Source organism: Streptomyces sp. NPDC126497 (assembly GCF_040302425.1).
Lineage (GTDB): Bacteria > Actinomycetota > Actinomycetes > Streptomycetales > Streptomycetaceae > Streptomyces.
The window spans coordinates 55756-113426 of record NZ_JBEORT010000008.1 but is presented as its reverse complement, the minus strand read 5'-3'; the positions used below and the strand labels follow the sequence as shown (position 1 = coordinate 113426).

At 72.1% G+C, this 57671-nt stretch carries 43 protein-coding genes and 2 pseudogenes (2 of these 45 only partly in view); 28 read left to right on the top strand and 17 right to left on the bottom strand.

What is annotated here, in order from left to right; translation table 11 throughout:
• Nucleotides 1–70: the beginning of a 6-pyruvoyl trahydropterin synthase family protein gene (locus ABTY20_RS07180; protein WP_351995964.1), read on the bottom strand. The gene continues 329 nt to the left of window position 1, outside the view; only the first 70 of its 399 coding nucleotides appear in the window; it begins with the start codon at nucleotides 68–70; the stop codon falls past the left edge of the window.
• Between the two features lie 134 nt (nucleotides 71–204).
• Nucleotides 205–1182, bottom strand: coding sequence for a zinc-dependent alcohol dehydrogenase (locus ABTY20_RS07175; RefSeq protein ID WP_351995963.1), 978 nt, complete (start codon nucleotides 1180–1182; stop codon nucleotides 205–207).
• A gap of 106 nt (nucleotides 1183–1288) precedes the next feature.
• On the opposite strand from ABTY20_RS07175, the gene ABTY20_RS07170 reads away from it, so the two are divergent.
• Nucleotides 1289–2053, top strand: a complete 765-nt coding sequence (locus ABTY20_RS07170) for a CDP-alcohol phosphatidyltransferase family protein (RefSeq protein ID WP_351995962.1) — start codon at nucleotides 1289–1291, stop codon at nucleotides 2051–2053.
• 70 nt (nucleotides 2054–2123) lie between these two features.
• Here the strand turns inward: ABTY20_RS07170 and ABTY20_RS07165 are convergent, their stop codons facing one another.
• A complete protein-coding gene (locus tag ABTY20_RS07165) occupies nucleotides 2124–2666 on the bottom strand; it encodes a hypothetical protein (RefSeq protein ID WP_351995961.1) in 543 nt (180 codons plus the stop codon).
• Nucleotides 2667–3000: 334 nt separating this feature from the next.
• Here ABTY20_RS07165 and ABTY20_RS07160 point away from each other — a divergent pair, with 334 nt between their 5' ends.
• From ABTY20_RS07160 to ABTY20_RS07150, 3 genes are all read left to right on the top strand, one after another.
• Nucleotides 3001–5853: a type 1 periplasmic-binding domain-containing protein gene (locus ABTY20_RS07160; protein WP_351995960.1), complete on the top strand. Its 2853-nt coding sequence runs from the start codon at nucleotides 3001–3003 to the stop codon at nucleotides 5851–5853.
• Nucleotides 5854–5881: 28 nt separating this feature from the next.
• Nucleotides 5882–6481 (top strand): HD domain-containing protein, encoded by a 600-nt coding sequence (locus ABTY20_RS07155; RefSeq protein WP_351995959.1) that lies wholly within the window; start codon nucleotides 5882–5884, stop codon nucleotides 6479–6481.
• Nucleotides 6482–6960: 479 nt separating this feature from the next.
• A complete protein-coding gene (locus ABTY20_RS07150; RefSeq protein WP_351995958.1) occupies nucleotides 6961–7869 on the top strand; it encodes a YceI family protein in 909 nt (302 codons plus the stop codon).
• 39 nt (nucleotides 7870–7908) lie between these two features.
• Here ABTY20_RS07150 and ABTY20_RS07145 read toward each other — a convergent pair whose 3' ends face one another.
• Complete coding sequence (locus ABTY20_RS07145; protein WP_351995957.1) at nucleotides 7909–8349, bottom strand: hypothetical protein; 441 nt, start codon at nucleotides 8347–8349, stop codon at nucleotides 7909–7911.
• 143 nt (nucleotides 8350–8492) lie between these two features.
• Nucleotides 8493–9119 (bottom strand): TetR/AcrR family transcriptional regulator, encoded by a 627-nt coding sequence (locus ABTY20_RS07140; RefSeq protein WP_351995956.1) that lies wholly within the window; start codon nucleotides 9117–9119, stop codon nucleotides 8493–8495.
• Nucleotides 9120–9197: 78 nt separating this feature from the next.
• Here ABTY20_RS07140 and ABTY20_RS07135 point away from each other — a divergent pair, with 78 nt between their 5' ends.
• The 6 genes from ABTY20_RS07135 to ABTY20_RS07110 all read left to right on the top strand — a co-directional run bounded on the left by ABTY20_RS07135 (nucleotide 9198) and on the right by ABTY20_RS07110 (nucleotide 25976).
• Complete coding sequence (locus ABTY20_RS07135) at nucleotides 9198–9971, top strand: SDR family oxidoreductase (RefSeq protein WP_351995955.1); 774 nt, start codon at nucleotides 9198–9200, stop codon at nucleotides 9969–9971.
• 546 nt (nucleotides 9972–10517) lie between these two features.
• Nucleotides 10518–13301: a glycosyl hydrolase gene (locus ABTY20_RS07130; RefSeq protein ID WP_351995954.1), complete on the top strand. Its 2784-nt coding sequence runs from the start codon at nucleotides 10518–10520 to the stop codon at nucleotides 13299–13301.
• Nucleotides 13302–13609: 308 nt separating this feature from the next.
• A complete protein-coding gene (locus ABTY20_RS07125; protein WP_502991757.1) occupies nucleotides 13610–18154 on the top strand; it encodes a DUF6531 domain-containing protein in 4545 nt (1514 codons plus the stop codon).
• Entirely contained in the window at nucleotides 18151–18801 is a 651-nt protein-coding gene (locus ABTY20_RS07120) for a hypothetical protein (RefSeq protein WP_351995952.1), read from the top strand. The genes ABTY20_RS07125 and ABTY20_RS07120 overlap by 4 nt, the downstream gene beginning before the upstream one ends.
• Nucleotides 18802–19673: 872 nt before the next feature.
• Nucleotides 19674–23714 carry an Eco57I restriction-modification methylase domain-containing protein gene (locus ABTY20_RS07115; protein ID WP_351995951.1) on the top strand — a complete coding sequence of 1347 codons (4041 nt, stop codon included), beginning with the start codon at nucleotides 19674–19676 and terminating at the stop codon, nucleotides 23712–23714.
• A 78-nt stretch (nucleotides 23715–23792) separates the two neighbouring features.
• Nucleotides 23793–25976 (top strand): hypothetical protein, encoded by a 2184-nt coding sequence (locus ABTY20_RS07110; protein ID WP_351995950.1) that lies wholly within the window; start codon nucleotides 23793–23795, stop codon nucleotides 25974–25976.
• A 27-nt stretch (nucleotides 25977–26003) separates the two neighbouring features.
• Here ABTY20_RS07110 and ABTY20_RS07105 read toward each other — a convergent pair whose 3' ends face one another.
• Both ABTY20_RS07105 and ABTY20_RS07100 read right to left on the bottom strand, forming a co-directional pair.
• Complete coding sequence (locus ABTY20_RS07105) at nucleotides 26004–26189, bottom strand: DUF397 domain-containing protein (protein ID WP_351995949.1); 186 nt, start codon at nucleotides 26187–26189, stop codon at nucleotides 26004–26006.
• 8 nt (nucleotides 26190–26197) lie between these two features.
• Nucleotides 26198–26860 (bottom strand): Scr1 family TA system antitoxin-like transcriptional regulator, encoded by a 663-nt coding sequence (locus ABTY20_RS07100; protein ID WP_351995948.1) that lies wholly within the window; start codon nucleotides 26858–26860, stop codon nucleotides 26198–26200.
• A 47-nt stretch (nucleotides 26861–26907) separates the two neighbouring features.
• Here ABTY20_RS07100 and ABTY20_RS07095 point away from each other — a divergent pair, with 47 nt between their 5' ends.
• The gene (locus ABTY20_RS07095; RefSeq protein ID WP_351995947.1) at nucleotides 26908–27351 is read left to right on the top strand and encodes an SMI1/KNR4 family protein; all 444 of its coding nucleotides are present in this window, start codon (nucleotides 26908–26910) and stop codon (nucleotides 27349–27351) included.
• Entirely contained in the window at nucleotides 27348–28160 is an 813-nt protein-coding gene (locus ABTY20_RS07090) for a hypothetical protein (RefSeq protein WP_351995946.1), read from the top strand. Before ABTY20_RS07095 ends, ABTY20_RS07090 begins: the two co-directional genes overlap by 4 nt.
• A 4-nt stretch (nucleotides 28161–28164) precedes the next feature.
• On the opposite strand, the pseudogene ABTY20_RS07085 reads toward ABTY20_RS07090, so the two are convergent.
• Nucleotides 28165–28319: pseudogene (locus tag ABTY20_RS07085) on the bottom strand (IS5/IS1182 family transposase); the annotation flags it as partial.
• 55 nt (nucleotides 28320–28374) lie between these two features.
• Complete coding sequence (locus ABTY20_RS07080) at nucleotides 28375–28611, bottom strand: hypothetical protein (protein WP_351995982.1); 237 nt, start codon at nucleotides 28609–28611, stop codon at nucleotides 28375–28377.
• A 25-nt stretch (nucleotides 28612–28636) separates the two neighbouring features.
• Between ABTY20_RS07080 and ABTY20_RS07075 the strand changes: the two genes are divergently transcribed.
• Entirely contained in the window at nucleotides 28637–28897 is a 261-nt protein-coding gene (locus tag ABTY20_RS07075) for a hypothetical protein (RefSeq protein ID WP_351995981.1), read from the top strand.
• Nucleotides 28898–29125: 228 nt separating this feature from the next.
• Here ABTY20_RS07075 and ABTY20_RS07070 read toward each other — a convergent pair.
• Nucleotides 29126–29257 (bottom strand): annotated as a pseudogene (locus tag ABTY20_RS07070) (IS5/IS1182 family transposase); the annotation flags it as partial.
• A 37-nt stretch (nucleotides 29258–29294) separates the two neighbouring features.
• Nucleotides 29295–29648 carry a DUF7878 domain-containing protein gene (locus tag ABTY20_RS07065; RefSeq protein ID WP_351995945.1) on the bottom strand — a complete coding sequence of 118 codons (354 nt, stop codon included), beginning with the start codon at nucleotides 29646–29648 and terminating at the stop codon, nucleotides 29295–29297.
• Nucleotides 29649–30536: 888 nt separating this feature from the next.
• On the opposite strand from ABTY20_RS07065, the gene ABTY20_RS07060 reads away from it, so the two are divergent.
• Nucleotides 30537–31049, top strand: coding sequence for a hypothetical protein (locus ABTY20_RS07060; RefSeq protein ID WP_351995944.1), 513 nt, complete (start codon nucleotides 30537–30539; stop codon nucleotides 31047–31049).
• A gap of 30 nt (nucleotides 31050–31079) precedes the next feature.
• Here ABTY20_RS07060 and ABTY20_RS07055 read toward each other — a convergent pair whose 3' ends face one another.
• Nucleotides 31080–31580, bottom strand: a complete 501-nt coding sequence (locus ABTY20_RS07055) for a hypothetical protein (RefSeq protein WP_351995943.1) — start codon at nucleotides 31578–31580, stop codon at nucleotides 31080–31082.
• A gap of 169 nt (nucleotides 31581–31749) precedes the next feature.
• Between ABTY20_RS07055 and ABTY20_RS07050 the strand changes: the two genes are divergently transcribed.
• The 3 genes from ABTY20_RS07050 to ABTY20_RS07040 all read left to right on the top strand — a co-directional run bounded on the left by ABTY20_RS07050 (nucleotide 31750) and on the right by ABTY20_RS07040 (nucleotide 37315).
• Nucleotides 31750–33870, top strand: a complete 2121-nt coding sequence (locus ABTY20_RS07050) for an McrB family protein (protein ID WP_351995942.1) — start codon at nucleotides 31750–31752, stop codon at nucleotides 33868–33870.
• Nucleotides 33863–35107, top strand: coding sequence for an McrC family protein (locus tag ABTY20_RS07045; RefSeq protein WP_351995941.1), 1245 nt, complete (start codon nucleotides 33863–33865; stop codon nucleotides 35105–35107). Before ABTY20_RS07050 ends, ABTY20_RS07045 begins: the two co-directional genes overlap by 8 nt.
• A 570-nt stretch (nucleotides 35108–35677) precedes the next feature.
• Nucleotides 35678–37315: a hypothetical protein gene (locus ABTY20_RS07040; protein WP_351995940.1), complete on the top strand. Its 1638-nt coding sequence runs from the start codon at nucleotides 35678–35680 to the stop codon at nucleotides 37313–37315.
• A gap of 24 nt (nucleotides 37316–37339) precedes the next feature.
• On the opposite strand, the gene ABTY20_RS07035 is transcribed toward ABTY20_RS07040, so the two are convergent.
• Nucleotides 37340–39643 carry a DUF2786 domain-containing protein gene (locus ABTY20_RS07035; RefSeq protein WP_351995939.1) on the bottom strand — a complete coding sequence of 768 codons (2304 nt, stop codon included), beginning with the start codon at nucleotides 39641–39643 and terminating at the stop codon, nucleotides 37340–37342.
• A gap of 130 nt (nucleotides 39644–39773) precedes the next feature.
• On the opposite strand from ABTY20_RS07035, the gene ABTY20_RS07030 reads away from it, so the two are divergent.
• The 4 genes from ABTY20_RS07030 to ABTY20_RS07015 all read left to right on the top strand — a co-directional run bounded on the left by ABTY20_RS07030 (nucleotide 39774) and on the right by ABTY20_RS07015 (nucleotide 44631).
• Entirely contained in the window at nucleotides 39774–41588 is a 1815-nt protein-coding gene (locus tag ABTY20_RS07030) for a DUF4357 domain-containing protein (protein ID WP_351995938.1), read from the top strand.
• On the top strand, nucleotides 41585–42796 hold the full coding sequence (locus tag ABTY20_RS07025; RefSeq protein ID WP_351995937.1) for an McrC family protein: 1212 nt from the start codon (nucleotides 41585–41587) through the stop codon (nucleotides 42794–42796). The genes ABTY20_RS07030 and ABTY20_RS07025 overlap by 4 nt, the downstream gene beginning before the upstream one ends.
• Nucleotides 42797–42978: 182 nt before the next feature.
• Entirely contained in the window at nucleotides 42979–44100 is a 1122-nt protein-coding gene (locus ABTY20_RS07020) for a hypothetical protein (protein WP_351995936.1), read from the top strand.
• A gap of 135 nt (nucleotides 44101–44235) precedes the next feature.
• Nucleotides 44236–44631 carry a hypothetical protein gene (locus ABTY20_RS07015; protein ID WP_351995935.1) on the top strand — a complete coding sequence of 132 codons (396 nt, stop codon included), beginning with the start codon at nucleotides 44236–44238 and terminating at the stop codon, nucleotides 44629–44631.
• Nucleotides 44632–44876: 245 nt separating this feature from the next.
• Here the strand turns inward: ABTY20_RS07015 and ABTY20_RS07010 are convergent, their stop codons facing one another.
• On the bottom strand, nucleotides 44877–46082 hold the full coding sequence (locus ABTY20_RS07010) for an erythromycin esterase family protein (RefSeq protein WP_351995934.1): 1206 nt from the start codon (nucleotides 46080–46082) through the stop codon (nucleotides 44877–44879).
• Nucleotides 46083–46140: 58 nt separating this feature from the next.
• Here ABTY20_RS07010 and ABTY20_RS07005 point away from each other — a divergent pair, with 58 nt between their 5' ends.
• Both ABTY20_RS07005 and ABTY20_RS07000 read left to right on the top strand, forming a co-directional pair.
• Nucleotides 46141–46863 carry a TioE family transcriptional regulator gene (locus ABTY20_RS07005; protein ID WP_351995933.1) on the top strand — a complete coding sequence of 241 codons (723 nt, stop codon included), beginning with the start codon at nucleotides 46141–46143 and terminating at the stop codon, nucleotides 46861–46863.
• Nucleotides 46864–47148: 285 nt separating this feature from the next.
• Nucleotides 47149–47454, top strand: coding sequence for a hypothetical protein (locus ABTY20_RS07000; RefSeq protein WP_351995932.1), 306 nt, complete (start codon nucleotides 47149–47151; stop codon nucleotides 47452–47454).
• A 195-nt stretch (nucleotides 47455–47649) separates the two neighbouring features.
• Here ABTY20_RS07000 and ABTY20_RS06995 read toward each other — a convergent pair whose 3' ends face one another.
• Entirely contained in the window at nucleotides 47650–48048 is a 399-nt protein-coding gene (locus tag ABTY20_RS06995; protein ID WP_351995931.1) for a hypothetical protein, read from the bottom strand.
• Between the two features lie 109 nt (nucleotides 48049–48157).
• Nucleotides 48158–49816 carry an N-6 DNA methylase gene (locus ABTY20_RS06990; protein ID WP_351995930.1) on the bottom strand — a complete coding sequence of 553 codons (1659 nt, stop codon included), beginning with the start codon at nucleotides 49814–49816 and terminating at the stop codon, nucleotides 48158–48160.
• A gap of 176 nt (nucleotides 49817–49992) precedes the next feature.
• Here ABTY20_RS06990 and ABTY20_RS06985 point away from each other — a divergent pair, with 176 nt between their 5' ends.
• The 5 genes from ABTY20_RS06985 to ABTY20_RS06965 are packed head-to-tail and all read left to right on the top strand — an operon-like array spanning nucleotide 49993 to nucleotide 57386.
• A complete protein-coding gene (locus tag ABTY20_RS06985) occupies nucleotides 49993–50514 on the top strand; it encodes a hypothetical protein (RefSeq protein ID WP_351995929.1) in 522 nt (173 codons plus the stop codon).
• On the top strand, nucleotides 50514–51905 hold the full coding sequence (locus tag ABTY20_RS06980; protein WP_351995928.1) for a hypothetical protein: 1392 nt from the start codon (nucleotides 50514–50516) through the stop codon (nucleotides 51903–51905). Before ABTY20_RS06985 ends, ABTY20_RS06980 begins: the two co-directional genes overlap by 1 nt.
• On the top strand, nucleotides 51902–53314 hold the full coding sequence (locus ABTY20_RS06975) for a vWA domain-containing protein (RefSeq protein WP_351995927.1): 1413 nt from the start codon (nucleotides 51902–51904) through the stop codon (nucleotides 53312–53314). Before ABTY20_RS06980 ends, ABTY20_RS06975 begins: the two co-directional genes overlap by 4 nt.
• A 53-nt stretch (nucleotides 53315–53367) precedes the next feature.
• A complete protein-coding gene (locus tag ABTY20_RS06970) occupies nucleotides 53368–54492 on the top strand; it encodes an ATP-binding protein (protein WP_351995926.1) in 1125 nt (374 codons plus the stop codon).
• Nucleotides 54489–57386, top strand: coding sequence for a DUF5682 family protein (locus ABTY20_RS06965; protein ID WP_351995925.1), 2898 nt, complete (start codon nucleotides 54489–54491; stop codon nucleotides 57384–57386). Before ABTY20_RS06970 ends, ABTY20_RS06965 begins: the two co-directional genes overlap by 4 nt.
• Nucleotides 57387–57502: 116 nt before the next feature.
• Here ABTY20_RS06965 and ABTY20_RS06960 read toward each other — a convergent pair whose 3' ends face one another.
• A protein-coding gene (locus ABTY20_RS06960) for a hypothetical protein (protein ID WP_351995924.1) crosses the window boundary here: on the bottom strand, nucleotides 57503–57671 show its final stretch. Its footprint extends 989 nt past the window's final position; the window shows 169 of its 1158 coding nt (coding positions 990–1158); its start codon lies off the right edge, out of view; the stop codon is at nucleotides 57503–57505.

Genomic DNA, 57671 nt, shown 5'->3' with positions numbered 1-57671 from the left:
CCGGTCCGAAGACCTCGCCGTGGAAGCTGTGGGCGATCATGATGTGATCGCGGACGGTGATGCTGAACAACGGACGACCCTCCAGGTGCGGCGCGTCTGTTCCCCGGCCGGTCTGCGCCGGGGATGCCGTGTAGTACGGCCGGCTCCCTTCCCCCGTTCAGCGTCCGTCACGTCTTTTCCCACAGGTCAGGCGTGCGCGTTCGGTCACGGGGTGTCGTAGCGCACGCGGTGGCACAGCGCCGGGATCTCCCCGGAGGCGAGGCGGGGCATGACGTCGGGCAGGTCCTCGAAGGCGGACTCGCCGGTGACGAGGGCGTCCAGGGCGGGGTCGGCGAGCAGGTCGAGGGCGAGGGCGAGCCGGTCGGCGTAACCGCGGTGCGCGCGGGCCGGGGAGACGGTGCCGACCTGGCTGCCGCGGACGGTCAGGCGCCGGGAGTGGAAGGCCTCGCCCAGCGGGAGGCTCACCTTCCGGTCGCCGTACCAGCTCAGCTCCACGACGGTGCCCTCGGCGCGGAGCAGTTCGAGCGCCCGGCCGAGGCCCTGCTCGGTGGCGCTGGCGTGCACCACCAGGTCGCACTCACCGAGGGCCTCCTCGGGCGGCGCGAACCCGACGCCGAGCGCCGCAGCGGTCCTCGCGCGCGTCGGGTCGGTGTCGACGAGCTGCACCCGTACGCCGGGGAACCGGGCCAGCAGCGCGGCCACCGAGCAGCCGACCATCCCGCCGCCGACCACCGCGATCCGGTCGCCGACCAGCGGCGCGGCGTCCCACAGCGCGTTCACGGCGGTCTCCACGGTGCCGGCCAGCACGGCCCGTCCGGCGGGCACGCCGTCGGGCACGGGTGTGACGGCGTGCGCCGGGACGACATACCTGGTCTGGTGCGGGTACAGGCAGAACACGGTCCGTCCGACGAGCGCCTCCGGGCCCTCCTCCACCACGCCCACGTTGAGGTAGCCGTACTTCACGGGGGCCGGGAAGTCGCCCTCCTGGAACGGCGCCCGCATGACGGCGTGCTGGCTCTCGGGCACCCCGCCGCGGAAGACGAGCGTCTCCGTGCCCCGGCTCACCCCGGAGTACAGCGAGCGCACCAGCACCCCGTCCGCGCCGGGCGCGGGCAGGCCGACCTCGCGGATCACCCCCCGGCCCGGCGAGTCGAGCCAGAACGCACGTGCGGTGCGGTTCATCGGAGTCCTCCTGAACGATCGGGAAGCCGCGCGCGTACCGAGTGTGCACAGGCCGCGCACAAGGGAGCGGCGTTGATCGACTCTGTCACAGGCCGGAGGGTGTTCGGTGGCCCTGAACAACAGTTACGACGTGAGGCCCGTGCAACAGGAGACCGCCGTGGGGGCGGGCGCACAGGTCCTGTTGCTGGTCCTGATCGGTACGGCGGTCGGCATGGGCCCCGCTGGCTGGCTGACCGGCCTCGCGTTCGCGGTCGTCACCTGGGCGGTGCTCTCCCGGGCCCTGCGCCGGTCCCGGCCGCGCTCCTTCGGCGCGGCGAACCGGGTCACGCTCGGCCGGGCCGTCCTCGTCGGCGGGGTCACCGCACTGGTCGCCGACTCCTTCCAGGACTCGCCACCGGTCTCCCTCTTCGTCGGCCTGACCGCCGTGGCGCTGATCCTGGACGGCGTGGACGGCAAGGTGGCGCGCAGGACCGGTACGTCGACTCCGCTGGGCGCCCGCTTCGACATGGAGGTGGACGCGTTCCTGATCCTGGTGCTGAGCGTGTACGTGTCGACGTCGATGGGTCCGTGGGTGCTGCTGATCGGCGGGATGCGGTACGTCTTCGTGGCCGCCGCGCGCGTCCGGCCCTGGCTGACCGCCCCGCTCCCGCCGAGCACGGCCCGCAAGACGGTGGCCGCGCTCCAGGGCGTGCTGTTGCTGCTGGCCGGGGCGGCCCTGCTGCCGCACGCGGTCAACGTCGGTGTGGTGGTGCTGGCGCTGGGCCTGCTGGTGTGGTCGTTCGGCCGGGACGTGCTGTGGCTGCGGCGGACGTCCAGGGCGGCGGAGGCTCCCGCCGCGCCCGAGGTGCGGCGGGAACTGGTCACGAGCTGACGGCGTCGGGCGGGCGGAGCGGGCGGGCACGGCCGGCGTCCGCTCCGGTCCCGGTACGCGCCGCCGCGGCCTACTGGAGACCCGCCGCGTCGATCAGCCGGACCAGGTCCTTGCGCCCGTAGCCGAGCCGGCGGGCCCGGTCGGCCGCCATCAGCGCCAGGTGCGCGACGGCCTCCGCCGCGCGTCCGTTCCCATGGTCGGCGTCGGACCGCTCCCGGGGCTGCTCGACGCCCAGGCCGTTCATCACCAGCCCGTGCTCACGGCGGACCTCCGCGACGGTACCGGCGACCGCGTCGAGGAGCGTCCTCCCCGGCCGCTCGCACTCCAGGGCGAAATGGCCCCGGTCGACCGGCACGCATCCCTCCGGCGGACGTGCCCGCAGCCCCGCGTACCGCTCGTCCGCGCATCCGGTGTGCCCGAACTCGTCGTGCTCCAGCGTGAACCGGTGGAACCCGGGCGGCACCGGAGGCGGTGGCGGCGTGTACGCCCACCCCGCGTCCTCGTACAACTGCCGCTTCACCTCCTCCTCGTCGGCGTGCGTCACGGTGAAGCCGGTGGCCTCGTTCCGCCCGGTCGTCGTGCCGTCGGGGTTGCGGTGGAAGTGCAGGCTCATGGTGTGCTCCGGTCGTCCGTGTCCTGATCCGTGTTCTGATCCGTTTTCCGGGAGAACGGGGGATGTCCCCGTCACCGGATCGAACGGACCGCCCGTCCCGCACGTGCCCGCATCGCACGGCACCACCCGATCGTGTGAGGACGCCCGCCGACGGCGGCGCCACCGGCCACGGCTCACCGCCCCGACGGACCGCCGTTGCACCGGGGGCGATTGTCAGGGGCGGGAGTTATCCTCGCAAGGCGCTTGCGACACATGTGTCTTGCGACCACGGGGGGTCTCGATGCACGGCCGTGACCGGAGTTTCCCTCAGGACTGTCCGGGAGGTCACCCGGGCATGTCGACCGAGGCGGGGATCGACGTCCAGCGGCAACTGGAGTCCCTGGTCCAGGACTTCCGGACCAGTGACCCCCCGATGCCGGTGATCGTGCTGCACGCCGAGGACTCCGCCGACGACGACCGGGTCACCGAACTCGTCGACGAGCTGGGCGAGGGGCAGCAGCGGCACGGGACGCGCCTGGCCGTCGCCCCGACCGGGCCGCAACCGGGGGACGCCGACCCCACCGCCCGGGCCGCGCGCCTCCTGGTCGACCTCGGCGACTCCAGGAAGTGGGGGGACCGGTCCGCCGCCTACCGCCCCTACTCCTTCCCCCGCCTCAACCTGGTACGTGCCCTCCAGGAGGCCACCGACGACCCGGAGATGCGCGAGCACTGGCCGACCGCGCCCGGCGGCACCCCGGACGGGAACGCCCAGCGGGAGCGGGCCCAGACACAGCTGCTGCGCATCCTGGCCCGGCAGCGCTGGCGCCCCCGCAGACCCGCGCGCCGGCCCCGGCAGGTCCTGCTCAACGACGTGCAGCAGTTCCTCCCCATGGGTGTCCTGGGCGCGTTCACCGCGCTGCTCACCCGCCCCGAGTGGTACATCGCCGCCCTCGCGGGCATCGGCCTGATGATCCTCCTCGCCGGGCTGAACCACGTCCCCGGGCGCGCTCCCCTCTTCCTGTGGCTGCGCAGGGAGAGCCGGTGGTTCCTGACCACGACGTTCCTCCAGTCCGCCGCCCGCCGCCAGTCGACCAGCGTGCGGCTGCTGCGGCCCGTCCGCTCCTGGCAGGCCATCGCGGCCCGCGCCTACGACGTGGCCGAGGCCATGCGCGAGGGCGGCCCCTTCCCCCTCCAGCTGTACGTGCTGGCGCTCTTCGAGGACCTGCGGGACAACCACCGGCGCGCCAGCTGGGACCTGCGGGGGTTCAAGCGGACGCGTCCGCCGGTGCTGTTCCTGCGCCGGGCGGGCCGGGAGAACGGCGGCATAGAGCTGATCCGGGCGGTCAGCGACGTCCGCAGCCGGCGCAGCGAGCTCGACCCGCTGCTGATCGTGGCGGGCGTGGCGGCGGGCGACGCGGCCCTGCTGGACCGGGGCGCGGACGCGGACACCCCGGCCGTCCGGCCCCTGTCCCCCTCCCGGCCCTCGCCCCTCCCGCAGCGGCTGCGGCACTGGTACGACGAGTGGGCCGGGAACCTGCGGGCCGACCAGTCGCCGAGCCGGACGAACGCCCTGCCCTGGGTGCTCAGGATCCCGCTGCCGCACGACGAGCTGGTCCCGCTGCGGCAGACCGACCGGCGGTGCGTCAGGGCCCGGCACCGGCCGCCCCTGGCCCGGGTGGTGTGGTCGGCGCACAGCCTGCTCCTCGTGCTCGCCCTGGCCGTCACCGCGGGCGTCGTCCACGCCCGCGAACTGCACCGGACGTACTGCTCGGCGGGCCTGCTGACCGCCGACCGGGACACCGAGCGGCGTCCCGCGCCCGGCGGCGGCACGGAGTGCGTCGGCATAGCCACCGGGGACGTCCGGTTCGGCGCGCAGCTGAGCGGCGGGACCACCGGGGAGGGCGAGCGGCTGCGGGAGCTGGAGAGCCTGGTGCGCGCCGAGAACGCCAAGGTGCTGCGCGACCACCCCGACGCCTACGTGACGGTGGTGTACGCGGGGCCGCTGAGCTCCTCCTCGGTGGACCCGTCGCTGGTCAAGGGCGCCGAGGAACTGACCGGGGTCTACCTCGCCCAGCGCGTCGTCAACGAGAACTACACGGTGAAACTGCGGGTGCTGCTCGCCAACGGCGGTGCGGACATGGGGCACCAGCGCGTCACGGCCGACGCGATCGCCGGGTACGCCGACCGCGACCCGACCGTCGTGGGCGTCGTCGGCTTCGGCCGCGACCTGCAGAGCAGCCCCGACGTCACGCGCCGGCTGCACGCCGTGGGACTGCCCGTCGTCTCCGGCACCAACTCGGCGACGTACCTGCCGAAGGAGTTCTCCAACTGGTTCAGTCTGGCCGCCCCCGACGAGCACCAGGCCGAGGCGCTCGGTCTCGTCGCCCGGCAGCTGCGCGCCCGGGACAGCGCGCCGCACGCCCTCGTCCTGGCCCGCGACACCAAGGAGTCGCAGGACCGTTACACCAGCGAGCAGGCCCTGTACGGCGGGGAGATGCTGAAGCGGGAGGGCTTCCGGATGCTGCCCGCGCAGCGCTACCGGGTGGCCAACGGCAAGCCCGAACTGCGGCTGCACGCGGAGAGCATCTGCCGGGGCGAGGACGTCCCCTCGGTGATCTACTTCGCCGGACGGGTCGAGGACATCGGGCCGCTGATGACGCAACTGGGCACCGAACCGGGCTGCGCCGACCGGCGGATCTCGATCCTCACCGGGGACGACCTGAGCAAGGCCAGGTTCTCCGGCACGGGCGGCCGCGACGGCGTGGCCCCGCGGATCACGCTCTACCACGCGGCCCTGGCCGAACTGAGGGAGGCCGCGTCCAGGACCGCCTTCTACGAGGACGCCACCCACTACCTCCCCTGGCTGGAGGACGGGAAGGCCACGTACGACGCCGCCGACTTCGCGAGCGGCCAGACCGCCCTCTCCCACGACGCCACCCGCGCCCTGTACTGGGCGGCCAGCCTCGGGGACGTGCCCCAGAGCCGCGCGGCGACCTGGGTCAACCTCAGGAGCGTCAAGCTCGACGGGATGGCCACCGGGACGATCGACTTCACCCGCACGCCCCTGTACGACGAACGGCACGGCCACAGCATCGTCCTCAAGCAGGTCCGGAGAACCGCCGGGGGCGTCTCGAAGGCGACGGTCCTGTGCAGCAGGACGGCCGGCGGCACCGAGCCGCTCAGCGTGCGGGAGTGCTCCATCGAGTGAGCGGGCCGGCGGTTGCTACGCTCACCGGGTGAGGATTCCGGGCCCCGAAGAGATCCGCGCGCTGCACGAGAGGCACGCGCCCAGCGCCGAGGCGTTCGCGCTCGTCCACACGCACTGCGAGGTCGTCTGGAGCATCGCCGAGCGGCTCATCTCGGCCTCGCGCCTCGACGTCGACGCCGAACTGGTCCGCGCCGGCTGCCTCCTCCACGACATCGGCGTCTACCGCCTCTACGGGGACGACGGCCTGCTGGACCACGGGAACTACATCCGCCACGGGCTGCTCGGCCACGAACTCCTCGGCAGCGAGGGCTTCCCGGAGCCCCTGCGCCGGTTCTGCTCCCACCACACCGGGGTGGGGGTCACCAAGGACGACGTCCTGCGCCAGAACCTGCCGATCCCTCCCGCCGACTACCTCGCGGTGACACCGGAGGAGCGGCTGGTGATGTACGCGGACAAGTTCCACAGCAAGTCCCGGCCGTCGGTGTTCCTCTCCCCCGACGCGTACGCCGCCCACGTCCGCCGCTTCGGGGAGGAGAAGGTCGCCGCCTTCCAGGCCCTGCGCGCGGAGTTCGGCGACCCGGACCTCGACCGGCCGGTGCCGGGGGGCGGTGTGTCCGCCCGTCCGTGAGCGCCGCCGGGCGGACCCCTGCGCCCGCACGGACTCCGTCGACTTCGCCGGCGCCGCCCCCGCCCGTACGCCCATGCGGCGTACGGGCCTTCTCCTTCCGCGCCGGACGGACGGTCCCGACCGGCGCGGCGGCCCACCCGATGTGCGGACCGTGTGACGAGACCACGAGCCGGGTGTGAATCCTCCGCCGCGCCGGGTGGCGTTCGCCACAGCACCGGCGCAAAGCACCGCGGCCGACGGACGCGGCACGACCCGTCGTAGGGCCGGGACGGCGGCGGTTCACGTCAATCCGGCACGCGGAAAAGCCGTGTCGCACGCCGCCCCGGGTGACGAACCGCTCCGCTCCACCTGCCCTATGATCGTTTAACAGTTGACTTCATCGCGCTTGCAACCCCTCCCGCCACGGTTCCCGGCATCCGCGGACACGTCCGTCGTCGCGGGTCCCGCGGCGGTGACACGCAGGAAGAAAGGTGAACCGCATGGCCCTCGGACTGCTCCGGCGTCGGCGTTCCCGCCCCGGCGCCGCGCCGGACCTCTCGCTGCCCCTGCCGGCCGGTGCCGGCGCGTACGGCTGCGAGGTCGTCGATCCCATGGGACAGCCCCTGGGCGGCGCCGAGGTCACGGTGACCGCCCTGGACAGCCACCGGGTCGCCGCCCACGGCACCACCGATCCCTACGGCCTGTTCATGGCGGCGCTCCCGCCCGGCTCCTACAGCGTGATGGTCGCGGCGGAGGGCCTCACCCCGGCCCGCAGCAACGTCGACGTGGTCGCCGGCGCCGCCCTCCCCCCGGGGCGCGTCACGCTGCTGCCCGCACGCCAACTGGAGCTGCCGCCGCCCGGCACCTGGCTGTTCGACCCGCCGCACACCGCGATCCGCTTCATCGCCAAGCACGTGGGCATGGCCCACGTCCACGGTCGCTTCACCCGCTTCACCGGCGGCATCCACATCATGCCGGACATGGGCGAATCCCGGGTCTCGGTGCGCATCGACGCCGCCAGCATCACCACGGGCAACAAAACCCGTGACAACCACCTGCGGTCCGCCGACTTCCTCGACGTCGAGCACTACCCTTACATCGACTTCACCAGCACCCGGTTCGTCTACCGGGGCGGCTCCCGGTGGACGCTGAACGGCACGCTCACCATGCACGGCACCAGCCGCTCCGTGGGCCTGGACACGACGTACCTCGGCACGGTGAACGGCGGGTACGAGCAGGAGCTGCGCTGCGCGGCCCTGGCCAAGGCGGAGCTGCACCGCGAGGACTTCACCCTCAACTGGCGCTCGATGCTGGCCCGCGGCATCGCGGTCGTCGGCCCGACCGTGCAGCTGGAGCTGGACGTCCAGGCGATGTACCGCACCGCCGAGACCCCCACGCCCCCGGAGTAGGCCGGCGCGGACGGGGGAGGTTCCCGGGCCGACCCGTGTTCACGCGGAGGGGCCGGGGATCACCTCGGTCGCCGACTCGAGGACCTTCTCCACCCGCAGGACCGCGCCGCGGACGGCTCCCGCCTCCGCGACCAGCACGTCGGGGACGTGGGACTCGTGGAAGCGGAGGTACCCGACGGTGCCCACGGTCGTCGTACGGGCGCCGAGCCACAGCACCATCCGGCGCAGGTCGTCGAACTCGTCGGGATGCGCCTCCTGCCGCACGGTCAGCGCCCACTGCGGCCCGTCGGAGCACAGCTCCCCGACCAGCGCGCCCCCGATCCGCAGCGCCGGCCCCCGGTCCCTCCAGAGGGGGTACGCGTACCCGTCGTCCTGCCGGCCGCCCTCCTCCCCCAGGTGCCAGCGGAGCAGGGCGAGGTCCCGCGGCGGGAGCGAGCCCGGCAGGTCGAGCGTGAGCTGGAGTTCGTGGATGTCGGCCATGATCAGAAGGCTACGAGTCCCGGCACCGGTGCTCTCCACCGCGGTCCCGGGAGGTCCTTGGACGCACGGTGGGCGCGCATGCCGTGTCCGAGGGCGGGTGACGGAAGTGCCCCGCGCGCGACCGCACCGGCCCACCGGGGCGGTCAGCGCCCGGGCACGGGCCACGCGTTGAGCGCCAGTTCGGCGGTTTCGGCCAGCTCGGCCGCCGTGGCTCCGTCCCGGGCGCGCTGTGACATGCCCTGGATGACCGCGGCGAAGTACGCGGCCAGCGATCCGGGGTCGGCCGTGGGCGGCAGCTCGCCCGTCCGCTGCGCACCGCGCAGGCGTGCTTCGAAGGCGGCCAGGTTCTCGTTGCGCAGGTCGCGCAGGAACGCCTCGATCCCGGCGTCCTGCGGAGTGACGTTGGTGGCCGCGCTGATGGTCAGGCAGCCGGCCGGGTGGGAGGGGTCGGGGTAGATGACCGCCGCCTCCCTCAGGATGCGGCCGAACGCGCCGCGGGCCGTGGGCTCCTCCGCCAGGGCGACGCTCATGAACGCGCCGGCGGGTGAGCGGCCGTAGTGGCGCACGGCCTCCTGGAACAGGGACTTCTTGTCCCCGAAAGCCGCGTACAGGCTGCCGGGCCTGATGCCCATCGCCTCGGTCAGGTCACCGATGGAGGTGGCCTCGTAGCCGCGCTCCCAGAACAGGCGGGTGGCCGCCGTCAGTGCCGCGGTGCGGTCGAACGCCCGCGGTCTGCCTCGCCTGGCACCCGTGTCATTCACGTCCCTCATTTTAGAGCACTCGCTCAAGAAGCCTGCTACCTTGTTTTTTGAGCAATCACTCAAAAATCGAAGGAGTGGTCACCAGCCATGGGCACACGTGCACTTGAGGGCAAGGTCGCACTGGTCACCGGCGGCAGCCGTGGCATCGGCCGGGCCATCGCGCAACGGCTCGGCCGGGACGGCGCCGTCGTCGCGGTCGCCTACGCCCGCGACGCGGCGGCGGCGCGGGGGGTCGTGGAGCACATCCGGAAGGACGGGGGCCGCGCCTTCGCACTGCGGGCGGAGCTGGGCCGGCACGGCGACGCGGCCTCCCTGTGGGCCGCCTTCGACGCCCACGCGGGCGAGTACGCGCCCGACGGGGGCGTCGACGTCATCGTCAACAACGCCGGCATCGGCCGTAGCCCGGATCTCCCCTCCCTGACCGAGGAGGGATTCGACCAGGTCTTCGCCGTGAACGTCCGCGCGCCGTTCTTCATCGTCCAGCAGGGGTTGAAGCGGCTGCGCGACGGGGGCCGGATCATCAACATCTCCAGCGGTGTGACCCGTATCGCCATGCCGGAGATCATGGCCTACGGCGCCACCAAGGGGGCCCTCGACACCTTCACCCTCACGCTCGCCAAGGAACTGGGCCCCCGGGGCATCACGGTGAACTCGGTGGCACCCGGTGTGATCGACACGGACGTCAACGCCGGCTGGCTGCGCGGCGATCCGGAAGCCGAGGCCCGCGCGGCCTCCCTGGCCGCGCTGGGCCGGGTCGGGCAGCCGGACGACGTGGCCGACGTCGTGGCCTTCCTGGCCTCCGACGACGCACGCTGGGTGACCGGGCAGGTGATCGACGCGACGGGCGGTTCCGGGCTGTGAGCCCTCTCCCCCCGGGCGGGCGCGCCCCGCCGAGCAGGTCTTCGGCGCCCCGCGGCAGGAGCGCACGCGGCGCTTCCCGCGGCGGGTCGTGGGGGCGGGCCGCCCGTGGGGAGCGGGGTGAGGGGAGCACCCGAGTCCGGTGTCCGCGCGTCGGCCGGTGCGCGCCCCGCGTCCTCCGGGCCCCGGGTCAGGAGTGAGGAGGCGGCGCACCGATGTCCTTCCCCGCTCCGCGATCCGTTCCCGCAGCCGGGCGACGGCGATGGACCGGGCCGGCGCCGGCACGGACACGGCGGGCCGAGGACGTGGACGCCGCTCCCCGGGCAGCCGGTGCCCGCGCCCCCGCTTCGCGGCCACGCCCCGGCCCCGGCCCCGGCTCTGGCCCCGCCCCGGCCTCGGCCCCGGGCGAGACGCGAAGACCTGACGGTTGACGGGTCCGGAACGTACCCGCCGTGTTCAAGCCATTGACACGTGCATTACATGGGCTTTACGTTCCGGCCATCTGAGAGCGCTCTCAGAACCTTTTCCTGTCACGACTTGAGGTGACGCATGCCATCCCCACGCACCAGACCGGCAACCGTTCTGCTGCTGGCCTCGGCCCTCGCCGCCGTCGGCCTGGGCCCGGCCGCCACACCGGCGGCCGCCGCCACCGTCCCCGTAGGCTCCGGCAGTTACTCCGACACCCGGCCCTCCGGCACGTCGGGCCCCACCACCAACACGGGAACGCCGGTCACGCCCAAGGTGACCGCGGCCGCCAGGAACCGGCCCGTGCCCACCAACGACTGGTGGTCCTCCCTGGCCTTCCAGCGCTACGGCGACAACCCGTACTCGACCCCCATGTACGGGCACCCTCTCACCTACCAGGCCACGGCCGGCGGACTCGACGTCGGCTACCCGACGACCCCCTCGATCGTCGGTGACGGCCGCCAGTACGAGTACGCCCACAAGCGCGACCTCACCATCGGACTGACCGGCCTCAACTCCCCCGACACCAAGGCCGACGACTGGTCCGACTGGACGGTCACCCCCTACTGGTCCGACGGCGCCCGCACCCTGCGCACCACCATCGGCCACGGCTCCCCGTTCGTGTACGCCAAGGGCTCCGGCGGCAACGCCCAGATCACCACCGCCGGCGCGCCCACCGTCTTCGCCGACCAGGGCAACGTCCTCGGCATCACCGTCGCCGGACACCACTACGCCCTCTTCGCGCCGACCGGCAGCGACTGGAACGTCGCCGGCTCCACCGTCACCGCGGATCTCGGTTCCAAGGACTACTTCTCCGTCGCCGTGCTGCCGTCCACCGGCGCGCTGGCGACGTTCAAGAAGTACGCCTACAGCTTCGTCACCGGCTCCAAGGTGACCTGGAGCTACACCGGGGGCACCGTCGGGGCCACCTACACGCTCACCACCGAGGCGAAGGAGGGCACCGAGCGCGGCACGCTCCAGGCCCTCTACCGCCACCAGTGGCTGAACACCACGGACCCCCTGACCTCCTACACCTACGTCTCCCCGCGCGGCACCATGAAGGTCCGCGAGTCGGCCTCCTTCACCACGCGCCAGAAGGCGGCGGCGGTACTGCCCGCGCTGCCCAGGTCGAACGGCGTGGACGCCGCCCGGCTGCGCGGCTACCTGAACGAGGTCGTGAACGCCTCCGACCCCTTCTCCGGGGCCGCCGACACCTACTGGACCGGCAAGGCCCTCGGCCGCCTCGCCCAGCTCGTCCCGGTGGCCGACCAGATCGGTGAGACCGCCGTCCGCGACCGGATGCTCGGCCTGATGAAGGGCAAGCTCCAGGACTGGTTCACGGCCGGGGGCGCGAACGGGTTCAGCTACGACAAGGACTGGAAGACGCTCACCGGTTACCCCGCCTCCTACGGCAGCGACACCGAGCTGAACGACCACCACTTCCACTACGGCTACTACGTCTACGCGGCGGCGGTCGTCGCCCAGTACGACCCGGCGTGGGCCGCCGACTCCGCCTGGGGCGGCATGGTGAAGACCCTCGTACGGGACACCGCCAACCCCAGCCGCACCGACACCGCCTTCCCCTTCCTGCGCGGCTTCGACGTCTACGCGGGCCACAGCTGGGCCTCCGGGCACCAGGGCTTCGCCGCCGGCAACAACCAGGAGTCCTCCTCCGAGTCCACCAACCTCAGCGCCGCCCTCGTCCTGTGGGGCTCCGCGACCGGCGACACCTCGCTGCGCGACCTCGGCGCCTTCCTGCTGACCACCGAGTCGGAGTCGATCGCCCAGTACTGGTTCGACGCCGACGAGCAGGTCTTCCCGTCCTCGTTCGGCCACGACACGGCCGGCATGGTGTGGGGCAGCGGCGCCGCCTACTCCACCTGGTGGACCGCCAACCCCGAGGAGATCCACGGCATCAACGTCCTGCCGGTGACCGGCGGATCGCTCCACCTCGGCGGCGAGAAGGCCGCGATCCGGCGCAACATCGCCGAGATGGAGCGGGAGAACGGCGGCCCGGCCGTCGAATGGCGCGACATCCTCTGGGAGTTCCAGTCCCTCGCCGACCCGGGTACGGCCAAGGCGAAGTGGGACGCGGGCCACGCCGGCTACACCCCGGAGGAGGGCGAGTCGAAGGCGCACACCTACCACTGGCTCACCACCCTCGACACCCTCGGCGCCCCGGACGCCACCGTGACCGGTGACATCCCCACCTCCGCCGTCTTCACCAAGGGAACGACCCGCACCTACGCGGCCCACAACCACGGCTCGACGGCCCGCACCGTGACCTTCTCCGACGGCAGGACCCTGTCCGTGCCCGCCCGTTCCACGGCGACCGGCACGGGAACCGGATCCACGGACCCCGACCCCGATCCCGACCCCGAGCCGCCGACCGGCAACACCTTCCAGCTGCGCAGCGGCGGCACCCTGACCACGGCCACCGGCGGCACGGCGGGCAGCGACACCGTCGCCTCCGCCGGCGGCGCCAACCACGACGGCACCCCGTACCAGCCCCTCGTCTACGAGGTACGCGGCGTCAACGGCACGCTCGCCCCGGGCGCGCAGACCGCCTTCCGGCTCCAGGTGGACGCGGGCACCGCGGTCGGGCTGGGCCAGCAGGCCCGGATCAGCTACGACTTCACCGGCGACGGCAGCTTCGACCGGACCGAGACGTACCACTACTTCGCGACCGACCCGGTCACCGGATGGGAGGAGTACACCCAGGCCCGCGGCCTCAAGGCGTCCACGGGAACGCCGGGCGACCTCAAGGGCGGCACCGTGCGCCTCGAGGTGTGGAGCGCCATCGGCAACGGCACCTCGAAGCTCCAGACGGGCACGGACAAGTCCGTGCTGGTCATCCCCTACAGCTGAACCGCCACAGGCCTACGGCGGGGACCGGCGTCCGACCGGTCCCCGCCGGACCGCTTCCCGTCCACGGTGCCGGCCGCCGGCACGGCGCCGCCGGAGAAGCGGAGCCGGTCCTGCAGGCCGTACGGGTCGGCACCGATGAACGGCTCGCCGCCCGCCGCGCCCGCTGGGCGGTGGGGGACGCCCGGCGGACCCTGCGGCGGCGGCGTTCCTGAGGAGCGGCGGCCTGGCCTTTCCGTCGAACTGTCATGCCCGATAGGTTCGCGCGTGCGTACGGGTGTTGCCGATGTGCGGGTGACGGGGGTTGCGGGATGGTGGGTCATCGGCCGAGTGATTGGCATGTCCTTGACCTGGACAGGGACCCGACCCCCGGTGACCCGGAGCGGGTGCGCAAGCTCGCCAGGTTCCTGCACGACTTCGCCGACGACGTCTCCGAGGCACTGCGCCTGGTGAAGGGGATGGCCGGTGAAGGGGCGCTGGCGGAGTGGGCGGGCAAGTCGGCCGAGGTGTTCAAGGAGGAGTTCTCCGGCGTTCCCAAGAACCTCAGGAAGCTGGAGAAGTCCTACGCGCTGTGCGGGGACGCGCTCGCGGACTACTGGCCGAAGCTGGAACGCGCCCAGGCGCTGGCCGACAAGGCGCTGGCGAAGGCCCGCGCGGCGCGGGCGGACCTGTCCTCGGCGCAGTCGAAGCTCGCCTCGGCGGAGTCCTGGGTGGGGCGGGCGACGAAGGAGGCCGACAAGTACAAGGACGACCCCACGGGGTCGAGGTCGGACGCGGACAGGCCGGACGAGGCGAAGGTGCGGGCCGCGGCCCGGGACGTGCAGAGCGCCAGGTCCGCCCAGTCCAAGGCGCAGTCGGACGTCTCCGCCGCGCAGGACGCGCTCGCGGCGGCGAAGAAGATGGCCGCCGACGCCCGGGCGATGCGCGAGGAGGCCGCCCGGGACGCCAGGTCGAGGATCGACGAGGCCTCCGACGCCGGGATCCAGAACCGCTCGTGGTGGGAGGAGATCGGCGACTGGGTCACCGACAACTGGGACAGCATCGTCGCCGTCTGCAAGATCGTGGTGGCGGTCGTCGGCATCGTCGCCATGATCATCGGTGGGCCGATCCTCGGCGCGATCGTCCTCATCGCCGCCCTCGTCGTGCTCGCCGACACCCTCTACAAATACAGCAAGGGCCAGGCGTCCCTGTGGGACGTGGGACTGGCCGCACTCGACTGCATCCCCGGCATGAAGGGCCTGACCACCCTCGGCGGCCTCGCCAAGGGCCTCAAGGCGCTCGGCAAGACCGGCCTCAAGGGCATGGCCCTCGGCGTCAAGGGCCTCGGCAGGAGCACCAGCGCCCTCAGTCGACAGATGAGGAAGCTCATCACGCGTGGCGACCCGGTCGATCTGGCCACCGGAGAGATGGTCATGTCCGCCACTGACGTGACGCTGGACGGTGTGCTGCCCCTGTCTTTGGAACGGCACCATCGCAGCCGTACACGCAGCGGCCGCCTCCTGGGGCCCAGTTGGACCTGCACGCTCGACCAGCGACTGGTGCTGGACGCCGACGGGGTACGGTTCGCGGCGGACGACGGCATGGTGCTGCACTACCCCGTTCCGGACGCGGACGCCCCGGTCCTGCCCGTCACCGGTCCCCAGTGGCCGTTGAGCTGGGACGGCACGGCCGAGGGCGAGATGGTCGTGCTCCGGACCGAGACGGGACACCGCATGCACTTCCGGCCCCTGCCCGGGCGCTCGGCCGCCGAGCTGCTCCTCGCATCGATCCGTGACCGCAACGGCAACACCATCGCCGTGACCTACCGGGCGGACGGCACGCCCGAGGAGATCGCCCATCATGGTGGTTACCGCATCGGTGTGACCTGCGAGAACCATCGGATCACCGAGCTCGCTCTGCGGAGCCACCCCGAACAGCCGACCCTGGTCCGGTACGGCTACGACCATCGCGGCGATCTCTCCGCCGTGTACAACTCCTCTGGTCTGCCTCTCCGGTTCGCGTATGACGACAACAGACGCATCACCCGCTGGGAGGACCGCAACGGCGTCTGGTACCGCTTCGAGTACGACGGCAGCGGCCGCTGTGTGGCCGGCCAGGGCAAAGACGGGTTCCTCGACTACACCTTCACCTACGACAGTCCTGCCCGTCGTACGGTCGCCGTGGACTCGCTGGGACATTCCACGCACTATCGGTTCAACGACGCCTGCCAGCTCGTCGAGGAGACCGACGCGCTCGGACACACGGTCGTCCAGGAGTGGGACGACCGGGACCGTCTGATCCGCCGTACCGACCAGCTCGGGCGGGTTCTGCAGCTGGAATGGGACGAGGCGGGACGGCTGACGTCCGTGCGGCTGCCCGACGGCTCCGTCTCGACGACCCGCTACAACGACCTGGGGCTTCCGGTCGAAGTCACCGAGTACGACGGTGCGATTCTGCGGCAGGAGTGGGACGAATACGGCAACTGTGTCTCGGTGACCGCCGCGGACGGCGCCACCACCAGGTTCACCCGCGACCCCTCGGGCGCACTGGCATCTCTCACGGACGCCGCCGGCGCCGTGTACCGCTTCACCAACAACCCGGCCGGACAGCCGACCTCCGCGGTCGACCCTCTCGGAGCTGTGATCACCTATGCGTACGACCACTTCGGGCACAACAGCGTCGTCACCGACCCGCTGGGCGGGGAGATACGTCGCACCTGGTCCACGGAAGGCCTCCTCACCTCGCTGACGGATACGGACGGCACATCGGAGTACTGGACGTACGACGGCGAGGGAAACCAGGTCAGCCACGCGGACAAGCTGGGGCGCACCACCCGTTTCACCTACGGCGCCTTTGACGTGCTCACCTCACGCACGTCACCGGACGGCGTGCGGCACACCTTCACCCACGACGCCGAGCTGCGCCTGGTGCAGGTGGCCGACTCGCGCGGGCTGACCTGGGACTACCGCTACGACCCGGTGGGCAACCTGGTCTCGGAGACGGACTTCGACGGACGGACCCTCGCCTACACCTACGACGCCGCACACCAGTTGCTGAGCCGAACGAACGCGGTTGGGCAGACAGCCACGTACTCCTATGACGTGGTCGGGAACCAGACGGCGTCCGCACTCGACGACCGTGTCACCACCTACCGGCACGACCGGGTCGGCCGCCTCGTCCATGCGGTCGGGCCCGACGCCGCTCTCTCGTACGTCTACGACGCGACGGGACGCGTGACCGCGGAGAACGTCGACGGGCGGACCCTCACCACGGTCCACGACGCCGTGGGCCGCCCAGTCACCCGGACCACTCCGAGTGGCACCGTCACCAGGTACGCCTACGACGGGGCCGGCCAGCGCACCGCCCTCACCACCGTCGGCCGTACCCTGACCTTCGCTCGTGACCACCTGGGGCGTGAGACCGACAGGAGGTTCGACACCGGCCTCGTCCTCACCTCGGGCTGGGACACCGGAGACCGCCTGACCGTCCAGGAGCTGACCGCCGCGGGACGTACGCGCCCCGTGACGCAACGGACCTACGCCTACCGGGCGGACGGCCACGTGACCGCACTCACCGAGGGCGGATCCGGGCGTCGCACCTTCGACCTCGACCCCGCCGGCCGCGTGCTCAGCGTGCGCGCGGATGGGTGGACCGAGTCCTACGCCTACGACGCGCACGACAACCAGACCCGCGCCTTCTGGCCCGACCGGCACCCCACGCCGGAAGGCCGGGGCGAACGTGTTCACCAGGGCACTCGCATCCTGCGCGCGGGCGGAATCCACTACGAGTACGACGCGGCGGGCCGGGTCGTACTGCGCCGCAGGACAAGACTGTCCCGCAAGGCGGACATCTGGCGCTACACCTGGGACGGTGACGACCGGCTCACCTCGGTCGTCACACCCGACGGCACGGTGTGGCGGTACCTCTACGATCCTCTCGGCCGGCGCGTCGCCAAACAGCGGCTGTCGGCCGACGGGCGGACCGTGACCGAGGAGATCCGTTTCACCTGGGACGGCCCGCACCTGGTGGAGCAGGTCACGACTCGCGTGGGATCGTCCGAGGTCTCCACGCTGACCTGGGAACGGGACGGCATCCGACCGATCGTGCAAACAGAGCGTGCCTCCCTCGCCGACGCGCCGCAGGACGTCGTCGACGAGCGCTTCTACGCCATCGTCACCGACCTCGTGGGCACCCCGACCGAACTCGTCTCCGAGGACGGCGAGATCGCGTGGCGCGCGGACGCCACACTGTGGGGTCTCATGGCGGACGAGGCTTCCGGCGCCTCGACTCCACTGCGGTTCCCCGGCCAGTACGCCGACGCCGAGTCGCAACTCCACTACAACTTCATGCGGTACTACGACCCGGTCGCCACCACCTACGTCAGCGCGGACCCGTTGGGGCTGGACGCGGGCCCCAATCCCCGGGCCTACGCGTCGAACCCGCTGACGTGGTTCGACTACCTGGGGCTCCTGACCTGTGCCGAGAACGCCGAACTGCTCGCGAAGAACCTCGCGAGGGAGGGACGGGCCAAGGGCCCGGGGCAGGCTGCCGCCCACCTCGTCCCCTCCGGCATGAAGCGCAACAAGGCGGCGGATACGCGGGCTCTGCTGGAGAGATACGGCGTCGACGTCAATGACGCGGTGAACGGCATCCCACTCGGGCATCCACGGCCGCACAACTTCACACACCGCAAGAAGTTCCTGCTCCGCCTCAACGCACAGCTCACCGACCTGACGGAGACAATGACGGAAGCCGGGTACGGCGCGCGCGCCATTCGCAGCGCACTGCGCCGGGAACTACGCTCCATTGGGCAGCAGGTCGAAAAGGAACTGGTAGGAGGACAGCCAGGGCCTGGAGCGGTATGGACGGCGCCATGAAGGAACAGGCCGCATTCGGCACGACGACGAACACGGATGGTGACGCAATGGCCGAGATCTCGGAGAGGAGCCCGGCGGTGTACCGGATTCTGCCGAGCCTGGCCGACTACCGGCAGCTCGACCCGAACAACTGGGATCTGCGTCAGCTCAAGCGCTGGCAACGTCTGGGGGCCGAGGAGGACCGGCCCGTCCGGTTGCGCGCCGATTGGGCAGGAGAGCGGCGTTGGCCCAAAGGTGATTTCGCCTCCGGTTATCCGGGCGCGCCCCTGCTCAGCCGACGCCTCATCGATCAGTTCGGAACCGATGCGCTGCGCACGGCCGGCGGCTTGGTGCCCGTCGAGATCGACGGCTCGAGGGGGGACGAGTACTACCTCCTCCTCGTCGAGCAGGTGGTCGACTGCCTGGACCTGCGCAGGTCGTCGAAGCCGAAGAAGACGAACGGCGAGGTGAAGAAGGCGGTGTACCGCACGGACGCCCTTCCCGCGCACCTCCCGGCCTTCCGTCTGCCGCAGTTCCCCGGCGCCGTGCAGTGGAACGGCTGGGCGGTCGAACGACTCGTCGGTCTCACCGGCGACCAGATCGAGGCCCGCCTGCTGTGGTCCGAGGACCCGACAGCCGTCCCGCACCCGGACCCCTGGGGCATCTGAGGGGGCGGCCTGCGGGCCGAACCGGCACCCGAGCGTTCCTGGCACGCGCAAGGGCCCGGCACTGACCGGTCCGGACCGGTCCGGTCGGCCGGAAGTCACGTCGTCCCGGTGTCGACCGCAGATCACCGCGCCATTGGTCCATCCCGCACCTCTCTCCGGTCGCATACCAGATCCAGCCCGTTGATGACGTCAACGGATAGTCATCTACCCAACCGGCGACCTCTCGTGTACGGTGGCGCCTGCCGCCGCTCCTCCTCTGTCACCATGGGCGGGCGCAGCGGCACACGGGGGGTGTCGTCCACCAGGGCAGGGCGGGCGCGGGGGCGTGCACGAGGGACGAAGGAGCGAGGGGCAGTGAGCCGGGAGCTGGTCGGCGGCAGGTTCCGCATCGGACGGGTCGTCGGCCGAGGCACCGTGGGGGAGGTGCACCGCGCCGAGGACCCGCGCGCCCCGCAGGGCGCCCCCGAGCGCACCCCGGCCGTCAAGAGGACGCTGCGCAGCCGCGCGGGTGCGCGGATCGACACCGGTGGCGGCGCCGAACGCGGTGTGGCTGTCGCAGGAGCCGGCGGCGGAACCACTGCAGGCGCGGGCGACGCAGAACACGGCCGCGGCGTCCGGCGGACGCACGACGACCCGCATCCTGGACCGACCGGGCGGGGCGACGCCGTACCCGGAGTCGTACGGCGACGAGCCGGCCGTCGAGCCGGAAGTCTCCCACCGCCGGGGCGCGCCGCCTCCGGCGGGATCCTCCGCGGCCCGTCCGTCACCGCACGGAAGCCCGCTGCCGTCCTCGGCGCCCACGTCCACCTGCCCGCGGCCCCCTCCCCCGTCCCCGCTTCCGCCTCCTCTGCTTCCGCTGGAGTGTCCGCTTGATGTCCGCCACCACCCGCAACCAGGTGTTCACCGCCGTCCACACCGTCGGCGGCCTGCTGCCGGCCGACATGCTGCTCCGCATCTCCGAGGGCAAGGGCGTCGTCGGCTCCGAGCCCGCCGACTACGGCCTGCCGTCCTCGTGCTCGGTCCGCGACGAGGCCGAGCGCAGCTGGGAGTACCTGAAGCCGCTCTGGCGCGACCTCCGCGACCACCTCCCCGAGGACCCGGGGACGGGCGCCCCGGCCGGCGACCCGACGGGCCGTGCCGGCACCGACTGGCTGGCGCCGCTCTGGCGGGAGCTGGGCTTCGGCCGGCTGACGCCGGTCGGCCCGGCGGGCATCACGGCCGACTCCGACGCGGAGAAGAAGTTCCCGGTCTCCCACCGCTGGGGCCACGCCCTGATCCACCAGGTGGCCTGGAACGCCGAGCTGGACAAGCGGCCGGGCGGCGCGGGCACGGTCCCTCCCCAGTCGATGCTCCAGGAGTGCCTGAACCGCGCAGAGGCACACCTGTGGGGCGTCCTCACCAACGGCCGCCAGGTGCGGCTGCTGCGCGACTCCAGCGCGCTGGCCACGGCGTCGTACGTCGAGTTCGACCTGGAGGCGATCTTCGACGGCGAGCTGTTCAGCGAGTTCGTGCTGCTGTACCGGCTGCTGCACGTGTCGCGGTTCGAGGGGGCGGAGGGGGCGGCTCCGTCCTCGTGCCGGCTGGAGAAGTGGCGGACCGAGGCCGTCGTGTCCGGTACACGGGCGCTGGACCAGCTGCGGAAGGGGGTCCAGGAGGCGATCACGGCCCTGGGCACGGGCTTCCTGCGGCACCCGGAGAACGGCTCGCTCCGTGAGGACGTCCGTCCGAAGGCCTTGCAGAAGGCGCTGCTGCGCCTGGTGTACCGGCTCCTGTTCGTCTTCGTGGCGGAGGACCGCGACGCCCTGCTGTCGCCCGATGCGGATCCGGTGGCGCGCGAGCGGTACGAGACGTACTTCTCCTCGGCCCGGCTGCGCGCCCACGCCCGGAAGCGGCAGGGCACGGCCCACGCCGACCTGTACGAGGCCCTGCGCCTCGTCCTGACGGCCCTGGGCGACGAGGAGGGCCGTCCCGAGCTGGGCCTCCCCGGTCTCGGCGGCCTGTTCGACGACACGGACACGGACGCGCCGCTGCACGGCATGAAGCTCTCCAACGAGGCGCTGCTGACGGCCGTACGGCACCTGTCCCAGGTCCGGGACGGCGGCTCGGGCCGCCGGCGGGCGGTGGACTACCGGCACCTGGACGCCGAGGAGCTGGGCTCGGTGTACGAGTCCCTGCTGGAGCTGGAGCCGGAGTACAGCAGGGCCGACCGCACCTTCGCACTCGTCGAGGCCGCGGGCAACACCCGTAGGACGACGGGCAGTTATTACACACCGTCCTCGCTCATCGAGTGCCTGCTGGATTCCGCGTTGGACCCGGTGATCAAGGATGCCGTCCGGCGCGGCGAGGAGGCGGCGGCGCGGTCGGGGGCCGCCGATCCGGCCGGGGCCGTGGTCGACGAGCTCCTCTCGCTGACGGTGTGCGACCCGGCCTGTGGATCCGGGCACTTCCTGGTGGCGGCGGCCCGCCGTATCGCCAAGCAGGTCGCGGCCGTTCGGGAACGCAACCCGGAGCCCACCCTGGACGCGGTGCGCCGCGCCCTGCACGAGGTCGTCGCCCGCTGCGTCTACGGCGTCGACCTCAACCCCATGGCCGTGGATCTGGCCAAGGTGTCCTTGTGGCTGGAGGCCCTGGAGCCGGGCAAACCACTGAGCTTCCTCGACGCGCACGTGAAGCAGGGCAACGCGTTGATGGGAGCGACGCCGGCACTGCTCCGGGGCGGGATCCCCGAGGCTGCCTTCAAGCCGATCGAAGGCGACGACAGGAAGTTCGCCAGGTCCCTGGAGAAGCAGAACCGGCTCGAACAGGGCGGCCAGACCGGGCTGTTCGACCTGGGTGAGGAGATCAAGGTCGCCAACACGGCCTTCGCGGCCGGGCTGCGCCGCATCACGGACGCCGGGTCCGACACCCTCGCGGACGTACGGCGGCAGGAGGCGGGCTACCGGGGCTGGTCCGAGTCCGCGGAGTACGTGCGGGCCCTGCACGTGGCGGACGCCTGGTGCGCGGCGTTCGTCTGGCGCAAGACGGCCGACGCACCACCACCCGTCACCGAAAGCGTCTTCCGCGCCCTCCAGGACCCGTCCGCCGACGCGGCACCGGCCTCCTCCACCCACGAGGAGATCGCACGGCTGCGCAAGCGCTACGGCTTCTTCCACTGGCACCTGGAGTTCCCCGAGGTCTTCTCCGTCCCCGACGCGGGAGTCGACTCGGCGACGGGATGGTCGGGCGGCTTCGACTGCGTGGTGGGCAACCCGCCCTGGGAGCGGGTCAAGCTCCAGGAGCAGGAGTTCTTCGCCCAGCGCGACCCGGCGATCGCCACGGCCAAGAGCGCGGCCGCCCGCAAGAAGCTGATCGCCGACCTGAAGCAGGACCCGGACGCGCGGGGACTCCACGCCGAGTTCGCGGCCGCCAAGCGCAAGGCGGAAGGCGAGAGCCACTTCCTGCGCGGCAGCGGACGCCATCCCCTCACGGGCCGCGGCGACATCAACACCTACGCGGTCTTCTCGGAGACCGGCAGGACACTGACGGGTGCACGCGGCCGCATGGGTGTGATCGTCCCCACGGGCATCGCCACGGACGCCACGACCCAGTTCTTCTTCCGGGACCTGGTCGGCACGGGCGCGTTGGCTGCGCTCCACGACTTCGAGAACCGCAACGGCATCTTCCCGGCCGTGCACTCCAGCATGAAGTTCTGCATCCTGTCCCTGGTCGGCCGCGCCCTGCGCGAACCGGCCGCCCGCTTCGCCTTCTTCCTCCACGACCCGGCCGAACTGGACGACCAGGGCAAGGTGTTCCGGCTCACCCCGGACGAGATCGCCCTCCTCAACCCCAACACCGGTACCTGCCCGGTGTTCCGTTCGCGCCGCGACGCGGAGATCACCCTGGGCATCTACCGTCGCGTCCCCGTCCTCGTCGAGGAGAACGCGCGGGACGGCAATCCGTGGGGCGTGTCCTTCCTGCGGATGTTCGACATGTCCAACGACTCCCACCTCTTCCACACCCGGGAGGCGCTGGAGGCCGAGGGCTGGCGGCTGACGGGCAATGTCTTCACCCGGGACGGGGACCGGATGCTGCCGCTCTACCAGGGCATGATGGGCTCGTTCTTCGACCATCGCGCGGCGTCCGTGGCGCGCAGCTCCACGGCGACGAAGCGGCTGAACCAGCCCGTTCCGTCCGCACCGGCCGACTACGCCCGTCCCGACTTCGTGCCCCTGCCCAGCGCCTGGGTCGCGGAACGCGAGGTCCCGCACGTGCCCAACGGGTGGCAGATGGCCTTCTCGTCCATCACGGCACCGACCAACGAACGCAGCTTCACGCCGTACGCCCTCCCCGTCGCCGCCGTCGGCAACAGCGCGCCGGTCATGCGGTTCAACAGTCCGGGCAAGGCGCTCCCCTCCCTGCTGGCGAACCTCTCGTCCTTCGTCCTGGACTACGTGGCCCGCCTGAAGATCGGGGGCACGAACTTCAACTACTTCTACGTCAACCAGTTCCCCGTCCTGAGCCCTGACCAGCTCGCGCCCCACCTGGCTTTCGTCACGGCCCGCGTACTGGAACTCACCTACACCGCTTACGACATGGGATCCTTCGCCGCCGACCTGGGCGACACCGGCGCCCCCTTCCGCTGGGACGGGGCGCGCCGCGAGGTGATCCGGGCCGAGCTGGACGCGCTCTTCCTCCACCTCTACGGAATCTCCCGGGAGGACGCCGAATACATCCTCGGCACCTTCCCCATCGTCCGCCGCAAGGACGAGGCCGAACACGGCACCTACCGCACCAGGGACCTGATCCTCGCCGAGTACGACCGCATGGCGCAGGCCGGCCTCACCTTGGAGAACCCCCTGGTCGACGGCGAGAACTACACCTCCGCCCTCACACCGCCCCCGGGCCACGGCCCCCGCCACCCCGAGTCGGACTGACCCGGCGGGTCGGCGGACCGAAGCCCCGGTCCGCCGACCCGCACGTGCCCTCCCCCTGTACCGCCATCCGGAGACCTCATGCCGTCACTCGAAGAGGAAGACACCCGTAAAGTCCAGACGGCGGTGTCCGGCCACGCGCACTCCGACGTTCCCGTGTTCCTCCCCACGGACGCGGACGACTACGACGAGTTCATACGCCTCCACCCGCGGCGCGCCTTCTACTGCGGCACGCTCCTCGGCGGCTGCGGCAACCGGCTGGCCCCCAAGCAGTACCGCGACAGGAAGTGCCATTTCGCCCACGTGTCCGCCGCGGAGAGGTGCCGGCGCTCCGAGCGCGACGAGGCGAGCGCGGACCACCTGTACATCGGACGCGCCCTCGCCACGTGGCTGGAAGGCCAGGGGCAGCGCGGCGCGCAGCCCGTGTACAAGTCCACGACGCACGAGGTCCGTGACGTCGTCGACGTCCTGTACGGCGGTGGAAGCCGCCTCCTGCGTGTGCAGTTGGCACGGCGTTCGAAGCGCGAGTGGGAGGAGGCGGACGCGGAACTGCGAGCCCGCCGCTCGGGACTCGACTGGTTCATGGGGCCCGACAGCCTCCTCGCCAACTGGCAGGTGGACCGGCAGGGGTACGCGCTGCGCGTCCAGTGCCGCTCCGTGGGGGCGGGCCGAGAGGTCGAGGTGGGGACACAGTTCCCGGACGGCTCCGTGGAATGGACGCGGCTCACCGAGTGCACCCTGGCGCCGGACGGACGGGTCCTGACACCGCGTCTCCTGCGTGCCGAGGACGACACACCACCGCCTCCCTCCAAAACCGAGCAGCAGGCTCCTCCGCGGGCCGTCCTCCCCATCCCTCCGGACGGCGTCACCCTCGACGACGCCACACTCGTCGGTGCCACAGAGGCAGAGCACCTCTACGAGGTATCGGTTCGCGTCACCGCACGTCTGGCCTTGCCCAGCCGGACCTCCTTCCTGGATTCCCGTGGGTCGTACCAGCCGATCGGCGCGACCCTGACCGTCGGCGACGACGGGCTCTGGCACATCGCCGCCGACTCGGTACGACCGGCAGAGGTCGAGCAGGCTCCTGACGCCCCCGTCGAGCCGCCCTCCACCGACGCCCGGTCCCACCACGGGGAAACAGTCGCCGCCCTCCGCGAGGCCCTGGAGGACACCGCCCGTGACCGCGGCATGGTGAGCCTGGCGACGCTCCGCAGACGAGTCCTCCCGCCGGAGGACGAGCCCACCGTCGGCCGCTGGCTGAACCTTCTGCTCCAGATCGAGCGCCCCCGTCTGCCGGGCAAGCCCGTGCTCTCCGCCCTGATCAAGGGACCGGACGGTGGGCCGGCGCCGTTCTTCAGGGACGTCCTGGAGCACTTGGGCTGGGAGAAGAACCTCTCGGACACCAACGTCCTGGCCATCTGGAATCGCGAAATCCGTCGCGCACACGCTGCTTACCGGGCCACGACGGGCACCCCGGCCCTCACCCCTCAAGAACCCGAACGCCGCTCGTCCTCCCGTACCAGGCCGTCCGACTCCCCTGCCCTGCGCCGCCGCGCTGCCTATGACGTGTTCATGGACCTGGCCCGGGAAGCTCGGAGAGCCAACGACTTCACGTACGTCGAGCAGCTCACCGTCGATCTGGAAGCACTCGCCGCCTCCCCCGCCGAGCAGCAGGCGGTACACGAACTCGCCGACTGGGTGACGGACCGGGCGGCGGAAGAGCTGTACCAGGACTGGGAACGGCTCGCCGCGCTCACGGACCGGCTCAACCGTGAGGGAGACGATCTGCACCTGGACCAGCTTCGCCGACTCCTCCACCACGCCGAAAAGCTGGCGCAGAGCCTCGCGCCCGAACTGGCCACCGCCGAACGCCGTGACATCGCTCGGTGGCGTGAGCATGCGGCCCGCCTCGCCGCACGCCCCACCCTCTCCGAGATCCGCCGCTGTGCGACCGCCGTGCGCCTCGCCCTGAGGTGGGCGGCACGGGAGCGCCGTACGACAACATGGAGCGAGCTGACCCAACGGACCGGCACTCCCCTCGCAGGGCTCCACCCCGACGACAAGGTCTCCGTGCTCGTCGAGGTGGACCGCGAGACCCCCGAGGACAACCCGCCGTTGTCCGCACTGATCACCGCACACGGCACGCACCGGCCGCATCCGCTCTACCGCCAGGTCCTGTTCCACCTGGACCGGCTCGCACCCGCGCCCGAGGCGCTGTACACGCACTGGCGGACGGCACTGCGCCGGCACTTCGAGGGACGGTGACGGGAGCCCACCAAACCGGCTTGCGGCTCAGGCCTGCGCAGCGAACGCCACGAAGTGCGCCCACTCCCCACGCCCGACAGCGGAGGGGCGGCGCGTCACGTCCTTGGAACCCCTTGCGTGGATGGCCTGCTCGGTGACGGCGATCTCCACGCGGTCATCGCCCTGTGCGCTGCTGTAGCCGGACTTCGACCAACCGAGTTCGGACGTGTGCATAACGCTCCTCAGATCCGCATCAGCGGGCTCATGGAGTCCTTCGGGGAAAGTTCCTGCGGGCGCAGTCGCGCACAGCGCATGTGGATGCGGCTCACCTCTTCCGGGTCAGGGATGAGGTCGAGCCGCTCCGCCGCGACTTGCGTTCCTCCCCAGCGGCGCATGAGAACAGCTTCTTCGATGACGAAGTCGAACGTTGTGCGGGGACGTTCGCGGAGCAGCTGCTGACGCTCCAAGCGCACCTGGACGGTGGCTTCCAGAACATCGTCCGAGAGAGGCGGAATCTCGTTCTCGCAGAGAGCCCGTACGTACCCTTTCGACCGCAACAGCCCAGGAACCAGCCGCCGCTCATGGGAGCACGGACTCACCGCCGCACGCTCCGGCCCCGCCCACCGCCGGAACCACGCCGCCGGCCCCGTCTCCCCCGCGTCAGAAACCGCGCCGAGTGCCGCAACGACCGTCTGGGCGCAGGTGTCCCGTCGGGCGACATGGTGTCGCGTCTCGCGCCGCCCACGGCACGGGACGCGCCGGACGGGTGCTCCGCTTGACGCCGCCGTGCGGGCCCCATGCACCGGCCCTCGGCCCACGGACGGCGGCAGGTAGGGTTCGGTCCGTGTGGGATGCCGACGACGTGCGTGAACGAGTCCGGGTGAGGTCCGAGGCCGACCCCGCATGCCGAGAGCACGGTGCGCGCAGGCACCGGTGGAGGTTGGCTCCGCCCGTGCCGGAGGCCGTCGTGGCGGGCTTCGAGCGGAAGTACCGCTGCGAACTCCCGGCCTCCTACCGCTCGTTCCTCACCACGGTGAGCGGCGGGGGCGCCGGGCCGGCCTACGGCCTGTACGAGTTCGGCAGCGAGAGGTGGCGGGCCTGGCAGGAGGACCTGGACCTGCTGTCCGTTCCCTTTCCCCACACGGGGCCCTTCCTGCCCTCACCGGAGCAGCCGGTCTGCGCCGAGCACGCTCCCGGTGAGGAGGACTTCTCGCCCTGCTGGTTCACCGGCTCGCTCGTCCTCGCCGAGATCGGTTGCGGTTCCTTCCACCGCCTGGTGGTCACCGGCCCCGCCCGCGGACAGGTCTGGACGGACGACCTCGGCCGCGGCCACGACCTGAGCCCGGGGCCGGACTTCCGGGACTGGTACGCCCAGTGGCTGAACCGCGGCCTTTGACCGCGCACCCGGCGAAAACGCCGCTCCGCCGCGACCCGAAGCGTGCGGCTTTCCCGAGCGCCACGGAAGGAACCCTGGATCTGCGGACCGTCCTCGCGGGTTTCCCGAACGCAGCCCCGCTCGGAGGTCTGGACCGGGCGTGGACATGGAGTCCGGTCCCGGTACTGCGCTTCGCGGGAGCCCTGACCGCGGACGGAGCCCGGCTGCTGCAGACCAACCAGCGGGGCGGGCACGACGAGGAGCTCGCCCGGGCCGTACTGGCCTTCGCCCGGGAACACGAGGAGGAACTCACCGGCAAGGGACGGTTCATCACCGCCGCGCCGGGCTTCTCCGCGGCCGGCTACGCGTTCGACGCCGTGGCCGCCACGGTTCCCGAGGTCCACGGCCACCACAGGGCACAGAACCCCGCCCTCACCGCGGTCACCCACATCGTCTTCCCCGCGTACGCGACGGAGATCTCCGGGCGGGAGTCCCTGGCGGAGGCGGAGGCCCGCTACCAGCGGATGCTCCGGCCCGCCGAGATCGGCCGGGAGCCGGTGCCGTTCCTGAAGATGAGCTTCCACAACCCCCGCACCGGGGTCGGCAGCACCAACCCCGGGCGGGCACTGGCGTATCCCCGGGTGCTGCGCCGGGAGATCCCTCAGCTGGAGGGCGTCCCCGGCGGGTTCGTCGAGTTCGAGAACCGGCTCGGCGAGGTCCGGCGGGTGGAGTGGGACGGCGGCTGGGTGCTCTCCGGCGGGACGGAGGAGCGGCGCGGGATGAGCCTCGGTGAACTCTTGGACCTCACCGACGAGAGCCTCCGGGTCTGAGCCCGATCCCGGTGTACGGCACGTAGGGGATCCCGCACAGCACCTCCCGGTCCGGCAGCGGAAGCGCCGCTCGCCTCGCGGCAGCAAGAGCTCAAGCCGGTTCCACAGCTCGTCCGGCCCGATCCAAGGCGCTGTCCCCACCCCGGACCGAACGGTCAACTCCCGCGCCGGACAGGATCATCGGTGCCGAACCACCCATTTGTGCCAGCCGTCGTCAGGCGTCGAACAGACCCAACGACACGTCCCTCACGCCCGTGATGCCCTGCGGGCCCCCGGACCAGTCCGACGGGTCGTAGTCGAAGCTCACGTACGCGGGGCCGCCCCCGTGCCCGCAGGCCACGGGCGCGAAGCTCCAGTCGTCTCCCGCGACGGTTTCCCAGGTCATGTACCAGGCCACGCACTCCCCGTCCACCCAGCCGCTCGGCTTCAGGTCCTCCAGCCATCCGGTCACGTGCGCCCGGCCGTTCTCGATACAGATGCTGATCTCGCCACGGCCGAAGCTCTTCGTCGCGCTGTCGGTGATGCAGGTGGGCGCGGCAGTCCCGGCGGGCGCGGCAGAGGCCGTCGGCGCCACCGCGAGGCACGCCGCCGCCGCCGAGAGTGCCGCTAACGCCTTCACGCGAGTCAATCGCTTCATGGTCGTTTCCCTTCCTGACAGCCTGGGACAAGAATCGGGTCATGCGCACACCAGCGGTTTTCAGGAACCGTTCCGCATGAGCAGCGCCTGGCAGCGCTGAAGGAGCGAACATCCCCAGCGGACACAGCCCACGCCGTCCGACCGCCTTCGTGGTCACCGGCATCAGTCGGGCGGAGCCAGCGCAGCGTAACTCGCGGCCGGAATGCCGGCCAACAGCCGTCCAACTGCTCCCCTCGGGTTTTGGCCACGGCTCTGCAGCCACACCGGCGGTGCCGCCCGCTCCAGGCCGGCCGGGAGGATCTGGCGGAACCGACAACGGGAGACAGGACCGGCCGCGCCGGACAGCGTTCGCTCCCTCGCGGCGCAGAGCGGACACGAGCCGGTCGAAGCGGCGCGGGCCCAGCCCGGTGAACGGGCCTGTCCAGGACGGCTGTGAGACCGTGGTCACCAGCCGCACCATGGTCATCGCACTCGGGGTGGCCGGACCTGGTTCACCGTCAAGGCTCCGGGATGAAGGCGGCGTCGACACCCATCGCGGCCACACCCCCACGCACGGAACGGCCGAAGTGCATGATCTCCGACACGAGGACGTCCCAGCCGACGGGCGTGGTCCAGAAGTCCGGTGTGAGGGTCGAGCCGATCCGCCGGCCCCGACCGGAGTTCACGATGCGGATCATCCCCTCCTCCGCCTGCATCGAATCCAGCGCGAAGCCCTCATGGCCGGCATTCGGACTCCGGAGCCAGAGCGCCAGGTGGTACGCCGGCTCGGCGACGGGGAACTGCTCCTCGGACCACACCGTCCACCCCTGGTCCCAGATGGACAGCTCTGCCTCGATGTCGAGGAGCAACACAGCCAGGGGAGCCTCCTGCGGGGCGAGACCCCGTCGCGGCAGGTCCGGCAGTCCAAGGTTTCGGCAGACGAACCGCACTGCCCGGCCTCCACGAGATCTGCGACCCACTGCACGTCCGGGCCACCCGGACACGGAAACCCACCAAGGCGCGTCAGGTCTCCTTCCGGCGCCCCATGAGCGGGACATCCGTGAGCCGTCGTGAGCCGGCAGGCGCGGGCTGCCGGCGGTTCCGGGGAGGTCGCACCACGGGCGCGGTTCCTTGTACGCCTTGGCCTGGCCGTAGGAGAGGTCGGCCCCCGTATCCGCCGCTGTGCCCCGACGGTGAGACTCACGACCGCGGCGGCCGGCACGTGGAGGAACCGCCGGCGCGCACGGCGTCTGACGGGTGAGGGGCCGGCAGGAAACGCCCCGGTACCGAAAGCGGTGCGGGTGTCGACGCCGGCCTTTCCCGCAGTGCGGTCGAGGGACCGTGTGCGGGCGAGGGACCGTGTGCGGGCGAGGGGCGGGAAGACGGCGGTGCCCGTCGGCCCGTACACGGCGGCCGTCCGCCCGGCGGCCTCCGCCGCGCTCGGGCGCCGTCCGGGCTTCTTGTGCAGGGCTTCGCGCACGAGGGGGAGCAGGGCGTCGGGCACGCCCCTGAGCGAGGGATCGGCGCCAGAGGGCCCGGTGGGCGGGATCGGCGACGACGTCCTGGTGCATGTCCGGCACGGTCGTTCACTCTTGACGGCCCACATCGGCGGCCATACACAAGCCCACGAGATGTTCTGTGTTGACATCGCCAACGCGTCCGCGTCATGCTTCAGTTCACAATCGTGCAGCCGGCCCGGCCGCGCCCGTGCGCCTGGACCGCCGTGCGTCCGCCTCCGCTCACCGCCCCGGGGAGAGACCGTGAATCCGCAGAACCGCCCGCAGGGTCCGTCCGACATACGACCGCTGCGCAAGCGCAAGAGACTGTGGGCCGCCGGCGCCGCCCTGTTCGCCCTGGGGGCGATCGGTGGCACCCAGTCCGCGCAGGACGAGGTGGACGCCGCCCAGGCGCTGGCCGCCAAGCCCGTCCCGACCGTCACCACCACGGCCACGGTGACGGCCACCGCGACCGTCACCGCGGAGCCGGAACCCGCCCCCACGGTCACCAAGACCAAGAAGGTCACCACACCCGGCCCGACCGTCACCGTCACCAGGACCGCCCGGGCCGCCACCGGATCCGGTACCAGCAGCAGCGCCGGCGGCAACAGCGACAGCGGCTCCGGGACCTGCTCCATCACCTCCAACGCGGGCAACTGCTACCAGGCGGGGCAGTACTGCCGGAACGGTGACCACGGAGCCACGACGACGACCGCGGGCGGCGCGCGGATCACCTGCAGGTACAACTCGAACGCCTGGCGCTGGTCCTACTCCTGACGGGTGGCACGGCCAGGCCGTACCCCTGGCTCAGGCCGGCGCCGGTTCCCAGCGGTAGGCGTCGGCGGTCTCGTCGTACGGGCGCAGCAGCGGCTCCAGTTCGCCGCGCACCAGGTCCGCGTCACCCGGCGGCAGGGTCAGCGACGCCCGCCGCATGCGGACGCTCCACGTCGCCGGGTCCGGAAAGACCGACAGCCGCGGCACCAGGTCGCGCAGCACAAGCCCGTCGCGGAAGGGGGCCAGGCCGGACACCTTCAGGCGGCAGCCCTCCATGAAGGAGCGGTCGCCGAAGACGACCGGTTCGTCCAGGGCCCGTACGGGGGTGGCGACCGAGGCCCGGGCGATCACACGGCCCAGGTCGCGGGTCGGGTTCCGGAAGCAGCCGCGCGTCGTGTAGAGGAAGACCTCGTCGCCCTCCTCCAGCGTCCGCGCCGCCCTGGCCCGTCCGGCCGGGAACGCCATCCGCTGCCCGGTCACCACCCAGCCCAGGGCGGCCCGGTCTCCGATGATCAGCAGGTGCGCGGACGACATGCCGCTCACCTTACCGAGGCCCGGTCCCTTGATCATCGTCCTACCGGCCGGAGCCGCGCACGCGTCGGCAGCACCGGAAGCGCCTCCGGCTTCGCCGTCTGCACCTGCACGAGCCCCCGCTCGTCCCGGCCCGAGCCGACTCGCTCCGCCTGTCCGGCATGATGGCCCCATGCATGGTGGGGTGGATGTGTGGGCGGCGGCCGCCGCCTTCGACCGGGGCGCGGTGACCGAGGACGAGGCACAGGCCGACGCGGAGCGCGCACGGGTTCTCGCCCAGTTCCCTCTGAAGGACTGGTCGATGCTTCCTCTGGAGCGCTATGCCCTCGGGGTGGACGCGCCCGGCGCACACACACCGGGGATGGGCTACTGCCGGCTGATGGAGTTCGGGACCTCACACCTCGGCAGCATCAGGGGAGGCAGCGCCGCCAAGCACATCATGTACCGCCACAACTCCGGTGAGTGGCGGATGGCGGCTCCCCTGCGAGGCAGGGAACCGCAGGATGCGTGGGCACGCCTGCGGGCGCAGTTCCTCCAGGCCTTCGACGCGGTGGACCGCCAGGAGTTCGACTTGTTGGACGAACTCGAGCTGCTGCGTTTCGGACCGGCCCTCGTGACGAAGTCCCTGGCCGCCTACTTCCCCGATCACTTCCTGCCCGTCTACTCGGCCGAGCACCTGCGGCATTTCCTCATCCTGCTGGGCGGTACGGCAGAGGCGGACTCCCCCGCTTGGCGCAGCAACCGCCGACTGCTCGAACTGGTGCGCTCGCGGCCGGAGTTCGGCGGATGGAGCGGACAGCAGGTGATGCGTTTCCTGTACCGGCACCATGATCCTCGGGCCACTGGATCAAAGCGGCGCACCATCTGGAAGATCGCCCCCGGCGAGCGGGGAAACCGCTGGGCCGAGTGCCGCGAGGGGAAGTTCATCTGCGTGGGCTGGGACGCGCTGGGGGATCTGGGCCAGTACCAGAACGACACCGAGCTCAAGGCAGCACTCGACCGGCACTGGCCCGGGAGGAACGGCGGCAGTCTGACGCTCGCCCGGCGGCTACTGGCCTTCCGGGACCTGGAGACCGGCGACCGGATCGTCGCCAACCGGGGAACGGACGAGGTCCTCGCCACGGGCACGGTCATCGACAGCTACCGGTTCGTCCCCGATCGCCCCGAGTTCCAGCACGTCGTGCCGGTGGAGTGGGACACCTCCCACGCGCAGAGGCTGGGCAGGCCCCAGCACGGCTGGCGGTCCACGTTCGCCAAGGTCGATCCGGCTCTGTTCGCCAAGTTCACCACGTCCCGGGCCGGCGCGCCCGTCGACCCGGGCGAAGCGCAACGGGGTGATCCCGCGGGCGCGTTGCCCGACGACGTGCAGGCCGTCCTGGACGCGCTGGAACGCAAGGGACAAGTGATCCTGCACGGCCCACCCGGAACGGGCAAGACGCGGCTCGCACTCGGCGCGGCCCTCGCCCTGACCGGCCGCGCCGACGCCCTCGGTGCCGAGCCGGGCGAACGCGCCGAGGCTCAGGCCGAGTTGCTGCGCGGTGACCGTGTTCGCCTCGTCACCTTCCATCCGTCGTACGGCTACGAGGACTTCGTCGAGGGTTTCAAACCGGACCTGGACGCCACCGGCCCCGGGCTCACCCTCGCCCTCAAGGACGGTCTGTTCCACGACCTGTGCCGCCGAGCCTCCGCTCGCCCCGATCAACCGTTCCTCCTGGTCATCGACGAGATCAACCGCGGAGACCTGCCCCGTGTCCTCGGCGAGCTGATCACCCTCCTCGAACTCGACAAGCGGGGTCTGCCGGTCACCCTGCCCGTCAGCGGGCGCAGCTTTCACGTGCCGCCCAACGTCAGGGTCATCGGCACGATGAACACCGCCGACCGCAGCGTCAGCCACCTCGACGCGGCGATCCGTCGCCGCTTCGCCTTCCTGCCGGTGGACCCCGATCCGGATGCCGTGTCGGGAACGATCGGCCCTCTCGACCTGGCGGCCTTCTTCGAGGCCCTCAACACCCGGATCGCCCGGCACCTCGACACCGACCACCAGATCGGGCACGCCTACCTGCTGCGCGACGGTGAGCCGATCGCCACGGAGGACGACCTGGCGGCCGCCTTCCACCACGAGGTCGTCCCCCTGCTGGAGGACTACTGTCTGGGGCGGACCGACCTGCTGGGTCTCATCCTGGGCAGCCTGGTCGATGCCGACACCGGGCGTCTCCTGCAGATGCCCCCGCAGGACCTCGCCGATGCGCTGACAGCCGAGTTCACCGGCGGCGACTCCGGCACCGATGCCTGACCGCCCGGTCGTCCGGCTCGCCGAGTACCAGAGCGTTCCGTTGGGCAGGGACCGGCTCACCCCACGGGACGTGGACCGGTTGCACGCGCTGCAGGCCCACGGCTGCGTGACCCTCGGCGCGGACCACTCCGGTTGGCGGCTCAGGGCCGAGGCGACCGTCGGGGTCCTGGTGCTCGACCGCCTACGACTGGTCATCGAGCCGAAGTTCGCCGTTCCGGGTGAGCGGTTGCTGAGTTGGCTCGGCTACGCCCTGGACGCGCCCCACCCGCTGCGGTCGCCCACCCGGCGCTGGGCCACCCGTCCGGACGGTTACGCCGAGCTCGTCGCGACGGCACTGCTGGAGCAGTGCGAGCACCTCCTGCACGACGGTCTGCGGCGCGACTACGTCCGTCGCGAGACCGTCGAACCGGTACTCCGCGGACGTCTCGACGTGGCAGTACAGGCCACGCGCCGTTACGGGCAACTGGACCGGCTGCACATCCGCGCGTTCGACCGGGAGACCGACGTCTGGGACAACCGCGTCCTGGGAACCGCGCTGCGAGCCGCGCTACGGCTGACGAGCCATCCCGGGCTCGCCCGCGACCTGCACGACGCCGCCGAGGCCTTTCCCGCGGCCGCCTCCCCCGCCGCGGCGCTCCACGCCCTGGACCGCATCCGCTACACCAGGCTCAACGCGCGCTACCGCGCCGCCCACACCTGGGCCCGCCTCATCCTGCGCGGCGGTGGCGTGAGCGATCTCCTCACCGACCGGGGCACCGCTGCCGACGGTCTGCTCCTGCGCATGCCCGCTCTCTGGGAAGCCGTCGTCCGGCGTCTCGTCGCCGAGGTCGCCGCCCGGCACGGCGGCCGAGTCCTTCCCGGAAACGGCGGTGCCGGCATCACCGTCCGCGGGGACCTGGGCAGCCCTTCCGCCTTCCGGCCCGACGTACTGTGCGAACTCCCCGGCCGGAACGGTTCCGCCCGCTCGCTGCTGCCCGTGGACGCCAAGTACAAGCGCTATGACCGCCACGGCGTCAGCGCCGCGGACGTCCACCAACTGCTCACCTACGGAGCCGGCTACAACTCCCGCACCAAGGCGAGCGCCGTCATCGCGCATCCGCAGCCCGGTGGCCGTGCCCATCGCCGACTGGACGTCACCTCCCCGCAGGGCATGCTGGCTACGCTCCACGTCATCGGCATCGACACCGACGCACACCCCGAACAGGCGGTCGCGTGGTTCGGGGACACGCTCCTCTGAACCGACCAGCACCAGCAGGCGCATCCTGGTGTTTCTCCCCCTCCTCCTGTCGACGCGCGTAATCGATCGCCCTATCGAACACTCCTTCACGTACACACATTTTCGAATCAATCCGTTTCGACTCACTCGTTGACCATGCTCACAAGCGAGAGGCATCATCTGGAAGCAAACAAGATGTCCCTTGTTCTCAGGCACACCTCATCTCGCGCTCCCGTGAAAGGGCAGTCGTGACCGAACAGCTGCAGACCTCCGCCGACTCGCCGACCTCCGTGCGGGCGCTTCTCCTCGACCGACCCGAGGGTTCGGAGCTCACAGCCGAGGTGCGGTCCCTGCTGCGCGAGCTGCTGCCGGAGCGGCGAGGGGCGGGCGGGTCCGGAGCGGTTACGGCCCATCACCGCGGCCGGCCGACGGGGCGCCGGTCCGCGGACCGCTCCCGAACCGCCGCCCGGCCCCGGCGCGGGCCGCACCCGTCCGCAGGAGGTCCCCGATCCCCTGACGGCGCTCGGCGCCGCGGAGAACTGAGCCGTCACCCCGTACAGCCCGCACGTCTCCGGACAGGAGGATCCCGTCTTGGGCACCCGCCGATACCGCATGGTCGTCACCAGCGGACTGGACTACGTCACGACCGGCGCGCAGGTCGACGACCGGCTGCGCCAATGGCTCAAGGAACCTCCGAAGAGCTACGACGCCGACGCCTTCGCCGAGGGCCGCAATGAGATAGCCCGCGGCGTCACCCTCGACCACGACTCCGCCACCGGCGCTTCGGGGGCGTACGGCCGCTGGCGACTGCGCGAGACGCTGCCCGGCGGAACCTGGCAGACCACACTGGTGATCCGCCAGGCCGGAGACGGCCCGACCAGGGTCCAGCTGGACGTGGAACACCTGCCGGACGCCCCCGAAGCCGTGCCCGTGCCGGCCAGGACGCCCCGGCTCGCGCGCAGCCTCCTCGAGGTCCTCGACGCACGCGACGGCCTCGCCGACGTCACGGCCGAGCCCCAGGTGGTCGAGGCGGAGGACGTCGACGCCGTCATAGACGAGCTGTGCGACGAGACACGGCGCCTGCCGGTCGTCGTGGCCAGCACGCCGCACGGAGCCGACTTCGACGCTTGGCTGGAGGACACCGTGGACCCGCTGGTCAGGCCCCTGGCCGGTCTGGCGATCCTCTATGTGCTCACCCCCGAGGCGGAAACCCGCTTCAACCGTGCGCTGGAGTACCACCGGGTCTATGGCGGCGGTGTACGCACTTACCTCCCGGGAGTCGACCCGGCCTGGCCCGCCGACGGGCAACGACACCGCGTGATGTCCCGCAGGCTGATCACCGACCGTCCGCCGCAGGCCCGCAGGATCATCGCCCAACTGCCCCAGCGGCTGGCCGCCCGTGCTCCCCTGCCCCCCGAGCTCGACTCCGTGCCGGTCATGCGGACCCACACACCGGGTGATTCCGCCGCGCCCGAACTGGAGCGGCTGCGCGTCGAGAACGAGGCCCTCCACGAGATCCTGGAGGAGGCGGGGCGGGAACAGCGCGTACGGGCCGACGAGATCCGCGACCTCAAGCACGAGCTGCGCAAGGCCGAGGACAATGAGACCCTGCTGATCGCCGAGTACGACGAGCAGTACCGTGAACTGCACTCTGTACGAGCCCAGTTGCAGACACTACGCAAACAGATGGTGGAACTGGGCGCCGCCGCGGCCGCATACACCCCGCTCACCACTCCGCAGGACGGCCCGGAGTCCTTCGAGGAACTCCTGCACCGCCTCGACTCACTGCCCCGCCTGCATTTCACCGGCTCCCGGAAGGTGACGCTCGACCTTGACGCGCAGGCGTACGGCTCGTCCTGGGTCCGCATGACCTGGGACGCGCTGCTGGCGCTCGGGGACTTCGCCCGGGCGGCAGCCGCCGGGCAGGCCGACCGGGACTTCAAGCAGTGGTGCGTCGACGTCCCGGGCGGGGTCCGCACGATCTCACCCCGGAAAATCGTGCGGGACGAGTCCAAGTCGGTGAAGAGCAACTCGAGCTGGCGCCGGCAGCGCACGTTCCCCGTGCCGGAGCACGTCGATCCGGCACGAAAGGTGTTCATGGGCGCGCATGTACGCGTCGGCGGCGGCAACACGATCGCACCGAGGCTGCACTACTTCGACGGGGCCCGTGCCGCGTACGGCATCTACATCGGGTACATCGGGCCCCATCTGTCCAACACGATGACGTGACGGACCGCTACGGCCGGGAGGCGTTCAGCGGGCCAGCTGCGGGTCGGCCCTCTCATCGGCGAAGGTCCGCCCGCCGATGTCGGCGAGGCGTCCGTCGGCGACTCCCTGCCAGTAGCCGGTGCCCTTGAACTTCGTGGGACGCGCCTTCCCCAGCTTCGGGTAACGCTCGTTGAGCCGTGCCTCGACAACGGCCGACCGGTCGGCGAGGACGAGTTCGACGCTGCGTCCGCCCCCGTCGTCCCCACCGGCCACGGGCTCCTGGTCCGCAGCCTCGCTCGCGGCCCGCTGAGCGGCGCCGATGCGCGCGGTCACCTCCCGGATGAAACCGAGCATCCAGGAACGCTTGTAGGCGCGGGCGTCCTCTCCCACCGGTCGGTGCCGCCGGTCGGCCTGGTCCGCACCGGCGAACATCTGCAGCCGCAGGCTGGCGAACAGCACTTCGCTCGCCTGGATGTCCGACTCGTAGCCGAAGACGTGCAGGCGGCGCCGGTTGTCCTTGGTGTCGATGAGCACGCTCTGGCAGCGCATCTCCTGTGCGATGCGGACGAGCAGCCGCCGCACCTCCTTGGCGTACGGAGGATGCACGTCGATCATTCTGTCGATGGGTCGGGCCGGTTCGCCGATGTCGTCGAGCATGGCCCGTTCGATCCCGTACTTGGCCATGAGCTCCATGGCCTTGTCCAGGAAGGCGCGGCTCTCCTCCTCCGTCGCTCCCGGGTCCTCCGCCTTGCGCAACAGCGCCTTGACCTTGGTGAGCAGTTCCGGAGACATGGCACCGCGGGTGGCTCCGGCGCCGGAGAAACCGGGACCGGTGGCGTCCGGACGAGGTATGTCCGTCTCCGGCTCCCCCTGCTCCCCCTCGTCCTCGCCCGACCCGGTGATCAGATCGGCCAGGTCCTCCGGGTCGGGGGCGAGTTCGACCAGCGCAGCAAGAGCCCACCGTCGCCAGCCGTCCGCGTCGTCCTTGCGAACCTGTGCACGGACCGTGCGAAGACGGCCGATGCCGCCGTCGGCTCTGGGAACCAGGAACTCCAGGCGTGCGTGGCCGAGCTGCGCCACGGCGAGCAGTGTGCACAGACCTGCGGCATCGTCCGGCTCGCAGTGGACGACGACACCGGGCTCCGGGTACCAGTCGGTCTCTTCCTCGGCGTGACCCCACGTCTCGTCGTCCCACAGGTCGAAGCTCGTGCCCGGCTCCTCCTGGCCGGTCCGGACCCGGACCACGGATGTCGAAGGCCGTCCTGAATAGGCGAGGGCGGCCGCTCTCTCCTGCCGGGAGGCGACGATGTGATACCAGACCGGTGTGGTGCCGACCATGCCCTGCCACGTCGTTTCGTCCCGCTCGTGGCGTTCCCGCGCTTCCCGGGCGATGTCATGGCCCAGGTCGTCGTCCTGCCAGGCATCCTCGTCCGGCTGCTCGTGCCAGTCGAGGAACGCCTCCAAGTAGTCGGTTGCCGTGCGCCGGGCCCCGGGCCTGCTGTCGTTCAACAGAGCGCGCTCGCAGACCGAAAGGGCGTCGACCACGGGTTGCAGGACGAGCGACATGTAACGCTTGACCGCCTCGGAGAACTCGGCGAGGAACGCCCGCGTGGCCTCGGAGCCGGTCTTCTGGTGCTCGCGCCGCCATGCCTCCGCCTGCTCGACGCGGGCCTGCTGCTCGGCCAGCCATCTGAGGTGTCCTGCGCCCTGGAGGTGTTCCTCGCGCAGCAGCACGGCGTCCTCGACCGCGGCAACCGCACGGGGCGCCCGGAGGACCGCCTGGGCCAGGAGCCTGAGCGGCTCCGGTTCGCGGGCGAAGAAATCCGCGGGGGCGACGAGGGTACGGCCGTGACGGCGAGGCGCCCACTGCGGCCGGTCGATGTCGCCGTTCCAGGGAACGTCCGCGGACCAGCGCGCCCGCCACTCGGCGAAGTCCCGCTCCGGGTCACCCGCTCGCGGCTGATGGCGTCGCCACCACCACAGGAGCATCTCCTCCCAGCTTTCGGCGTTCCAAGCCCACAGGGCGGACTCACCGCTGCACGCGGTCAGCGATCGGACTGCGCGGACGTCCGCCGCCAGGTCGTGCCGGTAGCCGCCGGGTATCAGCCGCTCCAACCAGCTGACGGTCTCGGCCAACGGTTGTGCCCGCGCCTCGTCCGCCGCCATCCTCACGACGGTCACGGCCGCTGCCGTGCGCCGGTCGCCGAGGTCGGCGGGCAGCAGCTCGTACAGGCCCGGAGCAGTGGTCCTCAGGATGGTGGCGAGGTCCTGAACCCTGTCCCGGAGCCATTGGAAGCGCGCTTGCCGGAACTCCTCGGCCACCGGGTCGTCCCGTCTGTCGTCCGCCACGTGTCCCCCTCCGGCATGCTCCGCCACAGACGGATCATCCTAGGCAGCAACGTGGGGACGATCGAGCAGGGTTGTCAGTGCCCGCCAGTACGCTGCCAACGGAATCGACCAGCAGGTGCGAGGGGGTCCCATGGCCGACGAGTATCCGGAGTTCCGGCTCCGTCTGCCCAGCGGTGACGGCATCGACCGGGCACGCGGAGTGCTCCTGGACGAGACGGGCACCAACGGCAGCCGGAAGTTCCTGGTGCGGGCCGGCTCCCCGGCGCGGGACCATGTGATGCCCTCGCTCGGCAAGCACTTCAAGGCGCCGACCAAACGCCGTGAGGAGCTCCGGGCGCAGGGCGTGCTGGTGCCGTCGGCGCACTGGCCGGGCTGGCTGGAGCTGACCGAGGACGTGGTGTTCGGCTCCCCCTCCTTCGCCGCCGTCGTACTGGTCGGGGCGCCGCGCAACGGGTGGGAGGAGTGGCGGACCGAGGACGACAGGCCGCTGTCCGACTTCATGCCGCGCTGGACGGCGGGCCCCAGCCGGACCTGGCTCGTGCGCGGCTCCAACGTCACCGGCCTCGACCTGGTCCAGCGCCTGTGGCTGCCCGAAGGACGCGTCACCCTCGCCGCCTCCCGACTGCGGCAGGGCGTCCGGCAGGGCGCCAGCAAGGACGAGCTGCGCACGCTGGTCCAGGAGGACTACGAGTCGACCGCCACGTACAGCCAGCGGCAACAGCTCGTCGAGGACCTCCACGCCTTCCTGTCGCGCATGAAGCCCGGCGACACCGTGTGCACGATCTCCGGCGGCCGGCTGTACGTCGGCGAGATCACCGGTGAGGCCGGACAGACGGAGTCCGAGGACCGCCGGTCCAACCTGCGCCGGCCCGTGGAGTGGCAGCCGACCGGTTTCCCCTACGACGACCTGCCCGAGGAGCTCCAGCAGAAGCTGTCCGTCCAGCACGACGTCGTCGACCTCTCCGCCGTCCAGGCCCAGGTCGAGGGGCTCGGCCTCACCGACCAGGAGCTGGCCGAGGAGGCGGGGGTGACGGAGCGGGACCCGAGCACGGAGATCCCCGCCCTCACGGCCCGCCGCGAGCTGGAACTGCCCGAGCCGACGGACGAGCTGGCCGCCGACCTGCTCGTGCACGACGCGGCGTGGCTGGAGGAGGTGCGCGGTCTGCTCTGGGACGAGCGGCAGCTCGTGTTCCACGGCCCGCCCGGCACCGGCAAGACCTACCTCGCCCTCAAGCTCGCCGAGTTCCTGGGCGGCGGCCCCGAGCAGGTCAAGCTCGTGCAGTTCCACCCCTCCTACTCCTACGAGGACTTCTTCGAGGGGTTCCGGCCGCAGGAGGACCCGGAGACCCGCGAGGTGGCGTTCCGGCTCACCGCCGGGCCGCTGCGCGAGCTCGCCGATCTGGCGTCCCGCGAGGGCAACCGGCACATCCCGCACTTCCTGATCATCGACGAGATCAACCGGGCCAACCTGGCGAAGGTCTTCGGCGAGCTGTACTTCCTGCTGGAGTACCGCAACAAGTCGGTGCGGCTGACGTACTCCGGGGACGACTTCGCGCTGCCGCCGAACCTGTTCGTGATCGGGACGATGAACACCGCCGACCGGTCCATCGCCCTGGTGGACGCGGCGATGCGCCGGCGGTTCGCGTTCGTCGAGCTGTCGCCGCGCACCGAGCCGACGAGCGGGCTGCTGCGCCGGTGGCTGGAGCGGGAGGGCCGGGAGGCCGAGCCCGCGGACCTGCTCGACGCGCTCAACGCGCGGATCGACGACCCGGACTTCCGCATCGGGCCCTCGTACCTGATGAGGAGGGGCGTGTACCGGGAGGGCGGTCTGGAGCGGACCTGGCGGACGAGGATCCTGCCCCTGCTGGAGGAGCACCACTACGGCGAGGGCGTGGACGTCGGGCAGCGGTACGGGCTGGCGGCGCTGCGGGAGTCGCTGGGGTGACGCAGGTCGTCGAGCTCGTCGAGCACGCTCCGGCGGTCGGCGTGGCCCTGCCGGACGACATGGGGCGGGCGCTCGCGGCCCTGCGGATCGTGGACGCCGCACCGGACCCGTACTCCCCCGGGCGCTGGTCGCTGCGGGCGGGCAGCAAGGTCGGGGCCGTCACGGTCTCCGTGCCGGGGCACGGCGGTCCGCTCACGGTCCGCATCACCCCCAAGGTGCCGATCGGCCGCCTCTTCTTCCTGCTCGGCTACAGCCTCGACCCCGCCGGTGCCTGGCGGGACGGCGAGGTCGCCGTGGCCGAGCACCGGGAGGTGCTGCCGGCGCTCGCCCACGCCGTGGAGCGGCAGGTGGACCGGGCCCTGCGGCGGGGGCTGCTGCAGGGCTACCGGGTGGCGGAGGAGACCTCGCCGGTCGTGCGGGGGCGGATCCGGGAGGCCGAGCAGATGCGGCGCCGGTTCGGGGCGACGCTGCCGGTGGAGGTGGTGTACGACGACTTCACCACGGACATCGCGGAGAACCGGATCCTGCGGGCGGCCGTCGAGCGGCTGCTGCGGCTGCCCGGCGTGCCGCGCGAGGTGCGCCGGCGACTGCTGCACCAGCGGGCGCGGCTGGCGGACGTCACGGTGCCCGTGCGCGGCCGGCCCCTGCCCGAGTGGCGGCCGAGCCGGCTCAACGCCCGGTACCACCACGCCCTGCGGCTGGCGCGGGCCGTGCTGGAGGACGCCTCCCCGGAGCACGGACCCGGCGGGCTGCGCGTCGAGGGGTTCCTGTTCGACATGAACAGGCTCTTCGAGGACTTCGTGACCGTGGCCCTGCGGGAGGCGCTGCGCGGTTCCGGGTACGTCGCGCGGCTGCAGGACCCGCTCCACCTGGACGTGGCACGGACGATCCGGATGAAGCCGGACCTCGTCCTCTACGGACCCGACCGCGTGCCGTGCGCGGTGGCCGACGCCAAGTACAAGGCGGAGAGACCGGGCGGCTACCCGGACGCCGACCTGTACCAGATGCTCGCCTACTGCACCGCCCTCGGGCTGGGCGAGGGGCACCTGGTGTACGCGAAGGGCAACGCCGGCCATGCCGTCCACCGGGTGCGGCACGCGGGCACCCTCCTCCACCAGCACGCCCTGGACCTCGACCAGGACCCGGCGGGGCTGCTCGCCGACGTCGCCGAGGTGGCCGCCCGGCTGGTGCGCACGCCGCACGGGTGACCGGCCCGCGGTGACGTCCGGGGCGGAACGCGTCGTCACGAAGCGGACCACTTTCACACGACCGAAATCTCGCCCCTGAATACGCCATATGACGCATTGACCCCACAGCTCCGCCACGGTTGCCTGCTGGTGGTCCTCCGGTGGGGAGCCGGAGGAGGGACCGTGTCCTGTTTGGGGGAAGAATGAGGAAGAACGCGAACCTGAGTGTCACCAGACGCGTGCGGGCCGCCGTGAGCGCGGTGGTCGCGGTCTGCGCGGTCACGGTGGTGCTGCCCGCGGCCGCCTCGGCCGAGCCCGCGGCCGTGGCGGGCGCCGCGGACGACGGCGGAGCCGGTGTCGAGAGGATCAGTGTCGCGGCCGACGGCACCCAGGCCGACGGCGGCTCCGCCGGCGCCTCGATCACGTCCGACGGCCGCCGCGTCGTCTTCTCGTCGTCGGCGACGAACCTCACCGCCGACGGCACGACCGGGGGCGAGCGGGTGTACGTCCGCGACCGGCGGACGGGGCGGACCGATCGGCTCGGGACCCTGCCCCCGCTCGAGCCCCCGGTGATCAGCGGTGACGGGGAGTACGCCGCCTACGCGGTGCGGTGGTTCAACGACGTGCGGATCCGCCTGGACCAGGTGAGCACGGTGAGGGAGATCTCCCTCAACTGCCTGGCCTACAGCTGCGGTCAGCCGTCGCTGAGCGCGGACGGCCGCTACGTCGCCCATGTCCTCTCCTCCGTCAGGAACCCGTCGTTCGGCCAGCGCATCGAGGTCCGGGACGAGAGCGCCGACGTCCAGCAGACCGTCGCCCGGTTGGGCCACACCCAGCCGTCCCGGCCGTCCATCAGCGGCGACGGCCGCCGTGTCGCCTACCAGGACGGCGAGACGAAGGACGTCTTCGTGTGGGACCGGACCGACGGCACCACCTCGGGCCCGATCGAGGGCCCGTCCGAGGAGGCGACGCTCGTCCAGCTCAGCGACGACGGCGGCAAGGTCGTCTACCTCTCGGGCTCCGACACCTACGTCCACGACCTCCAGTCGGGCACCGCCCAGTCGGTGCCGAACGCCCGGGGTGTGGCCATCGATCCCACCGGCCGCCATCTGCTGTACGCCCCGCACGGCACGGACGGACCGTCGCTCGTACTGCGCGACCTGCGGACGGGCACCGACGAGGTCGTCTCGGACCGGCCCGCCTCCGCCGGGACCGACGCGGTCAGCGCCGGCGGGCGCGACGTGGTCTTCCAGTCCACGGCCGACGACATCGTGCCCGACGACACCAACGGCACGTCGGACGTCTTCGTCCGCCGCTTCTACTGACCGCCCCGGCCGCCGCGCCCTCCGGGTCCCCCATGTCGCGTTCGGCGGCGGCGAAGGCGGCGCGGCGGTTGTCCGGGCCCGCGGGGCGGGGCCGGTGAGCCGCTTGACCGGGTCCGACGTTAGGCTGGGGCGGTGATGAGCAGGAGGGTGGGCGGACGGTGGCTCGTCGCCGCCCTGGCCATGTCCGCGGTACTCGCCTCGGGGTGCACCGGCCCGGTCGACACCGGTGATCTGCCCGGCGTGTACCGCGACGACGCGACCGGCGGGGAGATCCTGCTCGGTTCCAACGGCACGTTCTCCGCCACCGATGTGTCGATGGACGGGTCCTCCGACCCCGTCGACTTCCGTGGCCGGTGGGAGTTCGTCGACAGCCGATCGTCCGACGACTTCGTCCACCTGTCGGTCGATGACGGTGGGCTCGGCATGACCGCCGGCGTCCAGCTCTACACGGGCGCCCGGGGGAAGGTGTACTTCCGTCACGATCCGGACGGGCCGCCGTCCCTGGTGCTCACCAGGGCGGCCGCGCGGTAGACCCGGTGTGCGGTCCGCCGCGAGCGGTACGGCCGTCGGGGCGAGGAAGCCCCGGAAGGGGAGCCCGGCCCCCGGGCGCGAGGCCGTGGACGGCGGCGTCCTCCCGCCGGCAGGGGGCGGCCCCCGGGAACAGGAAGGGGTCGTCCGCCGTCGTGATCACGACCCGGGTGACGGCGCGGACCGCGGACGGGCCCGGACCCGACGGCACGTCCGCCCTCCCCCTTCGAGCCTGTGCCGCGAGGGCCCTAACCCCGCGGGACGTCCCTGACGTACACCACCCCGTCGGTCCGGGGCAGGTGGGCCGGGTCGAGCGGGGCGTAGCCGAAGTACGGGGACACCCGGGGGGCGGGGCGCGCGCCGGCGAGGGCGGTGGCCAGTCGGGGTGCGTCGACGACGCGGCGGTCCTCGGGGAGGCCGTACAGGACCCCCTCGAGGGTGTCCGGGGGCGGGGTGTCCACGCCGTGGTGCCGGAGCGTGCCGAGGGCCGTGGCCAGGAAGGCGTACCGCTCGCCGAGCCGGGCGCTCACGAGGGCGCCGGCGCTCCACCACTCCAGCAGCGGGTGGTCCCACATGCGCATCGTGCTCCTGTCGCGTTGCAGGTGGCTGTTGTGCGCGTGGACGAGTACCGGGCCCCGGTCGGCGAGGGCGAGGAGGTTGTCCGCCATCATGGCGTCCCGCGTGGCCAGCAGCCGGGTCATGCGGGCCGGTGAGGTGTCGGCCATCCAGTGGTGGTAGCGCAGCAGGCCGACGGCGGTACGGCCGTACAGGCGCGCGCGGTCCCGGTCGTCCCGTGAGGTCGTGGTGATCAGGTGCGGTGCCTGTGTGTCGAGCAGCGCCACCAGGTCGTCGGCGAGCAGTCGCAGCTCTCCGGCCTCGGCCGAGCGGCCCACGGACCGGGAGGGGTCCGTCATGACGGCCTGGTCCGTCCACGGTTCGTCGGGGCCGAGCAGGCGGTCGAGGGTTTCCGCGGTGCAGGGCAGCAGGTCCGCGTCGACGTGGGCGGCGAGGTGGTCGTGGAGCGCGGTGAGGGGGTGCCGGGGGCTCGCGGCGCCGGTGATCTCCAGGGGGCCGTCGAAACCGGCGAAGCGCAGCCGCTCCGGTTCCGGGCGGTCCTCGTTGTACGCCCGCATCCAGCGGACGAGTTCGCGGTTGCCCGGGAACGCTCCCCACGCGTGGCTGAAGCCGTGTTCCATGGCCTCGTCGAGGGTGCCCGTGCCCGAGGTGACGTAGGCGTCCACGACCAGGCCCCGCACGCAGTCGCTCTCGAGGGCGATCGTCCGGTAGCCCTCCTGTTCGACCAGCTGCCGGAAGAGTTCGTTGCGCAGGTCGAGCAGGGTGCCCTCGCCGTGGGTGGGTTCGCCCAGGGCGAGGACGCGCGGGCGGGCCGGAAGCAGCCCCATGACGGCTTCGGCCTCGACGGGGTGGGCGATGCCCGTGATGTCGGTTGCCATGCCCTCAACGGTATCGTTGAACTTCCGGTGGAGACTTCGGCGCGTTATCGTCCGCTCCGTGGGGAGAAACCTTCAAAGCGGTGAGAAGCTCAGGCCGGTCGACCTGGCGCGTCGGCACGGTCTGTCCACCCAGGCCGTGAGGAACTACGAGGAGAGCGGCATCCTCCCCGCCGCCGACCGCACGGCGACCGGCTACCGCGCTTACACCCCGCTGCACGCGCGGGCCCTGCGCACGTTCCTCGCCCTGCTCCCCGGGCACGGTCACCAGGCGGCGACGGCGATCATGCGGGCCGTGAACGAGGGGGCCGTCGACGAGGCGTTCCGCCTGATCGACGAGAGCCACGCCCAACTGCTCCGCGACCGGGAGACCCTGCGGGCCGTGGAGAGCGCCCTCCGCGGCCTCTCGCCCCGCGCGGACACCGCGGCGTCCCGTCCCCGTCGTATGTTCATCGGACCGCTGGCCGCGGAGCTCGGCGTCCGGCCCGCGACGCTGCGCAAGTGGGAGGAGGCCGGGCTCGTGCGTCCGCGCCGCGACCCGGTGACCGGGTACCGGGTCTACGACGAGGCCGACGTACGCGACGCGCGGCTGGCCCACCAGCTCAGGCGCGGCGGCCACCTGCTGGAGCAGATCGCTCCGCTGATCGCGCAGGTGCGGACGGCCGGCGGGCTGGAGCCGCTGGAGGGCGCGCTGCGCGACTGGCACGGCCGGCTGTCCGCCCGCGGGCGCGCGATGCTGGGCGGGGTGGCCGAGTTGGAGGCGTACCTGCGCGCACGCGCGTGAAGAGGTCTCCATGCACAGGTCCCAGCGGACCGGGCTGGCGTACCTGCGCGCACGCGCGTGAAGACCACCGGCGTCCCGGTGTCCGACGCGCACCGCGTGGGCGCGGGTGGTCCGACGCGGCCCGGCGGGTCGGGAAGAACCTGCGGAGTCCTGCAGAGTTCAGCCCATGGCCCTCGTTCTCCTCCCGGTCCTCCTGCCCCCCTCCTGGTCCGCCTGTGGTTCCGGAGCCGCCCGCTGCTCTCCGGCACGTGGCGGCGCAGTCCCGCGTGGTTCACCTGGAGCGCGGTGCTCCTCCTGCTGGGAGCCGGTGCCTGCTACCTCGTCGGCTCCCTCGCCGGGGCGTCCCTGGACCCGGAGGAGGCCTGCCACGGAGTGGGCCGGGCCTACGACCGGGCGTACCGCAGGGAGAACTTCGAGGAGTACACGCGGTGGTTCCCGCTGCACGACAGGTGTCATGCGGGGTACGACCTGGTCCCGGTGTGGGTGAACCCGGTCCTGGTCGTGCTCCCGGTCCTGGCGCTGCTCTGCCTGGCCGGTGCCGTGGGCCTGACCGTCGTCCGGCTCCGTAGCGGCGGGAAGGGCACTTCGTGACCGCTTCGGGCGGACGCCGTGTGCCTGGCGCCACCGGGAGCTCGGCCGGGCCGGGTGGCGCACGGGCGCGTCGGGACCACCCCTCCCGGGACGGTCACGACGATGCGTCCGGGCTCGGCCCGCGCGGCGGCGGCCGTCAGGGGAGCCGGGCGGCCATACCGCCGCCGGCTCCCCTGACGGGCGCCGCCGCGCCGACTACAGGCCCGCCCGTGCCAGCAGTACCGGCAGGGCCTCCGGCTTCACCTTCTGCACCGAGCGCACCTGGCCCGGTCCCAGTTCCGCACGGCTCACCGGGTCGCGGTACAGCGCCTTCGTCGCCTCGGTGAGCAGGGTGACCGGGACCAGGAAGGGGACGTCGGGGTCCTCGTCGTCCGGGCGGGGCTCCTCGTCGACCTCGGCCACCGCGGCGACCGCCGGCTCGGGCCGCGCGAAGAGGAACCAGAGGCGGTCGCCCGGCCCCATGCGGTTGCGGCGGCCGAGCCAGAGGTCCAGCTCCGGTTCCTCCTCGGCCAGTCGGAGGATCGTCTCCTTGTCGGACGGCTCGCCGTCCAGCGTGTCCCTGCGCGGATCGAGGATGTAGATCCAGTCCGCCATGGATTCCCCTTCGGTCAGGACGCTCGGCCCGCGTGAAGACGCTTCGGTGCAGCGTCTCATCGTGCCAGACACCCGGGGTGCGCGCGTACACGTTTTCGACGCGAAGGTGTCAGGTGCCGGGCTTCAGCGCCCCGTTGCTCAGCCCGTCCCGCGCCAGCGCCGCGATCTGCCGGCTGAGTTCCGCCACCCTGCGCGACCGCTCCTCGAACTCGCGCAGGGCGTGGAAGGCCGCGCCGTACCCGCGTTGCGCGGTGATGTCCATCTGCGGGACGCGGGCGCCCTTGCTGTCGAGCCGGAAGGTGCCGCTGGCGGTGGTGGAGCGCCGGCTGTTGGCGGCGCTGTGCAGGAAGCCCTGGAGGAAGTCCGTGTCGAGCTGGTCGCTGACCGAGACCGGTTCCGGGTCCGCGTGCTCGACCAGTCCGGCCCTGATCAGGTCGGCGACGCTGACGCTGGGCCCGTCCAGGGCGCCGGCGCCCTCGCCTGCCACCAGGGCGGGCAGCAGCTCGGCCAGCCGCCGCACCTGCTCGGTCAGTTCCCGGCGCAGGGTGTCGTACTCGGTCGCGTAGTCGCGGTGGGACTCCTCGACGTGCCGGCTCGGGGTGAGGTCGACCAGGTCGTCGAGCAGGTCGATCTGGGGGACCTCGGTGATCTGCTGGGGGCGCGGCTCCAGGGGGTCGTCCGGGGCGTTGGACGTGAGGTCGACCATGCGGACGACGGTGGCCGCGTCGTCCGGGGTCCGCGGGCGGCGCAGGTGCCACAGGTGCACGGGGAGGGAGTGCGCGGCGGCCGTGCCCGGCGGCAGCGCGGTGACCTGGGTGAGGATGCCCCGGCGGACCAGCTCGGCCCGGATGCGGCGGCCGGCCTTGCGGTAGGCCACCGAGGCGGGCATGACCATGATGACCCGGCCGCCGGGCGCGGTGTGCGCGTAGGCGTGCTGGAGCCAGGCGAGTTCGCCCTCCGCGCGGGAGGGGGTGCCGAGCTCCCAGCGGGGATCGAGGAGGAGCTCCTCCCGCCCCCAGTCGGTGTCGCTGACCGGCGGATCGCAGACGACGAGGTCGGCCTTGAGGTCGGGCCAGCGGTCCGCGCGCAGGGAGTCGCCCCGCTCGATCCCGGTGCGGGGGGGTCCGGCGAGGTCGGCGCGCGCCTGCGCGAACCGCGCGCTGCGGACGTCGACCTCCTGACCGCACCGCCTGGCGCCCCGCCCGGCGCCGACGGTGAGCAGGAGGGTGCCGATCCCGCAGGCGGGGTCGAACAGCACCGCGTCGGCCGCCACGTCGCCCACGAAGTGCCGGACGGCGCGGACCACCCGGGGCGAGGTCACCTGGTCCGAACCCGCTCGCCGCACCGACTCCGTGAAACGCCCGGCGAGGCCGTCCACCACGTCCGCGGCGGAGCCGCCGTCCGCCATCCGGCGGGCGAGCCGGACCGCCCGGTCGGGCAGCTCGGCCGGCGCCTTCCTCCGCGGGGCGGCGAGGGCCTGCGCGACGTCCGCGAGACCGCCGAGGATGTCGTCGCCGTAGGCTCCCCGCAGCACCTGCCACAGCTGGACCTCGTCGGTGACGTCCTGCCCCTTGCTCTGCTTGTCCAGCCAGGCCTGGACCTCGGCCAGGTCGAAGAGGGGGCTGTTGGCGCCGCCGCCGACCGGCGTCGGGAAATCGTCGTAGCGCCGCCGCCAGTTCGACACGGCGGCACGGGTGACTCCCGCGATACGGGCGATCTCGGAGCCGGTGACCGACGGGTTCGTCGGCATGGCCGGGGTCTCTGGCATACCGCCTACGGTACACAGCGTCCCTGGCACGTTTCAACGAAAGATGGCCGTTGACGACGTCAACAATGAACCGCTCCGTCCGTCGTCTCCGCGATCGTCCTGCGCCGGGGGCGTTGTCAGTGGCTGCCGATAGCTTGATCCCGTTGCGCCGCTCTGGCGTTGACGTCCCCTTTCGCATGCATGGGAGTGGTGTGTTGTCGGTCCGGGAGAAGTCGAGCACGGCACGGGTGGTGCCGTCCGCGCGGCCGCGCAAGCTCGCCAAGGTGCCGTTCGTGGAGCTGGCCGACGGACGGTTGCAGGGCGTGGTGTCCAGCGGGTCGGACATCGGGCGGGTGTACGTGTCGTCGGTCGAGGCGGGGACGTACGCGTTCGCCTGCAGCACCAACAACAACCGGCCGTGCGGCGGTGCGCGGGGGTGGTTCTGCAACCACATACGGGCGCTCGTCCTCGAGGCCGTGCTGCAGTACGGCGCCGACCGGGTGACCCGGTACCTGAAGGTCGAGGTCGGCGGGGAGGCGCCCGACGGGGACGACGTCGTCGACGCGATGACCGCCACGCGGCCGGTGAACGGCGACGGTTCGGCGGCGGCGCAGGTGTTCAGCCGGTTCCTGCGGCACCTCGCCTATCTCGAACTCGCTCCCACCACCGTTGCGTTGCCCGAGATGCAGTGGTTCCCGACGACGAGGGCGGTGGCGTGATGCGTGCCGACCTGCTGAACGACCCCGTCGACGGACTCGACGAGGCCCTCGCGGCCGTGGACGGGTTCGACGGGGTCCTCGTGGACGGCCTGCTCCGTCCGGGGCCCGCCCAGGCCGCCGGGCTGGCCGGGCTGGCCGACGCCGTCGCCGGGTCGCCGCTGGCCGGGCGGGTCGCCGAGGCGGCCGGGAAGACGGCCGCGGGGGCGGGCGGCGAGGACCACTTCGTGGCGCTCGCCGCCGCGCGCACCGCGCTGCTCGGCTCCGTGCACGACGCGCTCGTCGCGCGGATCGGGGAGGCCGTCGGACGGCCGCCGGCCGGGGAGAGCGGCGCCGCCGCGGCCACCGGGGCGGACCACGCGGCCAATCTGCACGCCGCCGCCCGGAGTTGGCTGTGCGATCTGGCGCGGGCCGGGTGGCGCGGCATCGACCACGAACTGGTCGCCGGGGCCGCGCCCGTGGTGTCCGCCATGCTGCCCGACCCGGCGCTGCGCCGCCTGGCCGCGCTGCTCGACGGCTTCGCCGCCGAACTCGCCGCCTCCTGCCCCGGGGCCTCCCTGGAGCGCGTTCCCGTGCGGCGGTGGGCCGACCTGTGGTCGCGGGCCGTGCTGCTGACCCTGCCCGGCGCGGCCTCCGCCCCGGCGGTCGGCGAGGCGACCGGGCGTCTGCTGCCGCTCGGTGTGGACGTGCAGGAGCACGCCACCGCCGTACAGGCGCAGGTGCACGCGGTGTTCGAGCCGGCGGACGGCGGCGCGCCGCGGCTGGTACGGGCCTCGGCGTCCGCTCCGAAGCCCGACACCGTCCTCGGGGCGGGACTGTGGCAGCTGCTCCGGCCGCACCTGTCCCTGCTGGCCGCCGTGGGCGAGGGGCGTGCCGTGGACCTCGACGCGATGCCCGTCACCGGTGAGGGCGATCTGCTCTGGGACGACGCCCGGGCCCGTGCGGGCGAGCCCGCCGAGGTCTTCGCCACCGCGCGGGTGGCGCTGCCCGCCGCCGCCTTCCCGACCGCCCCGCTCGACCGGCATCCGGCGCGGATCGCCGTGCCCGTCCTGCTGGAGGGGTACGCCGTGGAGGAGGACGGGGGCGCGGTGGTGTTCCAGGTCGCCGGGCAGCGCCTCGTCGTCGACACCGACCGGGTGCCGGCCGCCGGTCCGCTCACCCCGGAGGCCGTCGCCTCGTCCGGTGCGTGCGTCGGACTGCTGCGCTGGGACGCCGGGGAGTTCCTGCTCCAGCCGCTCGCCGTGGAGCGGACGGTGCGGAAGAGGACCGTCGCCGTCCACGCCGGGGCCTGGGCCGGGGGCACGACGGACAAGGCCGGTGTGCGCGCCGAGAAGGCCGCCACCGACGCCGTGAAGGTGTTGCGCGAGCGCGCGGGAAAGCTGCTGCGGAAATGAGCGAACCGACCCTTGCGGGCCCCCCGGCGCCCGACTCCGACGAGAACCGGCGGCAGGTGCTGTACTGGCGCCTGCTGGCCCGCCTCTTCGACCCCGAGGAACAGGCCGGCCTGGAATCGGCGAGCCTCGCCGTGGTCGAGGACGTCGGTCTGCCCGCCGCGCTGCTGGATCCGGGGGCGTCCGTCGACTCGGTCGTGCAGCGGCACCCGGAGCTGGCCGCCGAGTTCGACGGGCTGATGACGCCCGAGCCGGACGAGGACGGGGCGCGCGACCGGGCCGCCGAGGTGCGGCGCGCGGCGCTCGCCTCGAAGGTGCTGCTGAACGTCTTCGCCTCCGGCTCCGGCGCCGTCACCGCCGAGCAGCTGGCGCGCTGGCAGACGGACGCGGGCTGGCTGGAGCGGGCGCTGGGCTGCCGGCCCGGCGAGCTGCGCGGCGGGCGCCCCACGGGAGCCGGAAGAGGGGTCGGCCCGACCGGCACCGGTCACGGCGGCCCCATGCCCGACCTCGGCCGTCTGATCCCCGGGATCGGACCGGAGCTGGGCTCCATCGAGGCCGGCCTCGTCCGGCGCATGCGGCTGCGCGAGGTGCTCGCCGATCCGGCGCTGGCCTCCCGGCTGACGCCGAGCATGTCGCTGATCGAGCAGTTGCTGCGCGACAAGGACAACCTCTCCGGTGTCGCCCTCGCCAACGCCAAGGCGCTGATCCGGCGTTACGTCGACGAGGTCACCGAAGTGCTGCGCACCCAGGTGGAGAAGGCCACGGTCGGCGAGCTCGACCGGTCCGTCCCGCCCAAGCGCGTCTACCGCAACCTCGACCTCGACCGCACCATCTGGAAGAACCTCACCAACTGGGACCCGGAGGAGGAGCGGCTCTACGTCGACCGGCTCTACTACCGGCACACCAGCCGCAAGACGACGCCGCAGCGGCTGATCGTGGTCGTGGACCAGTCGGGCTCCATGGTCGACTCGATGGTCAACTGCACCATCCTGGCGTCCATCTTCGCCGGGCTGCCGAAGGTGGACGTCCACCTGATCGCGTACGACACGCAGGCGCTGGACCTCACGCCCTGGGCGCACGACCCGTTCGAGACGCTGCTGCGGACCAAGCTCGGCGGCGGCACCGACGGCACGGTCGCCATGGCGCTCGCCCGGCCGAAGATCGCCGAACCGCGCAACACCGTCGTGGTGTGGATCTCCGACTTCTACGAATGGCGCACCGACGAGCTGTTCGAGAGCATGGCCGCCGTCCACCGTTCGGGGGCGAAGTTCATCCCGGTGGGTTCGGTGACCAGCTCCGGGCGCGGCAGCGTCAACCCGTGGTTCCGGGAGAAGTTCAAGGACCTCGGCACGCCGGTGATCTCCGGCCACATCAAGAAGCTCGTGCACGAACTCAAGACGTTCCTCACCTGATCACCGGACGCACCCTCGCCGTGATCACCACCGTACGGAAAGGCCTTCCCCTCATGTCCGACCTGCTGCGCGCCCCCGCCGAGATCAAGTACGCCGAGGAGCTCGACTGGCTGGAGTCGATCGACGACAACCCCAAGCCGTTCTCGTGGCGGCTGTCCCCGAAGATGGTCCGGCTGTTCATCCTCGGTTCCGAGCGGGCCGACGGACTGGACCGGGAGGTGGCGCAGAAGTGGTTCGGCGACCGCAGCTTCGTGGAGCGGTCCATCGTCACGCTCGCCTCCGACCGCGGCCTGCTGCTCATCGGCGACCCCGGCACGGGCAAGAGCTGGCTGGCCGAGCTGCTGTCCGCGGCGATCTGCCGCAACTCCACGCTGGTGGTGCAGGGCACGGCCGGCACCACCGAGGACCACATCAAGTACTCGTGGAACGTGTCGATGGTCATCGCCAAGGGCCAGTCGCGGGAGTCGATGATCCCCTCGCCGATCATGACCGCGATGGAGGCCGGCGCCATCGGCCGCTTCGAGGAGCTGACCCGGTCCACGAGCGACGTCCAGGACGCGCTGATCTCGATCCTCTCCGAGAAGTACATCTCCGTCCCCGAGCTGGAGAGCGGCGGCGGTGACGACAACATCGTCTTCGCCAAGCCCGGCTTCTCGATCATCGCCACGGCCAACAGCCGCGACCGGGGCGTCAACGACCTCTCCTCCGCGCTCAAGCGCCGCTTCAACTTCGTGCGCATCCCGGTGGTGACGAACAAGAAGAGCGAGGCGGAGATCGTCCGCTTCCGCACCGAGGAGCTGCTGCGCCGGCACTCGATCGACCTGGACGTGCCGCCCACCCTGCTGGACGTGCTGCTGCAGAGCTTCGCCGACCTGCGCGCCTCCGCCGCGGCGGCCGGCAGCGACGACGAGAAGCTGGAGTCGGCGCTGTCGACGGCCGAGCAGATCGGCGTGCTGGAGGACGCCGTGCTGCACGGCAACTTCTTCGGCGAGCGCACCCTGACCGCCCGCGCCCTCGCCTCCTCGCTGGTCGGCTCGCTCACCCGGCGCGAGCCCGAGGACCTGGCCATCCTCAACAAGTACCTGCACGGTGTCGTCGAGCCGCGCAGCAAGGAGGAGGGCGGCTCCTGGCCCGAGTTCCTCGAGGGCGGCCGCGACGCGATCGCCACCCTGTCATGAGCGAGCCTCGGGAGAACACGTCGTTCGCCGCGCTGCGCGGTCAACTGCAGCAGGCGGCGGCCGAGTTCGCGGGCGGCCCGGACGCCCTGGAGGACATCCTGCTCGGCATGGTCGACGACGTCGACCGGGCGGTGCGCGAGCCGCTGGAGATCTTCCCCGTCTGTCACCACTCCCCCGCCTCGGCGCTCGCCATGGCCCGCCGGCTGCGCGAGAAGCAGCCCAAGGTGGTGTACCTGGAGCTGTGCGAGGACATGGCGCCGCTCCTGACCGAGCTGCGCAACTGCCGGCTGCCGGTGGCGGTGCAGGCGTTCGCCGGCGACGTCGACGGCTTCCCGGCCGACTGGGCCCCGCTGTCGGTGGTGGCGCCGGTCACGGAGGCGTCCGCCGAGTACCAGGCGATCGCGTACGCCCTGGACACCCCGGGCGTGGAGCTGGTCCTCGTCGACCGGTCGGCGGACCACGTCTTCCAGTGGGACAGGAGGGACGAGCGGGCGCAGGAGGGGGCCGAACCTCCGGAGGAGGACGGGGCCGCGCTGCACGGTGAGGCCGTCGGCGTCGGGATCGGCGACCTGCGGCCGCGGTTCGCGGAGCTGGAGGAGCACCTGCTGCGCCACGGCAAGGTGCGGCACTGGTCGGAGTGGTGGCACCAGTACGTCGAGGTCCCGCTCGGGGACGGCGACCACGACACCTACCGCCAGGTCATGTTCCTCATCGGCAGCCTGTTCCGGCGGCTCGCCCCCGGCGACGGCTCCCGGCTGCGGGTGGACGAGGACCGCGAGCGGTACATGTGGACCCGGATGCGCGAGCACCTGGCGGCGAGCGGCACGGACCCGGAGGACTGCCTGTACGTGTGCGGGGCGTTCCACGCGGCCAGCCGCGTCGAGGAGTTCGGCGTGCACGGCAGCTCGGACACGTTCACGATCTCCCCGCGCACCGCCACCACCTGGCAGTACGGGCTGATCCCGTCCAGCCACGCGGCGATCGAGGCGCAGTTCGGCCTCGCCGCGGGCTCGGTGTCGATCGCGGCGACGGAGTGGGCGAAGGGCCTGAAGCGGACCCGGGTGAAGCCGTACGTGCTCCAGGGGCAGGCCGGGAAGAGGAAGCCCGCGGGCAAGCAGACGGCCGTCGTCCCGGCTCACCCGTCCGGGGCCGCCGCGGACAAGCTGTCCGGCTTCCTGCGCAGGCCCCCCGTGCTCGACGGACTCGACGAGGCCGAACTGCTCGGCTGGTCGGTGGAGATCGTGCGCGCGGCCCGACGCAACGGCTACCTCGCCTCCACCGCCGACGCCATCGCCGTCTTCGAGACGTCGATCCTGCTCGCCGGAATGCGCGACCGGGCCAAGCCGACGCCGTACGACTTCCAGGACGCGGCGGTCACCTGCATCGAGAAGGACGGCGTCCCGGGACGGCGGGACGTGCGGCGGCTCGTCGAGATCATGATGGGCGGCGACCGGATCGGCCGGGTCGGGTACGACTCGCTGCCGCCGCTCGCCCGCGACGTGTACGACCGGCTCGCACCGCTGGAGCTGAAGCTCGAGCAGCGCGGGGTGCGCCGGGCCCTGCTGGACATGGCCTCCCGGCCGGAACTGCGGGCCTGCTCCGACGTGCTGTGGATGCTGCGGCGGCTGATGCCGCAGGGCGCGGCCCGGCCGATCATGGGCGAGCGGCGGCTCGGCGAGCGGTCGATCCAGGAGTCGTGGGACCTGGCGCTCGGGACGCACCAGCGGGCGCTGATCGAGCTGGGCTACGAGGGGGTGAGCCTCGAGCAGGTCCTGGAGCAGCGGCTGCGGCGCGAGGCGTACGGACCGCAGGCCACCACGGCGACGGTGCTGGCGGCGGTCGAGGACACCCTCCTGTACCTGGGCGGCCGCCGGCTCGCCGACGAGCTCGGCACGCACGCGCTGAAGGTGCTCGCCGCCGAGCGGAGTGTCGACGGGGCGCCGGAGGTGCTGCGCCGGGTGCGTGCGCTGCTGGCGTACTACCGCACCAGCGAGCCGGCGTTGCCGGGGTGGATCGAGTCGTTCGTCAAGACCGGTTACGCCCACTACTGCACGCTGCTGCCGACGGCGTTCCGGGACGAGGACGCGACGGTGGGACAGGTCGCGGCGATGCTCGGCTTCCTGTTCTCCATGGAGGGCCTGGCGCTGTCACTGGGCTGCGACCGGAACCAGCTGGAGCTCGCGGTCGCCCAGTCGCACCCCGAGGACCCGGCGAAGACGGCGCTGCTGTGGGCGGCGCAGGTGCAGCTCGGCACCCTGTCCCGGGCCGAGCTGCGGGCGCGGTGCGACGAGCTGCTGGACAACCCGCTGGTGGTGCCCGCCTACCCGCGCTACCTCAGCGGCTTCGTGCACGCGCTGGAGCCCGTGCCGGGGCTGGCGGACGTGGTGGTGGAGGCGGTGTCGAACGCCTTCGGGCGGCTGCCGGACACGGTGCTGCTGCCGTGGCTGCCCCTCCTGATCACCACCCTGCGCTCCGGCGCGGCGGACCTCGCCCCGCTGATGGTCCGTGAGGCCGGGCGGATCTTCCCGGGCCGGCTGGCGGAACTGGACGCGTGGGTGCCGCCGTGGCGGATGCCGCGGACGGATCCGTTCGCCACGGGACCCGCGGTCGCCGCCCGCCCCGGCGCGGCACTGCTCACGGCACACCCGGCGACGTGCGACGCGGTCGCGGAGCTGCTCGGCTGCGACGACGGCTGGACGCGGCCCGACGCCCCCGCCCCCTCGGGCGCGGCGCTGCTGGCCGCGCATCCGGCGGCGTGCGACGCGGTCGCGGGGCTGCTGGGCTGCGACGGCGGGTGGACGCGGTCCGACGCCCCGGCTCCGGCGGGCGCCGTGTTGACGATCCAGCATCCGGCGACGGCCAGAGCCCTGGAGTCCTTGCTGGTCAGGACATGACGGGGCGCGGCCGGGCCCCGGACTGGGCAGGGCCCGGCCGCGCCGGAAGGAGTAGCAGCGGGATCGGCCTGTGCAGGGGGAGCTTCCCCGGCTGGCGTGCACCGCACGCGGAACCCTCAGACGACGGGCCCGGTATCAGTGACTTCCGGCCCGGCAAGGTTCCGGATGAACCGACGCCGGGGCTCGGGAGCGGGGAAGCGCTCGAAGGTTCCCTCAGCGGTCCGGTGAATGCTGTCGATGCCGTAGTGGTGCAGGAACCTGAGTTCATTCGGAGCCAACGGCGCC

Coding starts and splice junctions, on each gene's coding strand:
- ABTY20_RS07075 (WP_351995981.1), top strand. CDS start 28,637: ATGCTGATCTCGCCACGGCCGAAGCTCTTCGTCGCGCTGTCGGTGATG.
- ABTY20_RS06965 (WP_351995925.1), top strand. CDS start 54,489: ATGAGCGAGCCTCGGGAGAACACGTCGTTCGCCGCGCTGCGCGGTCAA.
- ABTY20_RS07145 (WP_351995957.1), bottom strand. CDS start 8,349: ATGGCCGACATCCACGAACTCCAGCTCACGCTCGACCTGCCGGGCTCG.
- ABTY20_RS06970 (WP_351995926.1), top strand. CDS start 53,368: ATGTCCGACCTGCTGCGCGCCCCCGCCGAGATCAAGTACGCCGAGGAG.
- ABTY20_RS07135 (WP_351995955.1), top strand. CDS start 9,198: ATGGGCACACGTGCACTTGAGGGCAAGGTCGCACTGGTCACCGGCGGC.
- ABTY20_RS07020 (WP_351995936.1), top strand. CDS start 42,979: ATGAGGAAGAACGCGAACCTGAGTGTCACCAGACGCGTGCGGGCCGCC.
- ABTY20_RS07030 (WP_351995938.1), top strand. CDS start 39,774: ATGGCCGACGAGTATCCGGAGTTCCGGCTCCGTCTGCCCAGCGGTGAC.
- ABTY20_RS07110 (WP_351995950.1), top strand. CDS start 23,793: ATGCCGTCACTCGAAGAGGAAGACACCCGTAAAGTCCAGACGGCGGTG.
- ABTY20_RS06975 (WP_351995927.1), top strand. CDS start 51,902: ATGAGCGAACCGACCCTTGCGGGCCCCCCGGCGCCCGACTCCGACGAG.
- ABTY20_RS07120 (WP_351995952.1), top strand. CDS start 18,151: ATGAAGGAACAGGCCGCATTCGGCACGACGACGAACACGGATGGTGAC.
- ABTY20_RS07140 (WP_351995956.1), bottom strand. CDS start 9,119: ATGAGGGACGTGAATGACACGGGTGCCAGGCGAGGCAGACCGCGGGCG.
- ABTY20_RS07105 (WP_351995949.1), bottom strand. CDS start 26,189: ATGCACACGTCCGAACTCGGTTGGTCGAAGTCCGGCTACAGCAGCGCA.
- ABTY20_RS07045 (WP_351995941.1), top strand. CDS start 33,863: ATGCCTGACCGCCCGGTCGTCCGGCTCGCCGAGTACCAGAGCGTTCCG.
- ABTY20_RS07050 (WP_351995942.1), top strand. CDS start 31,750: ATGCATGGTGGGGTGGATGTGTGGGCGGCGGCCGCCGCCTTCGACCGG.
- ABTY20_RS07100 (WP_351995948.1), bottom strand. CDS start 26,860: ATGCGGGGTCGGCCTCGGACCTCACCCGGACTCGTTCACGCACGTCGT.
- ABTY20_RS07130 (WP_351995954.1), top strand. CDS start 10,518: ATGCCATCCCCACGCACCAGACCGGCAACCGTTCTGCTGCTGGCCTCG.
- ABTY20_RS07015 (WP_351995935.1), top strand. CDS start 44,236: ATGAGCAGGAGGGTGGGCGGACGGTGGCTCGTCGCCGCCCTGGCCATG.
- ABTY20_RS07125 (WP_502991757.1), top strand. CDS start 13,610: ATGGTGGGTCATCGGCCGAGTGATTGGCATGTCCTTGACCTGGACAGG.
- ABTY20_RS06985 (WP_351995929.1), top strand. CDS start 49,993: ATGCATGGGAGTGGTGTGTTGTCGGTCCGGGAGAAGTCGAGCACGGCA.
- ABTY20_RS07010 (WP_351995934.1), bottom strand. CDS start 46,082: ATGGCAACCGACATCACGGGCATCGCCCACCCCGTCGAGGCCGAAGCC.
- ABTY20_RS07055 (WP_351995943.1), bottom strand. CDS start 31,580: ATGTCGTCCGCGCACCTGCTGATCATCGGAGACCGGGCCGCCCTGGGC.
- ABTY20_RS06980 (WP_351995928.1), top strand. CDS start 50,514: ATGCGTGCCGACCTGCTGAACGACCCCGTCGACGGACTCGACGAGGCC.
- ABTY20_RS06990 (WP_351995930.1), bottom strand. CDS start 49,816: ATGCCAGAGACCCCGGCCATGCCGACGAACCCGTCGGTCACCGGCTCC.
- ABTY20_RS06995 (WP_351995931.1), bottom strand. CDS start 48,048: ATGGCGGACTGGATCTACATCCTCGATCCGCGCAGGGACACGCTGGAC.
- ABTY20_RS07165 (WP_351995961.1), bottom strand. CDS start 2,666: ATGAGCCTGCACTTCCACCGCAACCCCGACGGCACGACGACCGGGCGG.
- ABTY20_RS07115 (WP_351995951.1), top strand. CDS start 19,674: ATGTCCGCCACCACCCGCAACCAGGTGTTCACCGCCGTCCACACCGTC.
- ABTY20_RS07150 (WP_351995958.1), top strand. CDS start 6,961: ATGGCCCTCGGACTGCTCCGGCGTCGGCGTTCCCGCCCCGGCGCCGCG.
- ABTY20_RS07175 (WP_351995963.1), bottom strand. CDS start 1,182: ATGAACCGCACCGCACGTGCGTTCTGGCTCGACTCGCCGGGCCGGGGG.
- ABTY20_RS07160 (WP_351995960.1), top strand. CDS start 3,001: ATGTCGACCGAGGCGGGGATCGACGTCCAGCGGCAACTGGAGTCCCTG.